Source organism: Sphingomonas sp. Leaf208 (assembly GCF_001421415.1).
GTDB lineage: Bacteria > Pseudomonadota > Alphaproteobacteria > Sphingomonadales > Sphingomonadaceae > Sphingomonas.
In genome coordinates this window covers 57672-113448 of the sequence record NZ_LMKH01000037.1, presented here as the reverse complement: position 1 = coordinate 113448, position 55777 = coordinate 57672, and the positions used below count along the sequence as shown (strand labels likewise).

General features: G+C 65.6%; 58 protein-coding genes and 1 other RNA gene (2 of these 59 only partly in view). 30 read left to right on the top strand and 29 right to left on the bottom strand.

Features of this window, described 5'->3' with window-relative positions; genetic code table 11:
• Positions 1 to 1871, bottom strand: the 5' portion of a protein-coding gene (locus tag ASE69_RS19965; RefSeq protein ID WP_082453276.1) for a TonB-dependent receptor. The gene continues 649 nt to the left of window position 1, outside the view; 1871 of the gene's 2520 nt are visible here — the first part of the coding sequence; its start codon is at positions 1869 to 1871; its stop codon lies beyond the left edge, outside the window.
• Between the two features lie 264 nt (positions 1872 to 2135).
• Here ASE69_RS19965 and ASE69_RS19960 point away from each other — a divergent pair, with 264 nt between their 5' ends.
• Together ASE69_RS19960 and ASE69_RS19955 are read left to right on the top strand one after the other, a co-directional pair.
• Positions 2136 to 5198 carry a TonB-dependent receptor gene (locus ASE69_RS19960; protein ID WP_056490614.1) on the top strand — a complete coding sequence of 1021 codons (3063 nt, stop codon included), beginning with the start codon at positions 2136 to 2138 and terminating at the stop codon, positions 5196 to 5198.
• Positions 5198 to 6220 (top strand): phytase, encoded by a 1023-nt coding sequence (locus tag ASE69_RS19955; protein ID WP_056490611.1) that lies wholly within the window; start codon positions 5198 to 5200, stop codon positions 6218 to 6220. Before ASE69_RS19960 ends, ASE69_RS19955 begins: the two co-directional genes overlap by 1 nt.
• Before the next feature lie 3 nt (positions 6221 to 6223).
• Here ASE69_RS19955 and ASE69_RS19950 read toward each other — a convergent pair whose 3' ends face one another.
• The 7 genes from ASE69_RS19950 to aroQ form a co-directional block, all read right to left on the bottom strand.
• On the bottom strand, positions 6224 to 7561 hold the full coding sequence (locus ASE69_RS19950; protein ID WP_056490608.1) for an ABC1 kinase family protein: 1338 nt from the start codon (positions 7559 to 7561) through the stop codon (positions 6224 to 6226).
• 528 nt (positions 7562 to 8089) lie between these two features.
• The gene (gene glnA / locus ASE69_RS19945; RefSeq protein WP_056490605.1) at positions 8090 to 9502 is read right to left on the bottom strand and encodes a type I glutamate--ammonia ligase; all 1413 of its coding nucleotides are present in this window, start codon (positions 9500 to 9502) and stop codon (positions 8090 to 8092) included.
• A 143-nt stretch (positions 9503 to 9645) separates the two neighbouring features.
• Positions 9646 to 9984, bottom strand: coding sequence for a P-II family nitrogen regulator (locus ASE69_RS19940; RefSeq protein WP_056490604.1), 339 nt, complete (start codon positions 9982 to 9984; stop codon positions 9646 to 9648).
• Positions 9985 to 10165: 181 nt separating this feature from the next.
• Positions 10166 to 10501, bottom strand: coding sequence for an arsenate reductase family protein (locus tag ASE69_RS19935; RefSeq protein WP_056490601.1), 336 nt, complete (start codon positions 10499 to 10501; stop codon positions 10166 to 10168).
• A 132-nt stretch (positions 10502 to 10633) separates the two neighbouring features.
• Positions 10634 to 11986, bottom strand: coding sequence for an acetyl-CoA carboxylase biotin carboxylase subunit (gene accC / locus ASE69_RS19930; protein ID WP_056490598.1), 1353 nt, complete (start codon positions 11984 to 11986; stop codon positions 10634 to 10636).
• Entirely contained in the window at positions 11986 to 12471 is a 486-nt protein-coding gene (gene accB / locus ASE69_RS19925; protein WP_056490595.1) for an acetyl-CoA carboxylase biotin carboxyl carrier protein, read from the bottom strand. Before accB ends, accC begins: the two co-directional genes overlap by 1 nt.
• Before the next feature lie 14 nt (positions 12472 to 12485).
• Positions 12486 to 12920, bottom strand: a complete 435-nt coding sequence (aroQ, locus tag ASE69_RS19920; protein WP_056490592.1) for a type II 3-dehydroquinate dehydratase — start codon at positions 12918 to 12920, stop codon at positions 12486 to 12488.
• Positions 12921 to 13052: 132 nt separating this feature from the next.
• On the opposite strand from aroQ, the gene thiS reads away from it, so the two are divergent.
• From thiS to ASE69_RS19905, 3 genes are all read left to right on the top strand, one after another.
• Entirely contained in the window at positions 13053 to 14045 is a 993-nt protein-coding gene (gene thiS / locus ASE69_RS19915) for a sulfur carrier protein ThiS (protein ID WP_082441445.1), read from the top strand.
• Between the two features lie 124 nt (positions 14046 to 14169).
• Positions 14170 to 14352: a CsbD family protein gene (locus ASE69_RS19910; RefSeq protein WP_056050734.1), complete on the top strand. Its 183-nt coding sequence runs from the start codon at positions 14170 to 14172 to the stop codon at positions 14350 to 14352.
• Positions 14353 to 14614: 262 nt separating this feature from the next.
• On the top strand, positions 14615 to 15277 hold the full coding sequence (locus ASE69_RS19905; RefSeq protein WP_056490589.1) for an HAD-IA family hydrolase: 663 nt from the start codon (positions 14615 to 14617) through the stop codon (positions 15275 to 15277).
• An 18-nt stretch (positions 15278 to 15295) separates the two neighbouring features.
• On the opposite strand, the gene ASE69_RS19900 is transcribed toward ASE69_RS19905, so the two are convergent.
• The 5 genes from ASE69_RS19900 to ASE69_RS19880 form a co-directional block, all read right to left on the bottom strand.
• Positions 15296 to 15481, bottom strand: coding sequence for a hypothetical protein (locus ASE69_RS19900; RefSeq protein ID WP_056490586.1), 186 nt, complete (start codon positions 15479 to 15481; stop codon positions 15296 to 15298).
• Between the two features lie 70 nt (positions 15482 to 15551).
• Positions 15552 to 16556: an alpha/beta hydrolase gene (locus tag ASE69_RS19895; RefSeq protein ID WP_056490583.1), complete on the bottom strand. Its 1005-nt coding sequence runs from the start codon at positions 16554 to 16556 to the stop codon at positions 15552 to 15554.
• Between the two features lie 74 nt (positions 16557 to 16630).
• Complete coding sequence (locus ASE69_RS19890) at positions 16631 to 17056, bottom strand: MAPEG family protein (protein ID WP_056490579.1); 426 nt, start codon at positions 17054 to 17056, stop codon at positions 16631 to 16633.
• A gap of 197 nt (positions 17057 to 17253) precedes the next feature.
• Positions 17254 to 18315 carry a 1,9-bis(guanidino)-5-aza-nonane synthase gene (locus tag ASE69_RS19885; protein WP_056490577.1) on the bottom strand — a complete coding sequence of 354 codons (1062 nt, stop codon included), beginning with the start codon at positions 18313 to 18315 and terminating at the stop codon, positions 17254 to 17256.
• Positions 18316 to 18463: 148 nt separating this feature from the next.
• Entirely contained in the window at positions 18464 to 19699 is a 1236-nt protein-coding gene (locus ASE69_RS19880) for a type III PLP-dependent enzyme (protein WP_056490574.1), read from the bottom strand.
• A gap of 137 nt (positions 19700 to 19836) precedes the next feature.
• On the opposite strand from ASE69_RS19880, the gene ASE69_RS19875 reads away from it, so the two are divergent.
• Both ASE69_RS19875 and ASE69_RS19870 read left to right on the top strand, forming a co-directional pair.
• Positions 19837 to 20799, top strand: coding sequence for a threonine/serine dehydratase (locus ASE69_RS19875; RefSeq protein WP_200924210.1), 963 nt, complete (start codon positions 19837 to 19839; stop codon positions 20797 to 20799).
• A complete protein-coding gene (locus ASE69_RS19870; protein WP_056490568.1) occupies positions 20796 to 20975 on the top strand; it encodes a hypothetical protein in 180 nt (59 codons plus the stop codon). Before ASE69_RS19875 ends, ASE69_RS19870 begins: the two co-directional genes overlap by 4 nt.
• 145 nt (positions 20976 to 21120) lie before the next feature.
• Here ASE69_RS19870 and ASE69_RS19865 read toward each other — a convergent pair whose 3' ends face one another.
• Complete coding sequence (locus ASE69_RS19865) at positions 21121 to 21777, bottom strand: alpha/beta hydrolase (RefSeq protein WP_056490565.1); 657 nt, start codon at positions 21775 to 21777, stop codon at positions 21121 to 21123.
• A gap of 81 nt (positions 21778 to 21858) precedes the next feature.
• Here ASE69_RS19865 and ASE69_RS19860 point away from each other — a divergent pair, with 81 nt between their 5' ends.
• The 8 genes from ASE69_RS19860 (at position 21859) to ASE69_RS19830 (ending at position 27579) form a co-directional block, all read left to right on the top strand.
• Positions 21859 to 22902: a cysteine desulfurase family protein gene (locus ASE69_RS19860; RefSeq protein ID WP_268795514.1), complete on the top strand. Its 1044-nt coding sequence runs from the start codon at positions 21859 to 21861 to the stop codon at positions 22900 to 22902.
• Positions 22899 to 23984: a cysteine desulfurase family protein gene (locus tag ASE69_RS19855; RefSeq protein ID WP_056490562.1), complete on the top strand. Its 1086-nt coding sequence runs from the start codon at positions 22899 to 22901 to the stop codon at positions 23982 to 23984. The genes ASE69_RS19860 and ASE69_RS19855 overlap by 4 nt, the downstream gene beginning before the upstream one ends.
• A complete protein-coding gene (locus ASE69_RS19850) occupies positions 23981 to 24286 on the top strand; it encodes a 2Fe-2S iron-sulfur cluster-binding protein (protein WP_056490740.1) in 306 nt (101 codons plus the stop codon). The genes ASE69_RS19855 and ASE69_RS19850 overlap by 4 nt, the downstream gene beginning before the upstream one ends.
• Before the next feature lie 112 nt (positions 24287 to 24398).
• Positions 24399 to 24740: a hypothetical protein gene (locus ASE69_RS19845; RefSeq protein WP_056490558.1), complete on the top strand. Its 342-nt coding sequence runs from the start codon at positions 24399 to 24401 to the stop codon at positions 24738 to 24740.
• 81 nt (positions 24741 to 24821) lie between these two features.
• Positions 24822 to 25061 (top strand): hypothetical protein, encoded by a 240-nt coding sequence (locus ASE69_RS19840; RefSeq protein WP_056490555.1) that lies wholly within the window; start codon positions 24822 to 24824, stop codon positions 25059 to 25061.
• A 68-nt stretch (positions 25062 to 25129) separates the two neighbouring features.
• An RNA gene (gene ffs / locus ASE69_RS21600) (signal recognition particle sRNA small type) lies at positions 25130 to 25225 on the top strand.
• A 339-nt stretch (positions 25226 to 25564) separates the two neighbouring features.
• A complete protein-coding gene (locus ASE69_RS19835) occupies positions 25565 to 27259 on the top strand; it encodes a DNA polymerase III subunit gamma/tau (RefSeq protein WP_056490735.1) in 1695 nt (564 codons plus the stop codon).
• Complete coding sequence (locus tag ASE69_RS19830; protein WP_056490553.1) at positions 27256 to 27579, top strand: YbaB/EbfC family nucleoid-associated protein; 324 nt, start codon at positions 27256 to 27258, stop codon at positions 27577 to 27579. The genes ASE69_RS19835 and ASE69_RS19830 overlap by 4 nt, the downstream gene beginning before the upstream one ends.
• Before the next feature lie 228 nt (positions 27580 to 27807).
• Here the strand turns inward: ASE69_RS19830 and mtgA are convergent, their stop codons facing one another.
• From mtgA to ASE69_RS19810, 4 genes are read right to left on the bottom strand one after another with little or no spacing between them, the layout of a single operon-like run.
• Positions 27808 to 28482, bottom strand: a complete 675-nt coding sequence (gene mtgA, locus ASE69_RS19825) for a monofunctional biosynthetic peptidoglycan transglycosylase (RefSeq protein WP_056490550.1) — start codon at positions 28480 to 28482, stop codon at positions 27808 to 27810.
• 9 nt (positions 28483 to 28491) lie between these two features.
• Complete coding sequence (locus tag ASE69_RS19820) at positions 28492 to 29763, bottom strand: flavin monoamine oxidase family protein (RefSeq protein ID WP_056490547.1); 1272 nt, start codon at positions 29761 to 29763, stop codon at positions 28492 to 28494.
• Position 29764: 1 nt separating this feature from the next.
• Positions 29765 to 30667, bottom strand: a complete 903-nt coding sequence (gene rpoH, locus ASE69_RS19815; RefSeq protein ID WP_056048373.1) for an RNA polymerase sigma factor RpoH — start codon at positions 30665 to 30667, stop codon at positions 29765 to 29767.
• A 57-nt stretch (positions 30668 to 30724) separates the two neighbouring features.
• Positions 30725 to 31672, bottom strand: coding sequence for an RluA family pseudouridine synthase (locus tag ASE69_RS19810; RefSeq protein ID WP_056490544.1), 948 nt, complete (start codon positions 31670 to 31672; stop codon positions 30725 to 30727).
• 17 nt (positions 31673 to 31689) lie between these two features.
• On the opposite strand from ASE69_RS19810, the gene ASE69_RS19805 reads away from it, so the two are divergent.
• From ASE69_RS19805 to ASE69_RS19770, 8 genes are all read left to right on the top strand, one after another.
• Positions 31690 to 32085 carry a M67 family metallopeptidase gene (locus ASE69_RS19805; RefSeq protein WP_056490731.1) on the top strand — a complete coding sequence of 132 codons (396 nt, stop codon included), beginning with the start codon at positions 31690 to 31692 and terminating at the stop codon, positions 32083 to 32085.
• Between the two features lie 221 nt (positions 32086 to 32306).
• On the top strand, positions 32307 to 32951 hold the full coding sequence (locus ASE69_RS19800; protein WP_056490542.1) for a histidine phosphotransferase family protein: 645 nt from the start codon (positions 32307 to 32309) through the stop codon (positions 32949 to 32951).
• Between the two features lie 75 nt (positions 32952 to 33026).
• Entirely contained in the window at positions 33027 to 35327 is a 2301-nt protein-coding gene (locus ASE69_RS19795; protein WP_056490539.1) for a chemotaxis protein CheA, read from the top strand.
• Positions 35324 to 35752 (top strand): chemotaxis protein CheW, encoded by a 429-nt coding sequence (locus ASE69_RS19790; RefSeq protein WP_056490536.1) that lies wholly within the window; start codon positions 35324 to 35326, stop codon positions 35750 to 35752. The genes ASE69_RS19795 and ASE69_RS19790 overlap by 4 nt, the downstream gene beginning before the upstream one ends.
• A gap of 85 nt (positions 35753 to 35837) precedes the next feature.
• The gene (locus tag ASE69_RS19785; protein WP_055878033.1) at positions 35838 to 36203 is read left to right on the top strand and encodes a response regulator; all 366 of its coding nucleotides are present in this window, start codon (positions 35838 to 35840) and stop codon (positions 36201 to 36203) included.
• A gap of 13 nt (positions 36204 to 36216) precedes the next feature.
• On the top strand, positions 36217 to 37335 hold the full coding sequence (locus ASE69_RS19780; protein ID WP_082453268.1) for a chemotaxis protein CheB: 1119 nt from the start codon (positions 36217 to 36219) through the stop codon (positions 37333 to 37335).
• The gene (locus ASE69_RS19775) at positions 37332 to 38168 is read left to right on the top strand and encodes a CheR family methyltransferase (RefSeq protein ID WP_082453267.1); all 837 of its coding nucleotides are present in this window, start codon (positions 37332 to 37334) and stop codon (positions 38166 to 38168) included. The genes ASE69_RS19780 and ASE69_RS19775 overlap by 4 nt, the downstream gene beginning before the upstream one ends.
• Positions 38169 to 38253: 85 nt before the next feature.
• Positions 38254 to 38958 carry an HPP family protein gene (locus ASE69_RS19770; RefSeq protein ID WP_056490533.1) on the top strand — a complete coding sequence of 235 codons (705 nt, stop codon included), beginning with the start codon at positions 38254 to 38256 and terminating at the stop codon, positions 38956 to 38958.
• On the opposite strand, the gene ASE69_RS19765 is transcribed toward ASE69_RS19770, so the two are convergent.
• From ASE69_RS19765 to ASE69_RS19755, 3 genes are read right to left on the bottom strand one after another with little or no spacing between them, the layout of a single operon-like run.
• The gene (locus tag ASE69_RS19765; RefSeq protein ID WP_056490532.1) at positions 38955 to 39404 is read right to left on the bottom strand and encodes a cytidine deaminase; all 450 of its coding nucleotides are present in this window, start codon (positions 39402 to 39404) and stop codon (positions 38955 to 38957) included. The two genes, ASE69_RS19770 and ASE69_RS19765, sit on opposite strands and share 4 nt — an antisense overlap.
• The gene (locus ASE69_RS19760) at positions 39401 to 40078 is read right to left on the bottom strand and encodes a glycoside hydrolase family 25 protein (RefSeq protein ID WP_056490530.1); all 678 of its coding nucleotides are present in this window, start codon (positions 40076 to 40078) and stop codon (positions 39401 to 39403) included. The genes ASE69_RS19765 and ASE69_RS19760 overlap by 4 nt, the downstream gene beginning before the upstream one ends.
• 7 nt (positions 40079 to 40085) lie before the next feature.
• Positions 40086 to 40568, bottom strand: a complete 483-nt coding sequence (locus ASE69_RS19755) for a UPF0262 family protein (RefSeq protein ID WP_056490528.1) — start codon at positions 40566 to 40568, stop codon at positions 40086 to 40088.
• A gap of 99 nt (positions 40569 to 40667) precedes the next feature.
• Here ASE69_RS19755 and ASE69_RS19750 point away from each other — a divergent pair, with 99 nt between their 5' ends.
• Positions 40668 to 42158 (top strand): replicative DNA helicase, encoded by a 1491-nt coding sequence (locus tag ASE69_RS19750; protein WP_056063049.1) that lies wholly within the window; start codon positions 40668 to 40670, stop codon positions 42156 to 42158.
• Between the two features lie 165 nt (positions 42159 to 42323).
• On the opposite strand, the gene ASE69_RS19745 is transcribed toward ASE69_RS19750, so the two are convergent.
• The 7 genes from ASE69_RS19745 to ASE69_RS19715 all read right to left on the bottom strand — a co-directional run bounded on the left by ASE69_RS19745 (position 42324) and on the right by ASE69_RS19715 (position 49265).
• Positions 42324 to 43076 carry a phosphoadenylyl-sulfate reductase gene (locus tag ASE69_RS19745; protein WP_056490525.1) on the bottom strand — a complete coding sequence of 251 codons (753 nt, stop codon included), beginning with the start codon at positions 43074 to 43076 and terminating at the stop codon, positions 42324 to 42326.
• On the bottom strand, positions 43069 to 43509 hold the full coding sequence (locus ASE69_RS19740) for a DUF934 domain-containing protein (protein WP_056050673.1): 441 nt from the start codon (positions 43507 to 43509) through the stop codon (positions 43069 to 43071). The genes ASE69_RS19745 and ASE69_RS19740 overlap by 8 nt, the downstream gene beginning before the upstream one ends.
• The gene (locus ASE69_RS19735) at positions 43502 to 45133 is read right to left on the bottom strand and encodes a nitrite/sulfite reductase (protein ID WP_056490522.1); all 1632 of its coding nucleotides are present in this window, start codon (positions 45131 to 45133) and stop codon (positions 43502 to 43504) included. Before ASE69_RS19735 ends, ASE69_RS19740 begins: the two co-directional genes overlap by 8 nt.
• Before the next feature lies 1 nt (position 45134).
• Positions 45135 to 45431 (bottom strand): DUF2849 domain-containing protein, encoded by a 297-nt coding sequence (locus tag ASE69_RS19730; RefSeq protein ID WP_056490518.1) that lies wholly within the window; start codon positions 45429 to 45431, stop codon positions 45135 to 45137.
• The gene (gene cobA, locus ASE69_RS19725; protein ID WP_056490515.1) at positions 45428 to 46219 is read right to left on the bottom strand and encodes a uroporphyrinogen-III C-methyltransferase; all 792 of its coding nucleotides are present in this window, start codon (positions 46217 to 46219) and stop codon (positions 45428 to 45430) included. The genes ASE69_RS19730 and cobA overlap by 4 nt, the downstream gene beginning before the upstream one ends.
• A gap of 235 nt (positions 46220 to 46454) precedes the next feature.
• Positions 46455 to 47867 carry a succinylglutamate-semialdehyde dehydrogenase gene (gene astD / locus ASE69_RS19720; protein WP_056490512.1) on the bottom strand — a complete coding sequence of 471 codons (1413 nt, stop codon included), beginning with the start codon at positions 47865 to 47867 and terminating at the stop codon, positions 46455 to 46457.
• 36 nt (positions 47868 to 47903) lie between these two features.
• Positions 47904 to 49265, bottom strand: coding sequence for a protein adenylyltransferase SelO (locus ASE69_RS19715; protein ID WP_056490509.1), 1362 nt, complete (start codon positions 49263 to 49265; stop codon positions 47904 to 47906).
• Between the two features lie 37 nt (positions 49266 to 49302).
• On the opposite strand from ASE69_RS19715, the gene ASE69_RS19710 reads away from it, so the two are divergent.
• The 3 genes from ASE69_RS19710 (at position 49303) to ASE69_RS19700 (ending at position 52228) form a co-directional block, all read left to right on the top strand.
• Complete coding sequence (locus ASE69_RS19710) at positions 49303 to 50184, top strand: alpha/beta fold hydrolase (RefSeq protein WP_056490722.1); 882 nt, start codon at positions 49303 to 49305, stop codon at positions 50182 to 50184.
• Positions 50185 to 50243: 59 nt separating this feature from the next.
• Entirely contained in the window at positions 50244 to 51002 is a 759-nt protein-coding gene (locus ASE69_RS19705; protein WP_056490506.1) for an SDR family oxidoreductase, read from the top strand.
• A gap of 116 nt (positions 51003 to 51118) precedes the next feature.
• Entirely contained in the window at positions 51119 to 52228 is a 1110-nt protein-coding gene (locus ASE69_RS19700) for a glycosidase (protein WP_056490503.1), read from the top strand.
• A 112-nt stretch (positions 52229 to 52340) separates the two neighbouring features.
• Here ASE69_RS19700 and ASE69_RS22280 read toward each other — a convergent pair whose 3' ends face one another.
• Positions 52341 to 52637 (bottom strand): hypothetical protein, encoded by a 297-nt coding sequence (locus tag ASE69_RS22280; RefSeq protein WP_156362430.1) that lies wholly within the window; start codon positions 52635 to 52637, stop codon positions 52341 to 52343.
• Positions 52638 to 52869: 232 nt separating this feature from the next.
• Between ASE69_RS22280 and ASE69_RS19690 the strand changes: the two genes are divergently transcribed.
• The 3 genes from ASE69_RS19690 to ASE69_RS19680 form a co-directional block, all read left to right on the top strand.
• Positions 52870 to 54018 (top strand): glycosyltransferase, encoded by a 1149-nt coding sequence (locus tag ASE69_RS19690; RefSeq protein ID WP_056490719.1) that lies wholly within the window; start codon positions 52870 to 52872, stop codon positions 54016 to 54018.
• Positions 54019 to 54087: 69 nt separating this feature from the next.
• A complete protein-coding gene (locus ASE69_RS19685; protein ID WP_056063082.1) occupies positions 54088 to 55491 on the top strand; it encodes an NAD(P)H-dependent flavin oxidoreductase in 1404 nt (467 codons plus the stop codon).
• A gap of 253 nt (positions 55492 to 55744) precedes the next feature.
• Positions 55745 to 55777: the beginning of a LysE family translocator gene (locus ASE69_RS19680; protein ID WP_056490497.1), read on the top strand. Its footprint extends 606 nt past the window's final position; 33 of the gene's 639 nt are visible here — the first part of the coding sequence; it begins with the start codon at positions 55745 to 55747; its stop codon lies off the right edge, out of view.

The following is a 55777-nucleotide window of genomic DNA, read 5'->3' as shown; positions in this document are numbered from 1 at the left end:
CGCGCACGGTGGTTCCAGAAATCGGTCTTCGCGCCGATCTCGTACGACTTCACGTCCTCGGGGTTGAACGTCTGGTAGTTGGACGTCCGCGAGCTGGCACCGCCGGCGCGGTAGCCGGTTGCGTACTTGGCATAGACGTGGACCGTGTCACTGGCGTCATAGGCGAGCGTCGCCATCGGATTGAACCGGTTCCAGGTGGCGTCGAGCGGCGCATAGCCGGCCGCCGTCAACTGGGCCTGGGTCGCCGTGTCGTAGTTCAGGTTACGCGAGAAATGCAGCACGCCCTGCTTCTCGTCGCGCGTGTAGCGGCCACCGGCGGTCAGGTGAACGCGGTCGGTCGCGTTCCAGGTGACCTGGCCGTAGCCGGCATAGCTCTTCGAATGCACTTCCGAAGCACGATCGATCGAGCGACAGCCCACGAGCGAGCCGAACCCGCCCGACCCGGTGCAGGGGTCGAGCACCGAGATCGTCGTCAGCGCCGAATTGAACGCCAGCGAGTTCGGCGTCGCCGCGTCGTCGCTGATGTGCTCGTTGAAGTAATAGAGCCCGGCGACGTAATCGAACTGGCCGACCGTGCCGACCGCCTGGAATTCCTGGCTGAACTGGTTCTGGTGAAGGTCGGCAAGGCTGTAGCGGCTGAAGTTGCACGCACTGCCGACGCAGCCAGCGGCAACGACGGGCACGCGGTGATAGCCGCCGCTATTGTCGTACTGCGTCGCGTTCACGCCGCGCCACGCGGTGATCGAGCGAAGTTCGATCTCGGGGGCGACATCCCAGCGGATATTCGACGTGAAGCCGTGCGTCTTGTCGATGCTCGGTTGCTGCGGGACGCCGATGTCGGCGACCTTCATCCGGCTGTCGCCATTGACGACGACCTGGCTCGGGAGTGGCTTCACGCTGCCGGTCAGCGTCGTGTAGTTGGTGCCGGGAAGCGCGCACGCGGGCGAGGCGGATTGCGCACCGGCCTTGCACCCGTTCGGGTTCACGTTGAGCAACTGGCTGTAGAACGGGCTGTTCGAGTCGTAGCCGTTATCGTAGCTGAAATCGGCGGTCATGCCCGAGATCGGGCGAACGCGTGCGGTCGCCTTGAAGCCGCGGCGATGATAATAATTGAAGCCGGTCTGGTCCGCGAGCGGGTTCTTGGTGGTCGCGTCCTGATGCTGGATGACGCCGTCGAGCTTCAGCGACACGCCGTACGTTTCGGGCAGGTCGACATGCAGCGTACCGTTATAGCTGCCATAGTTGGCGATCCCGCCGGTTGCGCTGCCGCCCCATTTGCCGCTCGGGCCCTTGGTGACGATGCTGAGCGCGCCGCCTTCGGTGTTGCGACCGAACAGCGTGCCCTGCGGGCCCTTGAGCACTTCGATCCGGTCGACATCGAACAGCGCTGCGTTCAGACCGTGCTGGCGACCGAGATAGACTCCGTCGATATAGACGCCGACACCCTGCTCGCGTGCGGGCTGGTTGGCGTCGAGCGGAACGATGCCGCGGATACCGATCGTCAGCGCGGACTGGCGCGCCTCGAACGTCGCGACGCGCAACGACGGCACGGCGCCGTCGGCGAGATCGTACAGGCTCTGGACGTGGCGGTCGGTCAGCGCCTGGCTGCTCAGGACGTTGATCGCGATCGGCGTCTTCTGCAGGTTCGTCTCGCGCTTGGTCGCGGTGACGACGATCTCGCCAAGCCCGGTCTGGTCGGCCGGTTCCACACCTGCGGGGGCCGGATCGATCACGGGGTCTGCGGCAGCGGTAGCGGGCGCCGTATCCTTGGCGGCGGTCGGCGCGGGGGCCGCGAGCACTGGCGACGCGATCGCGACCGTCAGGGCGGCGCCGGCCAGCAGCCGCAAGCGCAGGCTTGCTGAATTCAACATCGAGAGTTTCCCTTTTTCGGCAGTCTTTGCCTTGAAGGGCGCGATAGGCGGCGGTCGTGGCACGTCCGTTACGAATATAAGAATCGCGTGTCCGGCGATTTTAACGTTGGTTTAATGTGAGTTTATCCTCGCGCGTACGTGAGGTGATTTCAGATGACGTCGCTGTCATGTGACTGTCATGCAAAAGTAACGTCGGTGCCATGCACGGCCGCTACCGCGCCTCCCAAGCCGGCTGAAGAAGTCGGGACCACCCGGGGGAATACCATGAAATCGAACCTGTCGACCCGCGTCCGCGGTCGCGTCCTCGCGCATGTGCTGCTGACTGGCTGCGCGCTGACTTCGCTGACCGCCACCAGCGCCTATGCGCGTCCCGACGCCGCGACCCCGGTCGGCGCGCCGCGTGCGCTTGGGAGCATCACCGGTACCGTGTCGCAGGCAGGCAGCGGCGACTATCTCGACGGTGCATCGGTCTCGATTCCGACGCTTGAACTGTCGACCGTGGTCGATCGCACCGGGCGGTTCTCGCTGGTCGGTGTCCCCGCCGGCACGCACGAACTCGTGATCCGCTATGTCGGCTTCCCCGACGCGCGCCGGACCGTCACGGTCGCCGATGCCGCCGTAACGCTGGATGTTGCAATGACCACCGAAGTCGGTGCGAATCCGGGCGAGGGCGACGAGATCGTCGTCTCCGGTTCGCGCCCGATCGCGGAGTCCGAAGCCGCCGCGCTTCAGATCCAGCGAACCAGCCCCTCGCTCGTCTCGGTCATCGCCTCCGATTCGATCGGACGCCTGCCCGACCAGAACATCGCGCAGGCGGTCAGCCGCCTTCCCGGCGTCGGCGTCCAGCGCGACCAGGGCCAGGCGCGCTACATCACCTTGCGCGGCGCGCCGATCAACTGGACCACGCTGTCGATCGACGGCATCAACGTCGTCAGCCCCGAAGGCCGCGACGCCCGGTTCGACTCGATCCCGTCGGCGATCGCCTCCCAGATCATCGTGCGGAAAGCCGTCACTCCCGACATGACCGGCGAGACGATCGCCGGTAACGTCGACATCATCACACGCTCGGCATTCGATTATCCGGGCATGAAGGTGCAGGCCAAGGGCGGCGTCGGCCATGTCGAACTCGGCAAGAAGACCGAATATGAGGGCTCGCTCGTCATCTCCGACCGGATCGACACCGGTATCGGCGAGTTCGGCATCGTCTCGTCCGCCAGCCTGTATCGTCGCGGCATGGTCACTGACAATTTCGAGACCGATTTCGAGGCAGTCGATCGCGATCTCCGCCCAGGTTTCGAAAACCGCAAATGGGCGCGCGAGACGGAGAACAAGCTCTACCGCCTGACGCGGAAAAACTACTCGCTGTCGACCCGGCTCGACTGGCGCCCGGCGCCCGGCCACAAGCTGTTCGCGGAATCGATCTACTCGGCGTTCCAGGACGACGAACAGCGCAACAACTACATTTTCGATCTCGACGATCAGCAGTCGCGCACGCCCAACGGCACCGCCGCCTGCACCGTCAACGCGCGCCCCGCGACCGGCACGACCGGTTATGCCGACGTCTGCACCGGCAACACGCCGCTGCTCGGCACGGTCTACGGCATCGATCTCAACTCGAACTTCACCGTACGCAAGTACAAGCAGTCGGTGTTCACCAACACGATCGGCGGCGATCACGAACTCGGCGCCTGGAACGTGAAATGGCGTGGTAATTTCACCCGCTCGATCGACGACCGGTCGCAGCCTGCACAGCTGAACTACGACAGCCCGTCGTTCGGCACCAACGGCGCGAACGCCGCCAACCGCCTGACCGTCGGCTATGACCTGACCAACCCACAGCTTGCCAAGGTTCAGCTGTTCCGCACGATCCGCAACGCCGACGGCACCTTCTCGCGTGGCGCTCAGGTGACGGCGATCGAAGACTTCCCACGCACCCTCGCACGCCTGCGGTCGCTGAAGGCGCAGGACGTGACCGAAGCCTATACCGCCAAGCTCGATATCAGCCGCGAGGCCTCGGTGTTCGGCGCGCAGACGGTGTTTGCAGCCGGTCTCCGCTACGACGATCGTACCAAGACCGCGAACGAGTATCTGCTCGAGCTGAGCACGCCGGCCCAGTTCGCCGCGGCCGGCATTCCAACCGGGTACGGCGCCATCGCCAAGCCGGGCGGGTTCCAGGGCGAGATCCCGCTTGGCTACACCTTCCAGTATTTCGATCGGGACAAAATCCTAGGGCTGGTCGAGCAAGCCAAGGCGGTCAGCCCCTTCGTGTCCACCGACGCCAATTTCTACGATGTCGGCGAGAAGGTCTATTCCGCCTATGCGATGGCGACGACGACCACCAACTGGGGCAGCGTCATCGGTGGCGCGCGCGTCGAGCACATCCGCAACGACGCCCGCGCGTTCTCGTCGCTCGGCCTGATCGACGTGAAGTCGAGCCAGACTTTGGTCTACCCCAGCCTGCACGTGAACTGGGACGTCAACGACCGGATGAAGGCGCGGTTGTCGTTCAACACCGGCGCCGCACGGCCCGACTACGATCAGCTGCGCCCCAATCTCAGCATCAACGACGCGAACGCGACCATCTCCGGCGGCAACCCCGACGCGAAGCCGGAAAAGGCCAAGGGCGTCGATCTCTACGTCGAATATTACACGATGCCGCGCGGCTTCCTGTCGATCGGCGCGTATTACAAGGACGTCACCGATGTCCTCTTCGACTCGACCCGGACCTACGGCCAGACGAACCTGAACGCCGCCGGCGTCGATCGGTCGGGCTATGTCTACTCGACCATTATCAACGGCGGCAAAGGCTATATCATGGGGATCGAGGGCGCGATCCAGCAGCAGCTCGACCCCTTCACCGCCGATCTCGGCCTGCCCGACTGGATGGGTGGCTTCGGCGTGCAGCTCAACGCGACGATCAACAAGAGCCGCGCCGATACGCCGGCGACTGGCGCGACCCCGTCGCGAAAAGTGCGCCTGCCCGGCGCATCGGATGCGATCTACAATCTGATCGCCTATTACGAGAAATACGGCTTCTCGGCCCGCGTTTCCTATCAGAACCGGTCGGCGTGGCTCGATGCGATCGGTGCGGTGGACACGATCGGTGGCGTCGTCCGCGGCGTCGACGGCGGCGATTTCTACTGGGCCAAGGACAACGAACTCGACGCCTCCGTCCGCTACGCGATCAACGGCAATGTCGAGATCTACGGCGACTTTGCCAACCTGCTCAACGGTCCGGGCCGCCGCTATGTCGGTTCCTCGGCCTACACGATCGAGCATGAGACGTTCGGCCGGCGCTACACCGGCGGCGTGCGGGTGACGTTCTGATGCGCGCGCTTCCCTTTGCGGCGCTGATGCTGGCGGGATGCGCGACGACCTCGGCTCCGGTGGCGGTCGAGGCGCCGACAGTCGCGGCGACCGCCGAGACCGACCCGGTCGACACCGCCGCCGATGCCGCGGACGATCCCGCGATCTGGCTCAACGCTGCCGAACCGGCAAAGAGCCTCGTCATCGGCACCGACAAGAAAGCGGGCATCCACGTCTACAGCCTGACGGGCAAGCGCCTGAGCTTCACCCCCGCCGCGCGGCTCAACAACGTCGACCTGCGCGATCTCGGGACGCGCGTGATCGCCGCGGCCAGCGACCGGGCGGACATCGCCACCGCGCATGTCTCGCTGTTCACGCTCGACACGACAGCGGCAAAGCTCGTCCCGCTCGGCCGCTTCCCGGTCGGTCCGGGAGAGGCGTACGGCATGTGCCTCTGGACCCGCGCGCGCGATCACGCGCTGTTCGGTTTCGTCGTGCTCAAGGACGGCCGCATCGACCAGGTCGCGATCGACCTGTCCGGCGCATCGCCCAAGGTCACGACGGTCCGCTCGATGAAGCTAGGCACCCAGTCGGAAGGCTGCGTCGTCGACGACCGCACCGGGCAGCTCTACGTCGCCGAGGAAGATGTCGGCCTCTGGCGCTTCGACGCAGACCCATCCGCGCCGGTCACCGCAACCCCGATCGCCAAGGTCGACGGCAAGACGCTGGTCGCCGACGCGGAGGGGCTCGCGCTCGCCCCGTCGGGCAGGAACGGCGGCTATCTCGTCGCGTCGAGCCAGGGCGACAACGCCTACACGCTCTACCGACTGCCGGGCGTCACCTATGCGGGTCGCTTCCGCATCGGTGGGGGCGCGATCGACGGGACGAGCGATACCGACGGAATCGAACTCATGCTCGGCAACTTCGGCCCCGCCTACCCCCAGGGCCTGTTCGTCGCACAGGACGGCGACAACGCCCCGGCCACGCAGAACTTCAAATACGTCAGCTGGGCGAGCGTGAAGAAGGCGCTGAAACTGCGCTGATCCTCACGCTGGCGCGCCGTCGCAATAGGCAGCGACCATCGTGCGGATGTCGACCCGCGCCTTGAGGCGAGCGGCGAGCAAGGCGGTGCCGCTGATCTTGCGCTGGACGAACAGCGTGTCGATCGGGGGCAGGTGCCAGGTGTCGCGGTCGCGCGCGATCTCGGTGCCCTGTTCGCGCAGTACGCCGACGAACGCGCGGTCGCCGAAGTCGAACGGGCCGGGCTTGGCGAGTTCGACGAGGATGACGTCGATCATCCGGTCGACCAGTGCGCGATGCTGGAGAACGGCCGCTTCGCCGAGGAACCCGGCGGCGATGGCGGCTTCGCGCACCGCGTCTCGGTCGCCGGCGAGGGCCGCGGTGAGTAGGCGGCGATAGCCTTCACCGGTTTCGGTAGGGAGGGGGCGGGCAGCGCCGAAATCGAGCAGGACGAGCTTTTCCGTCTCGGGCTGCCAGCGGTAGTTGGCGAAGTTGGGGTCCGTCTGCATCAGCCGCCAGTCGAACAGTTCGCGCAGCACGAGCGAGATCAGGTTGTGCATCACGCGGTCGCGGACGTCCTGCGGCGCGGTCTCCAGCGTCTCGACGGGCACGCCGGTGACGAAGCTCATCGCGAGGACGCGTGGCGTGGTCAGCTCGGAGTAGAGCTTCGGCACGACGAACTGCGACTGGTCGGCGAGCAGGTCGCCGTAGCGCGCGAGCATCTGCGCCTCGCGGAGGTAATCGGCCTCCTCGTGAAGCTGCTTCTTCGCCTCGTCGAGCAACGGCGCGATGTCGAGCGCCTTGGGGAGCATGCCCGACACGCGCAGCAGGGTCGCGACGTTGTCGACGTCGGCATCGATGCTTTCCTTCACGCCGGGATACTGGACCTTGATCGCGAGCTCAGTGCCGTCCGGCAGGCGCGCGCGATGGACCTGGCCGATCGAGGCGGCGGCAACGGGGTGCGCCTGGAAATGCGCGAAACGGCGGCGCCAATCCTTGCCCCATTCGGCGGCAAGCACGCGATCGAGCTGCTGCGGCGGCATGTGGTTCGCGTTGTTGCGCAGGCGGGCGAGGATCGTGGCGAGCTCGGGCGGAAGCATGTCGCCCGCGTCCATCGAGATCATCTGCCCCAACTTCATCGCTGCGCCGCGGAGGTGGGAGAGTTGGTCTGCGACGCGCGTGGCGTTGGCGGGGGTGAGGAGGAGGTCGCCGATCTTGGGGCGTTCGCCATTGGCGAGGCGGCGGGCGCCCTCGGCGACGACTCCGCCGGCGACACCGCCCGCGAGTTTGCCGAAGACTCCGAGACGGGCGAGGCGGCCGCTGGGGATCGCGCGTCCGGCGCTGTTGCCGCTGTCTTCGGTCACGGGTGTTCCTTGGGTTTCTTCGGGAGAGGTCTCGGGAAAGATATGGGTGGCGGTCACGGTCGATCAATCCGAGCCCACCCTCGAAGTTAATCAAGGCTACCCTTGTTCTCCCGAGAAGCTTGTTCTCCCGCGAAGGCGGGAGTCCAGTCTGGGTCCCCGCCTTCGCGGGGAAACAAGCTTGGCGCGGACACCGGGCCATACATTTTGTCATCACCGAGCCCATCGTCATCCCCGCGCAGGCGGGGATCCATAACCTCGACGGCTCGCGCTCCTATCGCACGGGCAGCCAGTATGGGTTCCCGCCTCCGCGGGAATGACGGGGGGGTACTGTTCTGATTCCCCCCATCCGAACTCGCCAGGACGAAGCGGAGGAATCTCGTTAGGCCTAACAGAAAAGAGCGCCCGGATTGCTCCAAGCGCCCTCTTCCAAATCAGCGACGTGGCAAAGCCACGCCGTCGGTCGTCGCTACACGACGCCGGCCGACAGCGGATATCCGCTGCGCGGATCGGCGCGAGCGTGGTCGCGCCTTATCCGCTGTAGTACATGTCATACTCGACCGGGCTAGGCGTCATCTCCCAACGCGCAACCTCGGCGTACTTGATCTCGACATAGCTCTCGATCTGGTCCTTCGAGAACACGTCGCCCTTCAGCAGGAAGTCGTGATCCGCGAGCAGGCATTCGAGCGCCTCGCGGAGCGAACCCGCGACGGTCGGGACCTGCGCGAGCTCTGCCGGCGGCAGGTCGTACAGGTTCTTGTCCATCGCCTCGCCCGGATGGATCTTGTTGAGGATGCCGTCCATGCCCGCCATCATCAGCGCCGCGTAGGCGAGATACGGGTTGGCCAGCGCGTCGGGGAATCGCACTTCGACGCGCTTCGCCTTGGGGCCGGTGCCGTACGGAATGCGGCACGATGCCGAGCGGTTGCGCGCCGAATAGGCGAGCAGCACCGGTGCTTCGTAACCGGGGACGAGGCGCTTGTAGCTGTTGGTCGACGGGTTGGTGAACGCGTTGACCGCCTTGGCGTGCTTGATGATGCCGCCGATGAAATACAGGCACATGTCGCTGAGGCCCGCATAGCCGTTGCCCGCGAACAGCGGGGTCTTGCCTTCCCAGATCGAGAAGTGCGTGTGCATCCCCGAACCGTTGTCTTCCTTGATCGGCTTCGGCATGAACGTCGCGGTCTTGCCGTACGCATGCGCGACCTGGTGGACGACGTACTTGTAGATCTGCATGCGATCCGCGGTCTGCGTCAGCGTACCGAACGTCAGGCCCAGCTCATGCTGCGCGGCCGCGACTTCGTGGTGATGCTTGTCGCAGGGCAGGCCCATCTCGATCATCGTCGAGACCATCTCGCCGCGGATGTCGACGGCGCTGTCGACCGGTGCGACCGGGAAATAGCCGCCCTTGGCACGCGGACGGTGGCCGAGGTTGCCGCCCTCATACTCACGACCCGAATTGCCCGGCAGCTCGATGTCGTCGATCTTGTAATAGCTGGTCGAATAGCTGTTCTCGAAGCGGACGTCGTCGAACATGAAGAATTCGGCTTCGGGGCCGACATACACTGTGTCGCCGACGCCGGTGGTCAGCAGATACGCCTCGGCGCGCTTGGCGGTCGAGCGCGGATCGCGAGAATACAGTTCCCCGGTCGACGGATCGGCAATGTCGCAGATCAGGATCATCATCGGCGTCGCCGAGAACGGATCGACATAGACCGCGTCGAGATCGGGCTTGAGCGTCATGTCGCTCTCGTTGATCGCCTTCCAGCCCTCGATCGACGAGCCGTCGAACATCAGGCCGTCGGTCAATTCGTCTTCGCCGATCAGGCTCGCAACCATCGTCAGATGCTGCCACTTGCCCTTGGGATCGGTGAACCGCAGATCGACCCACTCGATCTCCTGGTCCTTGATCATATTGAGAACGTCGGAGGCCGAATTCGCCATGATGCTTGCCCTTCGTTTTGAGATTTCCGCCGCATCATGCGGGGAATCTAATTGCGGTATGGAACGGGATTTCCACACAATGTTGCGTCGCGTCAAATGACGATGTCGTCACTCGTCGTCAACGCAATATGCGTGGTCTGGAACTAGATTGCGTCGTCGTCGCGCTCGCCGGTGCGGATGCGAAGCGCGCTCTCGACCGGGATGACGAAGATCTTGCCGTCGCCGATCCGGCCGGTCTGGGCGGCCGCGGCGATCGCCTCGACGACGGGCTGCGCGAGCCCGTCCTCGACGACGACCTCGAGCTTCACCTTCGGCAGGAAGTCGACGACATATTCCGCGCCGCGATACAGTTCGGTATGGCCCTTCTGCCGGCCGAAGCCCTTGGCCTCGGTCACGGTGATGCCGCTCACGCCGATCTCGTGCAGCGCTTCCTTCACCTCATCCAGCTTGAACGGCTTGATGATGGCTTCGATCTTTTTCACAGGTACGCCCCCGATTGTTGAAACCCTCGCCCTTTCGGACAAGCTGTACGCCCTGAAGGGCGCCTTGCACCAAGCGTGCCAGCCGCAGCGCCCTCGGGCAACCGCGGAATATCGTTGATTTCACTGCCCGAAATTGCGGCACTTAGGGAGTGCTTGCGCAATGTAAGGGCAGGGGAGCCGATCACAGGATCTCGTGCAGCCGCGCGATCGGGCGGCCGAGACGGACGCCCTTGTCGGTCTCGACCAGCGGGCGCTCGATCAGCAGCGGGTCGATCATCATCGCATCGAGGATCGCCTCGGCGTCGCCATGCTTTACCGCCTTGGCGCCGTCCTCGGCCATGCGGAGGCCCTGGCGTGGAGTCATGCCGGCCCGGTCGTAAAGGCGGACGAGTTCCGCGCGGAATGGAGGGTTCTTGAGGTATTCGACGATCGTGACGTCTGCCCCTGCCTCTTGCAGCAGCGCGAGCGCCTCGCGAGACTTGGAGCAGCGCGGGTTGTGGTAGATCGTCGCCTTCACGAATGCTCCGTCAAAACTCCCCTCCCTGGAAGGGAGGGGTAGGGTGTAGGTCGGTTTCGAGGGAACGTCCGGCCAGCCCCGAGCCGACCCACCCCCGGCCCCTCCCTTCCAGGGAGGGGGGAAGTCAGAAGGTTACGCCCCCTGCTTGGCCAACCACTCTTCCAGCCACTTGATCGTGTACGCGCCTTCCTGGAACTCGGGATCGTCGAGCAGCGCGCGGTGCAGCGGGATCGTCGTCGTGACGCCCTCGATCACCATCTCCTCGAGCGCACGCCGCAACCGCCGCAGCGCACCCTGCCGGGTCGTCCCGTAGACGATGAGCTTGGCGATCATCGAATCGTAGTAAGGCGGCACGCGATAGCCCGCATACAGCCCGCTATCGACGCGCACATGCATCCCGCCCGGCGCGTGATACACCTTCACCAGCCCCGGCGACGGCGCGAACGTGCGCGGGTCCTCGGCGTTGATGCGGCATTCGATGGCATGGCCGCGGAACTGGACGTCTTCCTGGCGGAGCGTCAGCGGATGACCCTCGGCCACCCGGATCTGCTCGCGAACCAGGTCCAGCCCGGTGATCATCTCGGTCACCGGATGCTCGACCTGGAGCCGGGTGTTCATCTCGATGAAGTAGAATTCGCCCGCTTCCCACAAAAACTCGATCGTCCCCGCGCCGCGATAGCCCATGTCGGCCATCGCCTTGGCGACGATCCCGCCCATCCGCTCGCGCTCTTCGGCGGTGATGATCGGCGAGGGCGCTTCCTCGAGCACCTTCTGGTGGCGACGCTGCAACGAGCAGTCGCGCTCGCCCAGGTGGATCGCGTTACCCTCACCGTCGCCAAAGATCTGGAATTCGATATGCCGCGGATTGCCGAGGTATTTTTCCATGTAGACGGTGGCGTCGCCGAACGCGGCCTTCGCCTCGCTGCCGGCCTGCTGCATCTGCGTTTCGAGGTCGTCGGCGTCGTTGACGACCTTCATCCCGCGACCGCCGCCGCCGGACGCCGCCTTGATGATCACCGGATAGCCGATGTCCTCGGCGATCCGCTTGGCCTCGGCGATGTCGCTGATCGCACCATCCGAACCGGGCACGAGCGGCAGCCCAAGTGCGCCAGCCGTGCGCTTGGCCTGCACCTTGTCGCCCATCGTCCGGATGTGCTCGGGCTTCGGGCCGACGAACAGGATGTTGTGGAGTTCAACGATCTCGGCGAACTGCGCGTTCTCGCTGAGGAAGCCGTAGCCAGGATGGATAGCGTCCGCGCCGGAGATTTCGGCGGCCGAAATGATGTTCGGGATGTTCAGGTAGCTGTCCGCGGCGGACGGCGGTCCGATGCAAATCGCCTCGTCCGCGAGCCGGACGTGCATCGCGTCGGCGTCGGCGGTCGAATGCACCGCCACCGTTTTGATGCCCATCTCGTGGCAGGCGCGGTGGATCCGCAGCGCGATCTCGCCGCGATTCGCAATGAGCAGCTTCTTGATTTGCGGCATTATTCGACCACGACCAGCGGCTGGTCGAATTCGACCGGCTGGCCGTTCTCGACCAGGATCGCGGTCACGGTGCCGGCCGACGGCGCGACGATCGTGTTCATCACCTTCATCGCCTCGATGATCAGCAGCGTGTCCCCCGCATTGACCTTCTGGCCGACGGTCGAGAACGGCTTCGCCTCGGGGTTGGCGGCGAGATAGACGGTGCCGACCATCGGCGACTTGACCGCACTCGCACTGATCGCGGGGGCGGACGCACCGACCTCGGCCTGCGGGATCGACAGCGGTGCCGAGACAGGGGCCGGGGCGGGCGGCGCGTAATGCGCGACGGGTGCGGCCTGCGCGGCCTTGCGCGCGACGCGGATCCGGCGTGAGCCGTCCTCGACCTCGATCTCGGTCAGCTGCGTGGTGTCGAGCAGTTCGGCGAGCTGGCGCACAAGGGTCACGTCGACCTGCATTGCGCCCGTGTTTTCAGTTGTATCGTTCATGGCGGGGCCTCCTGTCAGAACCGTGCGACGGCTTCAAGCGCGAGCAGATACGAAAGCGCGCCGAAACCCGCGATCGTGCCCTTCGCCGCCTGACCGACCAGGCTCACATGCCTGAACGATTCACGCTTGTGGGGATTGGAAAGATGCACCTCGATCACTGGAGTCTTCACGCCCTTGATCGCGTCGTGCACCGCGACCGAGGTATGCGTGAACGCGCCCGCGTTGAGGATCACGGCCTTCGCACCGCGCGCCTGCGCCTCCTGGATCCAGTCGACGAGGTGGCCCTCGTGATTCGACTGGCGCATGTCGATCTTCAGGTCGAGCTCGCGAGCGCGGTCCTCCAGCATCCCGGCGATATCGTCGAGCGTCTCGTCGCCATAGATTTCCGGCTCGCGCGTTCCCAGCAGGTTGAGGTTGGGGCCGTTCAGGACGAATATCGTATCGGGCAAGGGCGGCCTTTCGGTTACGGGTCGGTTGCGAGTGCTGCGGAGCGGTCTCTATATGCGCGTCACGCCATTCCTTACAGGCCCGTCTCGCGACAAGTCGAGCGGCGCCGTCGCTATATAGTGGACCCTGTACCCATGCCCCATTCCGATGGCACCGTCTCGATCACCGTCAACGGCGAGCACAAGCGCGTCTCTGCCGGTCTTTCGCTGGCCGGACTCGCGACCGAACTCGGTCTCGTGCCCGAGAAGATCGCGGTCGAACGCAACATGGAGGTCGTGCCGCGCTCGACCTTGGCCGACGTGATGGTCGAGGACGGCGACGACCTCGAGATCGTGCATTTCGTCGGCGGTGGCGACCACGAGGACAGCTGGACCGTCGCGGGCCAGACCTTCAAGTCGCGGCTGATCGTCGGCACCGGCAAGTACAAGGACTTCGCGCAGAACGCCGCCGCGGTCGAGGCTTCCGGCGCGGAGATCGTTACGGTCGCCGTCCGTCGCGTCAACGTGTCGGACCGCAACGCGCCGATGCTGACCGACTTCATCGACCCGAAGAAGATCACCTACCTCCCCAATACCGCGGGCTGCTTCGATGCCGAATCGGCGATTCGCACGCTCCGATTGGCGCGCGAGGCGGGCGGCTGGGAGCTGGTGAAGCTCGAAGTGCTCGGCGAGGCCAAGACGCTCTATCCCGACATGGTCGAGACGCTGCGCGCGACCGAGATCCTCGCCAACGAGGGCTTCAAGCCGATGGTCTATTGCGTCGACGATCCGATCGCCACCAAGCGCCTCGAGAACGCCGGCGCTGTCGCGATCATGCCGCTGGGCGCGCCGATCGGTTCGGGGCTGGGCATCCAGAACCGCGTGACGATCCGGCTGATCGTCGAGGGGGCAGGGGTGCCCGTGCTGGTCGACGCCGGCGTCGGCACCGCATCGGATGCGGCCGTCGCGATGGAGCTCGGCTGCGACGGCGTGCTGATGAACACCGCGATCGCCGAGGCGAAGGACCCGCTGATGATGGCCGCCGCGATGAAGGCCGCGGTCGAATCGGGGCGGCTGGCGTATCGCGCGGGGCGGATGGGGCAGCGTCGCTATGCCGATCCGTCTAGCCCGCTGGCGGGGTTGATTTGACCCGCGTGATCGCAAAGCAGGTCATGACGCAAACGTCACGGAACCCTCGGTAAAGACGGCCGTTATATAAGAGCAAGTTCAAGCGGCCCGGTTGGCGGGTCCGCAAAAGCAAGTGGAGGCTCTGATGGGCGAGTTCACCGACAAGGTCGCAGCAGCAGGCAACAAGGTTGCAGGTAACGTCAAGGAAGCCGTCGGCAAGGCGACCGACAACGAGAAGCTGGTAGCCGAAGGCGAGGCGCAGCAGGCCAAGGGCACTGCGCAGAACGTCAAGGGCAGCGTCAAGGGCGCACTCGGCGACGACATCTAAGCTTTAGCTCGGTGCAGGAATACAGGCCGCTTCGGGAAACCGGAGCGGCCTTTTCTTTGTGTGGTAGGTTTTTGCTGCCGTCACTGCCCAAACTGCCACCACCCCGGCGAAGGCCGGGGCCCAATTGGGGAACGGTTCGGATTGAGGGCAGTGCGCCGGTACCTCGGACATGCCAATTGGGCCCCGGCCTTCTCCAAGGTGGTGCAGTGCGCCGAACCAAATCGCCTTGCCCAACCTACAAAACCCCATCACGAGCACCCGAATGACTCTCCCGACCCGCAGCTACGCCGCATTCTTGTTCGACATGGACGGCACGATCCTCACATCGATCGCATCCGCCGAGCGAACCTGGACGAAGTGGGCGATCGCGCACGGCCTCGACGCAGCAACGTTCGTGCCGACGATCCACGGCGTGCAATCGGTCGAGACGGTCCGGCGCCTGAACCTCCCCGGCGTCGACCCGGTCGCGGAAGCCGCCGCGATCACTGCGGCCGAAATGCTCGACGTCGGCGATATCGAACCGATCGCCGGTGCCGCCGCATTCTTGGCTAGCTTGCCCCCGGAGCGCTGGACGATCGTCACGTCTGCCCCTCGAGCGCTAGCCGAAGTCCGCCTCAAGGCTGCTGGGCTGCCGATCCCCGCGACGATGATTGCCGCGGACGACATCCCCAACGGCAAGCCCGCACCCGACTGTTTCCTGGTCGCAGCCGAACGACTCGGCGTCTCGGCGAGCGATTGCCTGGTGTTCGAGGATGCCCCTGCCGGCATCACGGCTGGCGAGGCAGCGGGTGCGGATGTCCTGGTGATCACGGCGACTCATGGAACGACCCACCGGCTCGATACGCTACATCCGCGGATAGACGATTACCTGGGCGTGACCGCCACGATCACCTCAGACGGTCGACTTGCGGTTACGTCTCGCTGACCGGCACCAACGATCGGCTCAATCCGCATCACCAGATCGCTGCGCCCGCGCGATCAGTTCGTCGAGCGCTGCCTCGTTCAGCCGACCCGCTGTCTGCAACGCCGCTTCGGGGGTCATCGCGATGACCGCCCCGTCCGGCCCGTCGATCACGACCTCGCCATTTTCATGGAAGACGTCGCGGGGTTCGGCATGCGGACTAGTCATCGCGCTCTCCTGATCTTTCAGGACAAACGTTGGTGAGGACGGATAGGTCCGTTATGCTGACCCACCGTCGTCAGCCAGCGACCAGTTCGCCCATCCACCGATCGAACAATTGCGGCCACAACGACCCAGGCGACCGAGGCGACAGGCGCGTGCCGAAGCCGTGCCCGCCATGCTGGAGGAAATGCGCTTCGGCGGGGATGCCGGCGCGGCGGGCGGCGGCAAGCGTATCGACGCTGTTGGCGACCGGGACCGTGTTGTCGTCCTCGGCATGCACGAGGAACAGTGGCGGGTCGCCAGCCTTCAACTGTCGGTCGATCGCATAGCGCGCCTGGACCGCAGGCAGCGGATCGGCACCGAGCAGATTCGCGCGTGATCCGCCGTGACTACGACCAGGATCCATGTTCGAGACCGCGTACATGAGCCCCGCCCAGGCGGGACGCGCAGAGTGCCGGTCGGCGGCATCGACCGGACGATACGCCTTGAACTCGTGCAGGACCGCCACGGACCCGGCAAGATGTCCGCCCGCCGAGAAACCAAGCACGCCGAGCTTCTCCGCCCTGATCCCGTAGGCGCGCGCATTGGCACGGATCAGCCGTATCGCGCGCTGCGCGTCGGCAAGCGGGACGTCGGCGCGGTCCGCCCAGCCTTCGCCGGGCAGGCGGTAGCTAAGGACGAACGCGGTGATCCCGAAGCCGTTCAGGACGCGCGCGACGTCGATGCCCTCGTTGCGCAGCGAGGTAATCGAATAGCCCCCGCCGGGCACGATCAGCACGGCGCGACCGTCTGGACGCGCAGGCCGGAACACGCCGACCTCGGGTCGCACAACGCCGCGCATCTGGAAATCGCGATACCCATCGGGGTAGCGCGGCATGCGCGGCTGCGGCACCGGCAGGGGGTTCGGCGCGCCTGGTGGAATACCTGGCCATAGCGCGAACCGTTCTGCGGGCGGCCACATCGGCAGGTCCGTCGCGCGAGACTGAGCGGCAGTGAACTGCGCACCGCTCCGCGCGAATGCAGGAAGCGCCAGCCCGGCGGCGAGGGGGAGGGTGAGCAGCGAACGGCGATCGAAGGTCATGGCCAAATCCTAGACGATCGGATTGCGTTCGGGGAGGGGCGGGCGCCGCGATCGCCGATTATTCGCGGGCTTTCTCAAAACACGGCGAGCGCAGCATGCAGTGTGAGCGCGACCAGCATCAGGCTCGACAGCGTGAAGAAGAGAAAGCGGGCCCTGACGCGGTTGCTGGTTGCCTGGACAACGCTGTGGGCGATCCGCAGCCCGACATAGGCCCAGGCGATCCAGGCATTGACGCCGTTGCCCGTGCCGCTGAGCGCGAGAACGGCGCAAACAGCGTAGAACAGCGTCGGCTGCTCCATCAGATGATTGTAGTTGTGCGCCTTCCATTGCACCTGCGGGGGCAGGGATCGATCCGCGTCGGACGCCTTGGTGCCGACGAGCTTGGCCATGTCGACGCCGGCCGCTTTCATTGCCGGCAACCGCGTCGCGAGCGTCCAGCCCAGCATCACGAGCGTCCACGCGATCAGCACGACCATCGGTCGCAGGATCTCGCTATGCATGAAAAAGCCTCCCCCGGTTATCCGGGAGAGGCTGCCTCAATTGCCCGGAAGGGGCAACGGTATCTCTAATCCTCCCCCGCTAGGGGGAGGTGGCGCGAAGCGGCGGAGGGGGAGGCGGCGATTACGTCGGCTCCGTGTCCTCCCCCTCCGTCAGGCGAGCGCCTGCCACCTCCCCCTTGCGGGGGAGGATCGTAGATTCAGGCCTTGTCGAAGCTTGCGCCCCACTTGCGGACCGGACGGTCCTTCCACAGACCACGATGATAGGCATCCGACGCCAGCAGTGGCATAACCGAACCCGCTTCGGCGAACACCATCTGCTCGATCCCCGTGTTCACCTTGCCCCACGAAGCCGCTTCCTGCAGCGTCGACGACGAGCACGCACCGTCGCGAACGTCCGCCACCGTGATCTGCACCGCATACTTGTGCACCTGGACGTCGTCGTGGCCGAGGATCTCGGCGCAGACGACGGTGTCCTGGATGAAGTTCTTCGGCACGCCGCCGCCGATCATCAGCAGGCCCGTGGTGCCCGCCTTGATCTTGATCTCGGTGAGCTCGCGGAAGTCGGCGATCGCGTCGAGGACCATGTACGGCTTGCCTGCCTTCACCGCGTCGACCTGGTGCTTGACCAGACCGAAGCCCGCCGAGCTGTCGACGAACGCCGGGCAGAAGATCGGCACGTCATGCTCATAGGCGAGCTTGACGAGGCTGTTCTCCTTCTTGCCGTGCTCGACGAGATACTTGCCCATCTCGCGGATGAACTCGCGGCTCGAATACGGACGCGGCTCGAGCGTCTCGGCGATCTCGAAGATCGTGTGGTCGACGTGCTGGAGCTCTTCCTCGTCGATATAGGTGTCGTAGATCCGATCGATCATCAGCGAGCGCAGCACGTCGTCGTGCGGCACTTCGAGCGCCTGGTAATGCTTGTGGCCGAGGCCCTCGAAGAAATCCATGTCGACGATCGTCGCGCCGGTCGCGACGATGCCGTCGATCATGTTGTTGCGCAGCAGCTCGGCATACAGGTCCATGCAACCGCCGGCGCTCGTCGAGCCTGCGATCACGAGGAAGATCGTGCAGTCCTTGTCGGCCAGCATCTGGTTGTAGATGTCGGTCGCACGGCCGAGGTCGCGGCTGGTGAACGACATCTTCTTCATCGCGTCGACGATCGGCCGCGCGTCGAAGCTGGTGATGTCGATATGCTCGACGGTGGTCGAGAGGAGTTCCGCCTTGCGCTGCGCGTCGATGCGGGTGTCTTCGGTCATAACATGCTCCATAAATCCCCCTTCCGCTTGCGGGAGGGGTTAGGGGAGGGACTGAAATATCCGCGAACGCCACGCTCGCGGACAAGCCCTCCCCCGACCCCTCCCGTAAACGGGAGGGGAGGAAGAAGGGCGCGGTACTAAAGCTTGGTTACAGCTTGACGACGTTCGACGCGAGGTCCTGGAACCGCTCGTCATACAGCGAGACCATCGGCTCGTCGGTGACGATCACCGTCTCGTCCGATCCGAACCCGTTGAACGCGGTCCGCATCGCCGAGCCGTAGGCGCCGAGCATGCCGATCTCGATGTAATCGCCGGCCTTCGTATCCGCGGGCAGCATGAACGGGCCGACCATGTAATCCATGTCGTCGCACGTCGGACCATAGAAGCTGAACTCCATGTCCTTCGCACGGCTGTCCGGCTCGCGAAGCAGCTCGGTCGGGAAGCGCCAGCCGATATGCGCCGCATCGAACAGCGCGCCATACGCGCCGTCGTTGATGTACAGCTCGGTCCCGCGACGCTTTTCGACACGCACGATGATCGACGAATATTCCGCGCACAGCGCCCGGCCCGGCTCGCACCACAGTTCGGACGAATAGCTGACAGGCAGCGATTCGAACGCACGGTGGATCGTCTCGAAGAAGTGCTCGAGCGGCGGGGGCTCCATGCCGGGATACGAGGACGGGAAGCCGCCGCCGACGTCGATGACGTCGACCGTGACCGCCGCTTCGACGATCGCCGCACGAACGCGTTCCATCGCGTTCGAATACGCCTCCGGGGTCATCGCCTGCGAACCGACATGGAAGCAGATGCCGAGCGCGTCCGCTGCCTGGCGCGCCGCGAACAGCAGCTCCTTGGCTTCATGCGGGGCCGCACCGAACTTCGACGCGAGGCTCAGCTTCGAATGCTCCGACGACACGCGCAGACGGACGCAGAGTGTCAAATCGGCGGCGGCTTTCGTAGCGCGAACGACCTTGTCCAGCTCTTCCAGGCTGTCGAGGCTGAAGGTTCGGACGCCGTGCGTGAAATACGCCTCGGCGATCGCTTCCTCGGCCTTGACCGGGTGCATGAAGCACAGCGTAGCCTCGGGAAGCGTCCGTGCGACCAGGCGCACTTCGGCGATCGACGCCACGTCGTAATGAGTGATGCCATTGTCCCACAGGATCTGCAGGAGTTCGGGTGACGGGTTCGCCTTCACCGCATACATCGAGCGGCCCGGGAACTTCTCGACGAAAAACCGAGCGGCGCGCGCAGCAGCGTGCGGACGAACGAGCGTGACCGGATTGACCGGACGCCCTTTAGCGATGTCGATGCCGCTCCCGATGTGGGAGGTGTCGGCGGTCGAATGGGCTTTCGCTAACCCCAGCGCGATATGATGCTTGACCAATTCAAGGGACCTCCAATGTCCTGAGACAAATTACAAAAACACTGCCTTGCGGTTGGAAGTCCCATGGGGCAGCGGAAGCGCGATCTAGGGTTACGCGCCCCCCATGTAAATAGCGTTTGGCGGATAGGAGACGGTGTGTGACGATTTTGCGACAACCGACGCGAGCGGGTGTGCGGGATGCCGCGGAAAAGATCGCCCGCATCCTCCCGCCGACGCCATTGTTCGTCAGCGAAATCAAGGGCGTACCGGTCGCTTTCAAGGCCGAGTCGTTGCAACCAGTCGGCGCGTTCAAGATTCGCGGCGCGTGGCATCGGCTCACCGCATTGGACGAGGCGACGCGACAAAAAGGCGTCGTCGCATTCTCCTCGGGCAATCACGCGCAGGGCGTGGCCTGGGCGGCGAAACGGCTCGGGATCGCAGCGACGATCGTGATGCCGTCGGACGCACCGCGACTGAAGCGCGAGTCAACGCTGGCGTTGGGCGCGGAGGTGGTGACCTACGATCGCGCCACGGAAAGCCGCGAGACGATCGCCGCAGGGCTGGCCGAAGCGCGCGGCGCGACGCTGGTGCCGAGCTTCGACGACCCGTGGATCATCGAGGGGCAAGGTAGCGCCGGGATAGAAGCAGCCGCACAGATGGCGGCGCTAGGCATGGGCGTGCCAAGCCGTGTCGTCATCCCCTGCGGGGGCGGCGGCCTGTCGGCAGGCATCGCGCTGGCCTTGAAGGACAGCGCGATCACCGTCGTCGAGCCCGAAGGCTGGGACGACATGCGCCGTTCCCTGGAGGCATCGTGGATCGAACCGGTCGGCCCCAACCCGCCGCCGACCGCCTGCGACTCGCTCCAGACCTTGCGCGTATCGCCGCTGACCTTCGATGTCCTCTCCCGCCGCGATGCGACTGGCGTGGCGGTCAGCGAAACGGAAATCGCCGCAGCACAACGATGGGCGGCCGAGAAACTGCGGCTGGTGATCGAACCCGGCGGCGCAGTCGGTTTGGCGGCCGTGCTTTCGGGGAGGGTAACGCTCGAACCCGGCCTGCTCGTCATCCTGTCCGGCGGCAACGTCGACCTAGCCGCGTATGCCAAGGCAATAGCCGCATGAACCCCGCACTGACCTCGATCGCCGCAGCAGCGCCTGCCATAGCAATGCTGGGCATGTTCGCCTGCCTGATCGGCGGCATCGCGCTGATCGCCAAAAAGCGCGACACGAAGAAGGGCATATTGATGCTGATAATGGCCGCAGTCCTGCTAGCCAACGTAGCAATCTGGACACTCTAACTCCCTCGCCCCTGCGGGGAGAGGGAAGGGGCCCGCCGCGCTTGCGGTGGGAAGGGAGAGGGGAGTTGGCGAGCGCTCGCCCATCCCAACTCCCCCTCATCAAACGCTGGTGCGCCACCTTCTCCCCGAGGGGAAAAGGCTAACCTCACCGGATAGGCGAGTTCGGGTCCAACCGCATGTCGAGGTACTTGTCGACCGACCCCATCAACTCCGACATCTCATGCTCGAAGAAATGGTTGGCCTTCGGGATCGTGTCGTGATGGATCGTGATGTGCTTCTGAGTGCGCAGCTTATCGACCAGCTTCTGCGTAGCCCCAGGCGTAGCAACCTCGTCGGCCTCACCCTGGATGATGATCCCGCTCGACGGGCACGGCGCGAGGAACGTGAAGTCGTACAGGTTCGCCGGCGGTGCCACGGAAATGAACCCACGGATCTCCGGCCGGCGCATCAGCAGCTGCATGCCGATCCACGCACCGAAGCTGACGCCCGCGATCCAGGTCGTCTGCGCTTCGGGGTGGAAGCTCTGCACCCAGTCGAGCGCGCTCGCCGCATCGCTCAGCTCGCCGACGCCGTTGTCGAACACGCCCTGGCTCTTGCCGACGCCGCGGAAGTTGAACCGCAGCGTCGCAAACCCGCGCCGCTGGAAGGTCTTGTAGAGTTGCTGCACGATCGCGTTGTTCATCGTGCCACCGGCCGACGGATGCGGGTGCAGGATCATCGCGACGGGTGCGCGCGGACGTGGTCCCGGCGCAAAACGACCTTCGAGACGGCCTTCGGGACCGGGGAAAATGACTTCTGGCATAGGCACTCGCGAGCTGGGATACGCACTCGGGTGGAGTGCCGGAATATGAACGCTATATAGGGTTCGAGCCCCTTTTCGCAATTGGAACCGACCCTGGCCCGTAACGACTCGCGTATCTACCTCGATCACGCCGCCACCACGCCGATGCGCCCCGAGGCGATCGCGGCGGTGATGGAAGGCATGGCGCGCTGGGCGAACCCCTCATCGCCGCATGTCGAGGGGCGGGCGGCACGGGCTGCGCTGGAGGGCGCGCGGAAGCGGATCGCGCAGGCGCTGGACTGGCCGCATCACGTGATCCTCACCAGCGGCGCGAGCGAGTCCGCAGCGCTGGCGCTGCGTGGCCGCCCGGGTGTCGCGGTGGCGGCGGTCGAGCATGATGCGGTCCTCCGCGCGGCCGAACAGCCGGTGATGCTGGAGGTCGATGCCGGCGGTACCGTCACGAACGGGGAGGGAACCCAGACGATCGCACTCCAGTCCGCCAACAGCGAAACAGGTGTTCTCCAGGATCGCCCCACCGGTCTCTGGATAGCCGATTGCTCCCAAACCGCCGGCAAGCTCCCGCTCCCCGAAGCCGACCTTATCATCGTCTCCGCACACAAGCTCGGCGGCCCTCCCGGCATCGGCGCGCTGCTGGTCCGCGATCTCGGGATGCTCGACCCGACCGGCGGGCAGGAGCGTGGCTACCGTGGCGGCACCGAGAACCTCCCCGGCGCGCTCGGGTTCGCCGCTGCGCTCGATGCACCTCGAGACTGGTTCGCCAACATGGCTGACCTTCGCGCCAAACTCGACGAAGCCATCCTCGCGAGCGGCGGCGAGATCGTCGCGCAAAACTCCCCCCGCATCCCCACGATCGCCTCCTACCGCATGCCCGGCGTCAGTTCCGCCGCCCAGCTGATCCGACTCGACATGGCCGGCTTCGCCGTCTCCGCCGGCAGTGCCTGCTCGTCGGGCAGCATGCGCCCGAGCCACGTCCTCGCGGCAATGGGCTACTCCGCCGAAGCCGCCGCCGAAGTCGTCCGCGTCAGCTTCGGCTGGACCACGACACCCGAAGATGTCGCGAAGTTCGCCGACGCCTGGACGCGGATCGCCCAGGACATAAAGCGCCCTGCGAGACTGGGGGCATGACCTACCTCGACTATCAGGCGACCACCCCGCTGGCGCCAGAAGCGCTCGCGGCAATGCTCCCCTGGCTCGAATCACAGCACGCCAACCCGCATTCCCCGCACCGCGAAGGCCGCCGCGCCAAAGCGGCGGTTGAAGTCGCGCGCGATCAGGTTGCGGCGCTGCTCCCTCCGGGCGGTCGCGTCGCGTTCACCAGCGGCGCAACCGAAGCGCTCAACTGGGCGATCAAGGGCACGCCCGGCCCGATCGTCACGCTCGCCACCGAACACGCGGCCGTCCTCGATACGGTCGCAGCGGAAGCGGCGAGGGGGCGCCAAGTCACGGTCCTCCCGGTCAACCAAGACGGCATGGTCGACCTCGACCAAGCCCGCGCCGCGATCCGCCCCGGAACCGGGCTCGTCGCCGCGATGCTCGTCAACAACGAGATCGGCGTCATCCAGCCGATCGCTGCGCTCGCCGAGATCGCCCACGCAGCCGGCGCGCCGATGCTCTGCGACACGGTGCAAGGCTATGGCCGCGTGCCCGTTCCCGACACCGTCGACCTCATCGCGATCTCGGCGCACAAGATCCACGGCCCCAAGGGCATCGGCGCACTCTGGATCCGCGACGGCGTCGAACTCGCGCCACTGATGCACGGCGGCGGGCAGGAAGCCCCCGGCCGCTCGGGCACGCTGTCACCCGCACTCTGCGCAGGCTTCGGCGCCGCCGCACAACTCATGGCGGATCGCAAAGACCAGGACGCTGCACACATCGACCGCCTCTGGTCGCTCGCGCTCGACCGCCTAGGCCCCGGCTGGATTATCAACGGCTCGACCGAACATCGCTACCACGGCAACCTCAACGTCCGCCGCGCAAACCTCGACGTGAACCGCCTGATGTCCGACCTGCGCGACATCGCCTTCTCCGCCGGGTCCGCCTGCGCCAGCGGGTCTGGCCGCTCCAGCCACGTCCTCCGCGCGATCGGCCTCACCGAAGCGCAGGCGCGCTCCAGCATCCGCCTCGGCTTCGGCCGCTACACCGCCGAAACCGAACTCCGCGACGCGATCGATGCGATCGCCTCTGCAGCCGAGGCGCAATGGCCATGATCGTCCGCTTCATCGCCCGCGACGGCACCGTCAGCACCGCTGCGGCCAACCCCGGCGATCGCCTGCTCGACGTGGCGCAAGCCGACAACCAGCCGCTCGAAGGCACCTGCGAAGGCCAACTCGCGTGCGCGACCTGCCACGTCATCGTCGATGCCGCCGACTTCCTCAAACTGCCGCCAGCGAGCGAGGACGAGGAGGACATGCTCGATCTCGCACACAATGCGACGCGCACCAGCCGTCTCGCCTGCCAGATCCACCTGACCGACGCTCTCGACGGCTTGACCGTCCGCATCCCAGAATAAACGACAGCAAAGCTTACAGGAAGACAACGGCCGGTTCAGGGAACGTGCACGGCCGGGAGCGGATTATCCCTTCATCGCCTCAATGTACGAGGTCTTGAGAGGAGTACCGGACATGAAGATCATCGCAATGTTCGCCGCTGGCGCTCTGGCCGCGGGAACCCTGTTTGCGTCCGCCCCCGCCGATGCGCAGCGCCACGGCTGGGACGGCCCCCGCCGCGGTGGCGACTGGCACGGCGACCGCGGATGGCATGGCAATCGCGGCTGGCACGGTGACCGCGGCTGGCGCGGCAGGGATCGCGGCTATCGTGGCTATGCCGGCGGGTATCGTGGCGACTACGGCTATCGTGGCGGCGGCTACGGCTATCGCGGACCTCGCGGATACGGCCGCTCGCGCGTCGTCTGCCGGATAGAGCGTGGCTATTACGGCCCGGTTCGTCGCTGCTTCCGCCGCTAGTACGGAACCGTAACGAACCCCTTTAGTTTGATAACATAGGTTGCCGGGGTCGGGAGGCCCCGCACCCAAAAGGAGAGTATTATGAAGTTGTTCACCATCGCCGCCGCCGGTCTCGTCGCACTCACCGGCCTCGCCCCCGTCGGCATCGCGGCCGAAGCCTCGGCGCAGCGTACCGTTGTCCATGAGCGCACCGTCGTTCGCCACGACGATCGCCGTCCCGGTTATCGCCGCCACGTCGTCAGCACGCGCCAGGTCTGCCGCAACGTCTATCGCAACCATCACCGCCAGCGCGTCTGCCGCACGGTGCGCTACAACCGTTGAGCCGGGGCGCTGAACCCGCTTCAAGCTAAAGCGGCTTGATCATCCCGCCCGACCCCGCCATATGCGCCGCGGGAGTCGGGCGGACGTGGTCGTCGCCAACTTGGTCAGATCCGGAAGGAAGCAGCCACAACGACTAAGCCACGGGTCGTCCCGGCTCCCACCGCGAACGTTTGCAAGCAAACGCGAGCGCGGCCAGCGGTGCAGAGCACCGACTGACGATGCGGCTTAGCCGCAGCGCACTTCTAAACTTCCTCGCTAACCAATCACCCAAGCGCAATCGGGCCCAAACCACGCCCGATGTTCCCGCAACGTTCCAAACAATTATCCTACGCCGCAGTGTTGTGGCATAAGCCGCGCATGACCGGCACTGCCCACATAACAGGTTCCGAAAAGCCACTCGCCAGCCTCCGGGCACGTCGAAGTGCACACTCTTCCCAGCGTGTGAACTTTGTGAACTTCCGACCCCTTCGACAGCACGCGCAGCACCCGCTATGACGACCGCAATGTCAGATTCCTTCGACCTGGGCGAACCCCCGCAGCCGGCTAAAACACCGGATGCCCCCGCCTACCGCGTGCTCGCGCGCAAATACCGTCCGCAGACCTTTTCCGAGCTGATCGGGCAGAACGCGATGGTCCAGACGCTCGGCAACGCGATCAAGCGCGACCGGCTCGCCCACGCCTTCCTGATGACCGGCGTCCGCGGCGTCGGGAAAACGTCGACCGCCCGCCTGATCGCGAAGGCGCTCAACTGCATCGGCCCCGACGGCGACGGCGGCCCGACGATCGACCCCTGCGGCGTCTGCGAACCCTGCCGAGCGATCGCCGAGGGCCGCCATATCGACGTGATCGAGATGGACGCAGCCAGCCATACCGGTGTCGACGACGTCCGCGAGATCATCGACGCGTCGCGCTATTCGGCGGTCACCGCGCGCTTCAAGATCTACATCATCGACGAAGTCCACATGCTGTCGAAGAACGCGTTCAACGCGCTGCTGAAGACGCTGGAAGAGCCGCCTCCGCATGTAAAATTCCTGTTCGCAACCACCGAAGTAAACAAGGTCCCGGTGACGGTGCTCTCGCGCTGCCAACGCTTCGACCTGCGCCGCATCTCCGCCGAACAGCTTTCGAAGCATTTCGCGTGGGTTTCCGAGCAAGAAGGCGTCGTCGCCGATTCCGAAGCGCTGATGCTAATCGCGCGCGCTGCGGAAGGCTCCGCGCGCGACGGTCTGTCGATCCTCGACCAAGCGATCGCGCATGCCGGGCTCGAAGGCGGCGGCGTGACCGCGGATGCGGTTCGCCAGATGCTCGGCCTGTCGGATCGCGGCGCGGTGCGCGACCTGCTGACGCTGATCCTCGCTGGCGACGGGGCAGGGGCACTCGCCTCGATGCGCCGCCAATATGACTACGGCGTCGACCCGCTGTCGGTGCTGCGCTCGCTGCTCGAAACCGTCCACGGCATCACGCTGACCAAGGTCGGCACGCCGGCGGACGCCGCGCAGCCGATGGAGGAGCGCGCGGCACGCGAGGAATGGGCGGCATCGCTCGGCTATCCCGCGTTGCACCGCCTGTGGCAGCTGTTCCTCAAGGGGCATGACGAGGTCGCCAAGGCAGCGCTGCCGATCGAGGCCGCGGAGATGGCGCTGTTGCGGGCGATCTACGCCTCGACGCTGCCCGACCCCGGCGAGCTTGCCCGCCAGATCGCCAGCGGTGCGGCTCCTTCGGTCGCATCAACGGCGGCGCCGCCACCTACACCCCCTTCCGGCGAAGCGCCGCCCTGGAACGCTGGATCCGCTGCGAAGGCGCCCGAACCGGTCGCGACCGGCCCGATCCTGCCGCCGACGTTCGAAGCGCTGGTCGATCTGCTCGACGAGTCGGGCGGCCTAGCGATCGCCGCACGCCTTCGTCACGGCGCGCGTATCGTAAGCTATGCGCCGCCCGAATTCGTCCTCAGCGGCAGTCGCCCTGTCTCGGCCGACACGCTCGCCGAACTCAACACGTTGTTGAAGAGCGTGACGCGGACCGCGTGGAAAGTGTCGATCGTCGACGCCCCCGGCGCGCCGACGCTGCGCGAGGCGCAGGACGCCGCCGACGCGGCGGTGCGGCAAGCCATTCTCGAATCCCCCATCATGAAGGCCGCGGTGGCAGCGTTTCCCGACGCCCAGCTCGAATCGTGGCCAGGTCAAAGGAGCAACGCATGAAGAATATCGATGAAATCCTCGCGATGGCGCAGAACGTCCAGAGCGAAATGGAAAAGGCGCAGGCCAATCTCGACACGATCGAGGTCGAGGGCGCGTCCGGCGGCGGGCTCGTCAAAATCAAGGCCTCCGCTAAAGGCCGGATCATCAACATCGCAATCGACGATTCGCTGATGCAGGTGAGCGAGAAGCAGATGCTCGAGGACCTTCTCGCCGCCGCATTCAACGACGCACGCGCCAAGGCTGATGCGGTGTCGGGCAGCGAGATGTCGAAAATGACGAGCGGCCTGCAGCTTCCGCCTGGGTTCAAGCTGCCGTTCTGATACCTGCGACTGTCTCCTTACAAATCGCACCCCCGAGCGTCACAAGCCCGTCATCCCAGCGAAAGCTGGGATATCCCTCGGTGACGCGCAACCTTCGCCACGAGGATACCCCAGCTTTCGCTGGGGTGACGGGTGAGGGGGCGGGTTCGTGAGCAGAACGGAAGCTGACGGTGAGTTCAGCCGCCTCTCACTCCGCCACACGTAATTGATCCGGGGTGGCGGAACGGGTCAGGTTCGCAAGCAGCTGTCCAACCCATCGTTCCGCACAACAGGAACCCGCCGCGACAGCGTATTCCCGTGTTTCCGCACAAAACCGTGCGGATCGATCGCGGCTCGCTTCTTCGGCAACGGTAGCACCGCCGCGATCCGCCCCGCCTCGGTCGGCGACAGTCGCGACGCATCGTGATTGAAATATCGGACCGCCCCGGCGTTCGCGCCGTACGTCCCGATCCCGGTCTCGGCGATGTTGAGATACACCTCCATGATCCGCCGCTTCCCCCACAGCGTCTCGATCAGCACGGTGAAATACGCCTCGAATGCTTTCCGCACATAGCCGCCGCCCTGGAACAGGAACGCGTTCTTCGCGGTCTGCTGGCTGATCGTCGAGCCGCCGCGGATCCGCCCGCCCTGCGCATTGCGCGCCGCCGCGCCCGCCATCGCCTTGAAATCGAAGCCATGATGCGAGCAGAACCGCGAGTCCTCGCCAGCAATCGCCGCGCGCGCCATGTCCGGGTCCATCTCCGACAGCGGCATCCAGTCCTTGGTCACGCCGTGGCCGTTGATGACGTCGCCCATCATCGTCAACGTGAAGGGGACCGGCACGAAGCGGTAGATGCCGACCCACGCGACCGTGATCAGGACGAAGGCGAAGACGATCTTTGCAGCGATGCGGATAAGGCCCATCGCCGCTTCTTATGCGATCGTCGCGGCCTCGCCAATGACTGCACTGGCGGCAGTCACGCCGGTTTCGTACGCGCCGTGTGCTGTCGAGAAATCGAATGGGTGGCAGGCCTCGCCCGCGAAGTGGATGCGGCCGTCGACCGAGGCGGCGAGGATGGCGCGCTGATCGGCCCGGCCGATCCGCGCGTGGCTATAGCTTCCGCCGATATAGGGTTCGTGGCGCCAGCGGGTTGCGGCCAGCGGCGTGAAGCGCTTGCGCCAGTCGCTGCCGAGCAACCCCACCAGTTCATCGATTGCGAACTGCGCGGCGTCGCCATCTTCCAGCATTTCCGCGCAGTCGCCGCCGAAGAAGCTCTCGACGATCGGCCAGCCGAACGGCGACAAGCGGTGGCTGGCGGCGCAAGCGCTGTACGGGTTGCCGACCAGGTGCGCGTTGGTCGGCCATTCGGGCCGGTCGACGTGGAGGAACACCTTGTCCGCTAGGCCGAGCGGGAGGTCCGCGGCGGCGGCGTGCTTGTCGGGGAGCGGCGGATCGAAGACGATCTGCGACTTGGCGAGGACGGTAGTGGGGACGCAGACGATCACGTGGTCCGCCTCGATCGTTCCAGCCGGGGTGTCGAGTTGAAGACAACGACCGCTGCGGTCGATGCGCGTTACCGGGGTCGAGAGGCGGATGTTCAGGCCAGCGGCACGGCTGGCGACGAGTGTGCCGTAGCCTTCCTTGACTGTCCAATTGTCGTCAGTTGCGGCCTCTTCGTAGGCAGCCCAGTCGTGGAGCGAGACTTGCGCGAGGTTCGCGCCATTGGCGTAGCCGGAGATCGCGTCGATCTTAGGGCGCCATTTGTCTTTGGTAGCAATGAAGTCGGAGAGGGGACGATCGGGGCCTGCAAGGGCGGCGAGGGCTAGCTCGTTCCAGTCTTGGTAAGCTGTGGCTGAGGCCGACTGGTCTTCGGGTGGAAAACCGAGGTCCCGCCACTGGGTGCGCCAGTTCGCGTCGGAGCGGTCTACCGTAAAGCCCGTCGCCTCGGCAATTTGAGTCCAAGGATTGCGCTGGGCGGAGTGTAGCCAGCCGCAACCAGCGTCGACATGTACCCCCGCGAAGGCGGGGGTCCTGTCTGGGCCCCCGCCTTCGCGGGGGAACGAGGAGGCGAGGGACAGGCTGTGGGCGCGGCCACCTAGGCGATCATTGGCCTCGACCAACAGCACCTCTTGCCCCGCATCGTGCAGCATTCTTGCCGCGGCAATACCGGCCGCACCGCCGCCGATGACGACGGTGCGCACCATTTTATGCCGCCAGCAGGCGCTTCTCGCCGGCAATCCGCATCATCGCCTTCTGCAGCTTCTCGAACGCACGCACCTCGATCTGCCGCACGCGCTCGCGCGACACGCCGTAGACCTGCGACAGTTCCTCGAGCGTCTTGGGATCGTCGGTCAGGCGACGCTCGGTCAGGATATGCTGCTCACGCTCGTTGAGGTCGTCCATCGCCGACACCAGCATCGAGTGGCGAACGTCCGCCTCCTGCGCATCGGCGACAATCTTGTCCTGCAACGGCGCATCGTCCTGCAGCCAATCCTGCCACTGGCCTTCGCCGTCCTCGCGCATCGGTACGTTGAGAGACGTATCGCCGCCCATCGCCATGCGGCGGTTCATGCTGACGACGTCTGTCTCGGCGACACCGAGGTCGGTCGCGATCTTGGTGACGTGTTCGGGGCGCAGATCGCCGTCCTCGAACGCATCAAGACGGCTCTTCATCCGGCGCAGGTTGAAGAACAGCTTCTTCTGCGCGGCGGTGGTGCCCATCTTCACGAGGCTCCACGAGCGCAGGATATATTCCTGGATCGAGGCACGGATCCACCACATCGCATAGGTCGCGAGCCGGAAGCCGCGCTCTGGCTCGAACTTCTTCACGCCCTGCATCAGGCCGATGTTCCCCTCGGAGATCAGTTCCGACGTCGGCAGCCCGTAGCCGCGATAGCCCATCGCGATCTTCGCCACGAGGCGGAGATGCGAGGTCACCAGCTGCGCCGCAGCCTCGGTGTCGCCATGTTCCTGGAAACGCTTGGCGAGCATGTATTCCTGCTCAGGTTTCAGGAGCGGAAATTTTTTGATCTCGGCAAGATAACGATTGAGACCCGCCTCGCTGCCGAGCGCAGGTATCGTCGCTGGAACGTTGGAGCGGGCTGCCATGGTCGTAATCCCTTTCTGATGACCCCGATTGCCGCAATGCGGCATGGGCTCGATTATCTATACGTGAAGCTGGGTGAACAGTTCCTGCATGTCTGCGGGCATTTCGCTTTCGAACGCCAAAGCGATGCTTTTCACCGGATGGATGAACCCCAGATGCGCCGCGTGCAAGGCCTGCCGGCGGAAACCAAGCGTTTCGAGCAGCGACTTCTGAGCTTGCTTTGTTCTACCATAGACCGGGTCTCCCAACAAGGCGTGGCCGATCGACGCCATGTGCACCCGTACCTGATGCGTGCGGCCCGTCTCTAATCGACACTCGATCAGCGCCGCGTCGCGCAGTGTCTCGATCGTCGAGAAATGGGTCACCGCACGCTTACCGCCCTCGACGATCGCGATCTTCTTGCGGTTCTGCGGACTCCGCGCGAGCGGCGCATTGACCGTGCCGCTTGGCGGCCGCGGGATGCCGCCGACGATCGCCTTGTAGCGGCGGTCGATGCTGTGGTCGTGGAACTGCTTCGCCAAACCTTCGTGCGCGCCGTCGGTCTTGGCGGCGATCATCAGCCCCGAAGTGTCCTTGTCGATGCGGTGGACGATGCCCGGTCGCGCGACGCCGCCAATACCCGACAAATTTCCGGCGCAATGGTGGAGCAGCGCATTGACGAGCGTGCCGTCGAAATTGCCCGCAGCGGGGTGGACGACTAAGCCCGCGGGCTTGTCGATCACGATCAGGTCCTCGTCTTCGTACGCGACGACGAGCGGGATATCCTGCGCTTCGTTGTGCAGCGGGATCGGCGGCGGGATCGCGACGGCGAACACCTGACCGGCCGCGGCCTTCTTCGCCGAATCACGCCATTCGCGACCGTGGAGGGTAACCTGACCCGCGGCGATCAGCCCCTTCAATCGCTCGCGCGACATGTCGGGAAGCACTTCGGCGAGCGCACGATCGAGCCTCCAGCCATCCGTGGCCGGCGTGATCGATGCTTCGATGATGGAAACCCCCCGGTCCATGTCATACTAATGTGGCGATGAGCGTGACGATTTCAAGCGAACTGCTGGAGCGGTTGGTCGCGAAGGCAAATGCGTCGCCAGACGCCGAGGTCTGCGGGCTGCTGTTCGGGGCGGCGGGGCTGATCGAGGCAGCGGAGGCGTGCGCGAACGTGGCGGCGAACACTGCGCGGGCTTTCGAGATCGACCCGGCTGCTTTGTTTGCGGCCCATCGGCGGGCTCGGGGAGGCGAGCTGGCAGTGATCGGGCATTATCATTCGCATCCGTCTGGGCTGCCGGTGCCGTCTCCTCGGGATGCGGCGCAGGCGATGGGGGATGGGGCGGTCTGGGTGATCCTTGGTGGTGGTGAGGCTCGGGCGTGGCGGTCGGCCGAGGTGGGGGCGTTTGTCGAGGAGGCGATCGAGGTCGTTGAGTAGCGCCACCCTTCTTCCCCCCTCCCTGGAAGGGAGGGGCTGGGGGTGGGTTGGCTTCCGCATATCCTGCGGGTGTGGATCAAACGGGCCGACCCACCCCCGACCCCTCCCTTTCAGGGAGGGAGGAAGAAGGGTGGCGGCTTCTACTGTATAGGGTACCGCAAGTTGGCATTGCGCACTTGTCGCCCGCCCGCCACAAGACCTTCCAGAATTAGGGGAATTTCATGACGGTCAGCCCGGTCGATTTCGCGAGCCTGCTCTGTTCGCGCCTGTGTCACGACCTGCTGTCGCCCGTGGGGGCGCTCAACAACGGGCTCGAACTGCTGGCGGACGAGACCGATCCGGCGATGCGCGAGCGCGTCATGGAGTTGCTCGCGGACAGCGCGCGCGCGTCGGCGAGCAAGCTGAAGTTCTTCCGGCTGGCGTTCGGTGCGGCGGGCGGGTTCGGCGAGCTGGTCGATACGCACGAGGCCAGGAACGCGATCGAAGGTCTAGTTGCCGAGAACAAGCGGATCACCTTCGTTTGGGCTGTCGAGACGCCGGCAATGCCGAAGTCCGCGGTGAAAATACTGCTCAACCTAGTCCTCGTGGCAACCGAGTCGCTGGTACGCGGCGGCACGATGGAGGTCGGGGGAGAGGACAATGACGGTCAGCTGGAGATCGTCGTGAAGATCGAGGGCACCCGGATCGTGCTCGACCCGAAGATCCGCCGAACACTGGTCGAGGGGGAGGGCGCGCACACTGTCACGCCGCGCGCGGCGGCTGCGTACATGATCAACACCGTCGTCGCGGAAGCCGGCGGGAAGGTCATCGTATCGGAGCCTGCCGAGGGCATCATGATCTTCGGTGCGGTCTTCAACGCGCGCTGATCCCGTAGAGACGGGCGGGACAACTAACCTCGCCTTAACCTGAAGCATGCATGACGGGCTCGAACGCGGGGCCGCATGGACGATCTGTTACAGGAATTCATTGCCGAGACGCGCGAAACGCTGGAAGCGATTGCCGGCGAGATCGTCGCGTGGGAGTCCGATCCGACCGATCGTGCGCGTCTCGATGCGATCTTCCGCTTCGTCCATACTGTGAAGGGCAGCTGCGGGTTCCTGGATTTGCCGCGGCTGGCCCGGCTCAGTCACGCAGCAGAGGACGTGTTGGCGGCGGTGCGCGACGGCAAGCGGACGCCCGATACCGCGCTGGTCGACGCCGTGCTCGGCATCGTCGACCGGATCGGCGAGATCGTCGAGGCGATCGACGCGGGCGCAACGCTGGACGATTCTACCGAAGACTCGCTGATCGCCGCGCTGGCGCCGGATGCCAAACCCAAGGTCGCGGTCGTTGCTGTGCCGGCGGGGCGGGCGGCCAGCCGCAGCGTCCGGCTCAACGTCGATCTGCTCGATCGGATGATGAGCGGTATGTCCGACATGGTCCTCGCGCGCAACGACCTCGCTCGGCGATTGCGCGATGGTGACGCCGATCCGCAGGTCGAGGCTGCGCTGGAGCGGTTGTCGCTGACGGTCGCCGACATGCGTGACACGGTCACGCGGACGCGCATGCAGAAGGTCGACGCGCTGTTCTCCGCGCTGCCACGGATGGTACGCGATACCAGCGCGGAACTGGGGAAGTCGGTCAACCTCGTCATCGACGGTGCCGATGTCGAACTCGATCGCGAGATGATCGAGCTGATGCGCGATCCGTTGCTCCATGTCATCCGCAACGCGATCGACCACGGTATCGAGACACCCGAGGCGCGTCGGGCCGCGGGCAAGCCCGAGGCGGGGCGGCTTGTCGTGTCCGCGCGGCAATCAGGCAACCAGATCCTCATCGAGATCAGCGACGACGGCCGGGGCATCGACGTCGCGCGGATCGTCGCCAAGGCGGCCGAGCAGAAGCTCCACACCGCGACCGAACTGGCGGCGATGAGCGATACGGCGAAGCTCGACCTGATCTTTGCGCCCGGCCTTTCGAGCCGTGATGTTGTCACCGCGACGTCGGGACGCGGCGTCGGCATGGACGTGGTGCGCGCCAATATCGAGCAGATCGGCGGCCGCATCGTCCTCGTCAACGATCCGGGGAGGGGGCTGCGAATTATCGCGCGCGTCCCGCTGACGCTGTCGATCCTCACGACGCTGATCGTCGAAGTCGGAACGCAGCGTTTCGCGCTCGCACGCCAATCGGTCGAGGAGATCGTGCTGGTGCGCGGCGATCAGGTGCGGATCGAGGCGATCGGCGATGCGGCGGCGGTGCTGGTGCGGGGGCGTCGCATGCCCTTGGTGGCGCTAGCCGGTCTGTTCGGGCTCGGGTCGGAACCGCCGCCGACGCTGGTGATCGTGTCGACCCGCGAAGGTGATTACGCGCTAGGCGTCGACGCCGTGATCGATACCGAGGAACTGGTCGTGAAGCCGGCGTCCCCCGCGATCATGGCGACGGGCGTGTATGCCGGCATGACCTTGCCCGACAATGGCTTGCCGATGCTGCTGCTCGATGCGGCGGGGATCGCGACTGTCGCCGACCTGCGGTTCGCCCCGGTGGCGGTGAACGACGCGGTCGAGGAGGTCGCTGTTCCCGGCATCCCGGCGCTGCTGTTCGACGATCTCGACGGGCAACGACGCGCGATCGCGCTGGCGGTGATCGACCGCGTCGAGCCCGTACCGGTCGACGCGATCCGCCGGACCGCGGGGGCGATGAGACTGACGATAGGCGACGCGATCATCCCGGTTCATGCGGTCGGCGGGTTCGGCGATCGGACCGAGATCGCGGTGCTGCGGCTCACCGACGGCGAGAGCGAGATGGCCTATGCGATCGCCGAAGCAATCGAAATCGTGGCGTTGCCTGCAGATATGGCGCCGGCGCGTCGTGGCGGAACGGATGCAGGCGCTCCGATCGCGGGTGTCGTGCTGATCGCCGGCGAACAGGTCGAAGTGGTCGATCCGCATGCGTTGTTCGCCGGTGAGCCAGTCAAGATCGCGACTCCGCCGCTATGCCTGTTGCAGGTCGACGGGTCGGGCTGGATGGAAACCTTCCTGAAACCTGCGCTGGAGGCCTCGGGCTATCGCTGCGTCACCGCGCTGGCGGCGGGCGAGACGGCGGCGGTCGCGCTGGAGATGGAGGATGCGCCGGTCTCGGCTGCGCACGCGCCAGTAGTGACGCTGCGGCGATCGCGGATGGCGGACGGCGACGATGACCCGAGTGTCTATCGCTATGACCGCCCCGCGCTGATCGCTGCGATCGCCGCGCGGAGGGGATTATGAGCGACCTGTTCCTGATTGCGCATATCGCCGGTCGCGGGGTCGCGATCGACGCGGCGCAAGTCGATTCGGTGGTCGATATCGGCGAGATCGTCGCGGTGCCTCGCGCCGAGGCGTTCGTGCGCGGACTGGCCGCGTTGCGCAGCCGCGTCGTGACCGTGATCGACACGGGGATTGCGCTTGGACTTGCACCTACCCCCGATACGATGCGCCGTGCGGTCATCACGATCGTCGATGGGCATCACTATGCCATCCTGGTCGATTCGGTCGAGGACGTCGCGCCGTTCGTCCGGCTGCCGCTGTCGTCGGGCTTGGCGCTACGTGGCGGCTGGGCGTCGGTTGGTACGGGACTTGTCGAGCGCGATGGTGAGCCCTTGCTGATCATCGATCTCGCTGTCGTCCTGCCGACGTCGCCGCTCGCGGCGTGACGTTTTACGCCGACGTTCCAACGCTTAACTCCCTCCTTACTGTTTGCGATCTAGGACGGTCGCACGATTTCCCGGAAGGCTTTCCATGAAGACCTGTCTTGTCGTCGACGATTCGAAAGTGATCCGAAAAGTCGCGCGTCACATCCTCGAGACACTTGACTTTACCGTCACCGAAGCGTGCGATGGCCGCGAGGCGTTGGCGTCCTGCATGGCGTCGATCCCTGACGTGATCCTGCTCGACTGGAACATGCCCGTGATGAGCGGCATGGATTTTCTCCGCGCGCTACGTGAGGCGGACGTGCCGCGCCGTCCCAAGGTCGTGTTCTGCACCACCGAGAACGGGATGGCGTATATCCGTGCGGCGATCGAGGCGGGCGCTGACGAATATGTGATGAAGCCGTTCGACCGCGATACGCTGGAATCGAAGCTCCAGATCGTCGGCATGGCCTGATCCAGGCCTAGCCGTGACGACCGGGACCCACTCTGCCGAGCGGCATGCGGACCGCCACGGGCTCGACTCAGCCCGGGTCTTGATCGTCGATGATTCGGTGGTCGTCCGTGCGGTGATCGCCAGGCTGATCGATGCGAGCGACCGGTTCTCGGTCGTCGGCGCGGTCGGCAACGTCGCTGCGGCCTTGGCATTCCTGGATCGCGCGACGGTCGACTTCATCCTGCTCGATATCGAGATGCCGGGGATCGACGGGCTCAGCGCGTTGCCCGACCTGATCGCGGCGGGGCAGGGCGCGAAGGTCCTGATCGTGTCGTCCAGCGCGGACGAGGGCGGGGCTACCGCCTTGCGGGCGATGGCACTCGGCGCGGCCGAGACGCTGATCAAGCCATCGACGAGTGCCCTGTCGACGCGGTTTGGTTCGGCACTGGTCAACAAGCTCGAGATGCTGAGCGAGTATCCGGCGCAGGTGCCACCTGCGCTGGTCGTGCGCGCACCCGTCTTGCCCATGCCTCCCGCCGACAAGTCATTGTCGATCCCCCCGGTCTCGACCAGCGACGACTATGACATCGTCGCGATCGGCGCCTCGACCGGCGGCATCCATGCGTTGAGCCAGATGTTCGGTCAGATGCCCGCCGGGTTCCGCCTGCCGATCGTCATCACCCAGCATCTGCCCGCGTCGTTCATGCCGTATTTCGCCGCTCAGATCGCCGTCCTTGCCGGACGCCCGTGCGACGTCGCCGTCGACCGGATGCGGATCCGTCCAGGTCGGATCATCATCGCACCCGGCGACGCGCATCTCAAGGCCGTGAAGCTGTCCGAAGGCGGCGCTGCCTTCCGCCTGACGCACGAGCCTGCGCTTAGCGGTTGCATGCCGTCGGTCGACCCGATGCTGACCTCGCTTGCCGACGTCTATGGTCCTCGCCTGCTTGCGGTCGTGCTCAGCGGCATGGGGCGCGACGGCGCGGAGGGGGCGCGGCGCGTCCACGACAGCGGCGGGTGCGTCGTCGTGCAGGATCGGCAAAGCTCGGTGGTGTGGGGCATGCCGGGGGCTATCGCCGCCTCGGGCATCGCCGACGCCGTGCTGGCCCCCGACGCGATCGGTCGCCTCGCGGCAACGCGACGCCGACCATGACGTCGCGCGCCGCTCCCGCACCCGCCGCGTCGCAGGCCACGATCAACGTCCTCACCGCGTTGCTCGAGGCGCGCACCGGTCAACAGATCGCCGCCTATCGCTCATGGCGGCTCGACACTGCGCTGAAACCGCTGTTGCGCGCGCGCAAACTCGATACGCTCGACCAGTTGGTGACCCAGTTGCTGCAGGGAAGCGATCGTTCGATCGGCGACTCCATCGTCGATGCGCTCGTCAACCAGGAGACGTCGTTCTTCCGCGATGCGCAGGTGTTCGAGATGCTCGCCGAGGCGGTCGCCGACGCCGAGCGTGACGGTCGTCGCCCGCGAATCTGGTGCGCAGGCTGTTCGACCGGTCAGGAGCCGCTCTCGCTCGCGATGCAGTTCGCCGAACGGCGCGAGACAAGTGGCGTCCCCATGCCCGAGATCGTCGCCACCGACGTGTCCGATGCCGCCGTCGCCCGGGCGCGGTCTGGTCGCTTCTCGCAGTTCGAGATCCAGCGCGGCCTGCCGGTGCGTCGCATGATTCGCTGGTTCGACACGACCGGCAGCGACTGGGTGGCGAAGCCCGACCTGCTCGGCATGGTCGCGTTCCGCCGGATGAACCTGGTATCCGACCCAGCGCCGCCCGGACAGTTCGACGTCGTCCTGTGCCGCAACGTGCTGCTGTACCTGTCGACCGACACCAAGGCCGAGGTGTTCCCGAAGATCGCCAAGGCGATGAAGCCGGGCGGCGTGCTGGTGATGGGGGCGGGCGAAACCGTGATCGGCCAGACAAGCGCCTTCGCGCCGAGCAAGCGGTTCCGCGGCTTCTACGAAATGCCCGCGCAGGGGTAATCGGTCCACCTCACGACCGGCCGGTCGCCGTGACTTGCCGGCGATCTCGCCATATGGATCAGGCATCGTCCACCGGGTGTCTCGCATGCGCAAATTCTTCGATCCTATTCTCGCAGGGGGGAACCTCAGGGATCGACTGCGGGCGTGCCTGGGCGCGCTGCTCGGCATCGGCCTGACCAGCGCGATCAGTGCGGCGGTCGTTCACCCGCACGGCGCGTTCCTGCTGATCGCCGCGCCGATGGGCGCCGCGGCCGTCCTCGTGTTCGCGGTACCGGCGAGCCCGCTGGCACAGCCCTGGTCGGTCATCGGCGGGAATATCATCGCCGCGCTGGTCGGGGTCACCGTGAGGATGCTCGTACCGATGCCTGAACTCGCAGCGCCGATCGCGGTCGGCGCGGCGATCCTGATGATGTCGCTGACCCGATCGCTGCATCCGCCCGCGGGTGCGGTCGCGTTGACCGCGGTGGTTGGGGGGCCTGCGGTTATCGACGCGGGCTTCGCGTTCGTGCTGGTCCCGATCGCGCTGAACGCTATCATACTGACGGCGTGCGGAATCCTGTTTCACCGGTTTTCAGGGCATAGCTATCCGCACCGCGTGCCCGTTGCGGCGTCCGTGCCGACCGAAGCCGCGCTCCGGGCCGAAGATCTCGACAAGGCGCTCGCCGATCTCGGCGAAACGCTCGACGTCAGCCGTGAGGACCTCGACCTGTTGTTTGGTCGTGTCGAATATCACGCAGCCCAACGGCGTACGCGAATGGCTAGCAGCGGCCCCTTGGGACGCGCGGCTTAGCTAACCCCCAAGTCCGCCGGGCCGAACGCGTCAGGCAGCAATTCCGATACGACATAGGTGCGGATCGCATCGCCTTCCGCCGCGCCGCAATGCACCGGCAGGTCGCGGCCGCCCATCTGCGCGGCTTCGTTGATGACCTGGCGACAGCGCCCACAGGGACTGACGGGGGACGTGCCCGTCGCGCGGCCGTCCGCATCCATCGCGCCACCGATCACGCCGATCGCGACGATATCGCGCAGCCTGCCCGCCGCGCTCGCGGTGGCGATCGCGACCGTTTCTGCGCACAGCGACAGGCCGTAGCTCGCATTCTCGAAGTTCGCGCCGGTGATCACCGTGCCGTCGTCGAGCAGCACGGCCGCACCGACCGCAAACCGCGAATAGGGCGCGTGGGCATTCTTCGACGCATCGCGTGCTGCCGCCACGAGTTGCATTGCTTGTTCGTTCATGATGCCACCACGTCCCAGTTCACCGGTTCCTCGATCCCGTCGATGCGGCGGAAATCGCTCGCGCGCCACATCCGCCACGGTCGCGCGGTGTAGTCGGGCTTGAGGATATTCTCCACCGCCCATAGCGGCCGCGGGACGGCGTCCGACAGCGTGTATTTCGAGTCCACGGCCTTGCTGATCCGCAACATCACCGGCTGCCGAGTGTGCGTCTCGACCATCGTCACGAACTGCGCGATGCCGGCGATCAGCGTCGCGCGATCCGGCCGTGCGGTGCAGTCGTCGTGGAACGCGATGTCGACCGCGGTCGGCAATGCGTCCGACGTCCGCGGCACGAAGGTGTTGAACGCGTTCGCCTGCTCGTCGGCGCGCTGGCACAGCGAATAGACATGGACGGCGCCGCGACGCAGCCCGGCCTCGGGCAGCGCCGCCCAGTTCGCCTCGAACGCCGGATCGCGGCGGTCGGTGCCCGACGTCGCGACGATATAGGCGAAGTCGGCGCCGCTTGCGCGCACCGTGCCCCATTCGACTGGGCCGGGGTTCTCGGCGAGATCGATGCCCTGCAACGGGTAGTGTTTGACGTCGGGGTGCCATCCGGTGGCCGCGGTCCAGCCGCAGATACCGACAAAGCCGGTCGCGGCCAGCGCGGCTGCGAATTTCAAAAGTGCGTGGGCCATGGGTCTTCTAGTTGCGGATGTGGAGAACGCAGATCAGCGTGAAGAGCCGTCGCGCGGTGTCGAAATCGACCTCGATCTTGCCGTCGAGACGCTCCTTGAGCAACTCGGCGGCCTCGTTGTGGACGCCGCGGCGCGCCATGTCGACCGTCTCGATCTGGGCGGGGGAGGATTGCCTGATCGCCTGGTAATAGCTGTCGCAGATCACGAAATAATCGCGGATCGGGCGGCGGAAGCGCCCGAGCGCGAGCACCAAAGTCTCGAGATGCGTGTCGTCTTCGCGGTGGATATGGATGCCGAGGCGTCCTTCCTCCGACTGGAGCTTGATCTTGTACGGCCCCGCATAGCCGTCGGCATAGGCGCGCTGCGGAGCGAAGTGATTGCCCTCGATCAGGTCGAAGATCGCGATCCGCCGCTCCTGCTCGACGTCGGGCGAGCGCCAGCCGAGACTGGTCTCGTCGAGTTGCACGTCGATGATCCGCGGGTCGGCCATACCGGTTCGATAGCGGGGGACATTCGCCCTGTCACTTATCCCCAGCATTCCGGCGCGAGCGGCTTGGACGAGGACCCATGCATCGCGTAGGTGCAGGGGATGGCAACTCTCGCATTCCCCGTTCCCGCCGTGGCCGAGCCGCAGCAGCTTCCCCGCAACGTCGAGGCCGAGGCCGCGATGCTTGGCGCGATGATGATCGACAACCGGCTCGCGGACGATCTTGTCGACAAGCTCGAACCGGGGCATTTCTTCGAGCCGGTCCACGGGCGCATCTTCGCGGCGATCAAGACGCTGCGTGGCAATGACATGCTGGTAACGCCGGTGACGCTGCGGCCGATGTTCGATGCGGACGAGGGTATGCGCGAGCTTGGCGGGCCGGCGTATCTGGCGGGGCTGACAGGTAGCGGCGCGGGGCTGATCGGTGCGCGCCAGTTCGCGCAGCAGATCTACGACCTCGCCATGCTCCGTGCGCTCGTGTCGGTCGGGCGGACGCTGGTCGATCGCGCGATGGATACCTCCGAGGAGGTCAATCCGCGCGCGCAGATTGAACTGGCCGAGGAGGAGCTGTTCAAGGTTGCGGCCGACGGCGGTTCCGAAAACACGGTGAAGTCGTTCGCGCAGGCGACGACCGCCGCGGTCAAGATGGCCGAGCGCGCGCTGAACTCGGGCGGCAACCTGTCGGGCGTCACTACGGGTATCGATTCGATCAACGCCAAGATCGGCGGCATGCATCACAGCGATCTGATGATCCTGGCCGGCCGTCCGGGCATGGGCAAGACGTCGCTCGCCACCAACATCGCGTTTAACGCCGCGCGACGCTGGATGCGCGACATGGCCGACGGAATCGCCCCGAAGGATTCGGTCGGCGCGAAGGTCGCGTTCTTCTCGCTGGAAATGTCCGCCGATCAGCTCGCGACGCGTATTCTCGCCGAGCAGTCGCAGATCTCGTCGGAATCACTCCGCATGGGCAAGATCAGCCGCACCGAGTTCGCGCAGTTGGCCGCCGCCGCAGCCGAGCTTGAGAATTTGCCGCTGTTCATCGACGATACCGGCGGCCTTTCGATCGGTGCGCTGCATACGCGTGTCCGCCGGTTGCAGCGTCGGCATAACAACGAGATCGGGCTGGTGGTGGTCGATTACCTCCAGCTGTTGTCGGGCTCGGGCAAGAGCAAGGACGGCAACCGCGTCCAGGAAATCTCCGAGATTTCGCGCGGGCTAAAGACCTTGGCGAAGGACCTCAACGTCCCGGTGCTGGCGCTGTCGCAGCTGTCGCGTGCGGTCGAATCGCGTGAAGACAAGACGCCGATGCTGTCGGATCTTCGCGAATCGGGCTCGATCGAGCAGGACGCCGACATGGTCTGGTTCGTCTACCGCGAGGATTACTACGTCGCGTCGAAGGAGCCGAAGCGGCCGGCGGAGGGTGATAGCTCGAAGATTTTCGAGGACCATGCGTCGTGGGCGGCGGAGATGGAGCGCGTCTACGGCTTGGCGGAACTGATCATCGCCAAACAGCGCCACGGCGCGACCGGCAAGGTCCGGATGAAGTTCGATCCGACGATCACCAAGTTCTCGGATCTCGCCGAGTATTGATCTTACCAGGTCCCTCGCCCCTTCGGGGAGAGGGAAGGGGCCCGCGGCTCTTGCCGTGGGAAGGGAGAGGGGAGTGAGGCTCGGGACGGTTGATCCCAACGCCCCTCTCCCTTCCGTCGCTACGCTCCTCCCTCCCTCTCCCCGGAGGGGCGAGGGACTGGGGTGTCAGATCATCGGGTCGTAATCGGTGGGGGCGTGGATGCCGCATTCGACCTTGTCGAAACTCCGCCAGCGGCCTGCGCGTGGGTCTTCGCCGGGGACGACTTTGGTCGTGCACGGCGCGCAGCCGATCGAGAGATAGCCTTGCGCCTCCAGCGGATGCCGCGGCAGATCATGCTCGGCGAAATAGGCGTCGAGCTTGGCCTTGTTCCAGTCCGCTAGAGGATTGATCTTCAACCGCCCCTCATCCTCCTCGAACCGCGGCAAGGCAGTACGGGTCCCCGACTGAAACCCCTTCCGCCCCGAAATCCAGGCATCGAACGGCGCCAACGCTCGCCGCAACGGCTCTACTTTCCGCAGGTCGCAGCATCCGTCGGGATCGTACGACCACCGCAACCCCGTCTTGTCCTTGATCGCCAGCAACCGCGGATCGGGACGGAACACACGCAGGTCCGTAAACCCCAGTCTCTCCGCCAACTCGTCACGATACGCCAAGGTCTCCCCGAACATCTTCTGCGTATTCGTGAACACTACCGGCACATCGACATCGACCTGCGCGACCATGTGCAGCAGCACCGCCGATTCCGCGCCGAACGACGACACCGCGGCGATCCGCCCGCGCAACTCGCCGACGAGCAGCTCGAACAGCATCTCCTGTGCGGAGACGCCTTCGAACCGCTCCTGCATCGCCATCGCATCGGCGCGCGTGAACGCCGGCGTGACGTCGATCATGTCGAGTTGGCGCGCGGGCTCACCCATGGCGCAGCTTCCACACCGGCACCGCGCCGTCAGCCGCCTTCTGGTACGGCGTATCGTAGCGCTCGAGGCTCGCGCGCAGCACGTCGATGTCGATCGGCGCCTGCGGTGCGAAGCTGTCGAACCCACACCGCCGCATCAACGGGATCTGATCGACCAGAACGTCGCCCTGCGCGCGCAGTTCGCCGGTATAGCCCGCCTCGCGCAGGATCCGCGCGGACGAATAGCCACGCCCGTCGCGATAGCCGGGGAAGCTCACCTCGATCAGCGCAAGCTGGTCGATCTGCGGCAACAGCGCACGCGCATCGTCGCCCGCTTCCAGGCGCACGGCGGCGGCGTTGCTCTGGCCGATGAACGAGTCGAGCGTCACCGCGGGCTCGTCATGCGGCTCGTCGTCGCGGAAGCGGAGCAGCGTCTGGTCCGGATACTCAACCATAGATCGCTTCCTTGAACGTCTCGAAGCCAACGCGGCGGTAGGTATCAAGGAAGCGTTCGCCGGAATCGCGGACCTGCAGATAGCGGTCGGTGACGCGCTCGATCGCGTCGACCACGCCGTCCTCGGAGAAACCGGGGCCTGTGATCTTCGCGAGGCTCACATCCTCCGCGCCGGAACCGCCGAGCGAGAGCTGGTAATTCTCGGTGCCCTTCTTGTCGACGCCGAGGATGCCGATGTGGCCCGCGTGATGATGCCCGCACGCGTTGATGCAGCCGCTGATCTTGAGCTTCAGTTCGCCAAGGTCACGCTGGCGATCGAGGCTGCCGAAGCGCGTCGCGATCTTCTGCGCGAGCGGGATCGAGCGCGCATTGGCGAGGCTGCAGTAATCCAGACCGGGGCAGGCGATGATGTCGCTGATCAGGTCGAGATTGGCTTCGGCGAGGCCCGCCGCGTTCAAAGCGGTCCAAAGGTTATGAAGGTCACGCCTATGAACGTGTGGCAGGACGATGTTCTGGGCGTGCGTGACGCGCAGTTCGTCGAAGCTGTAGCGCTCGGCGAGGTCGGCCATTAGGTCGATCTGGTCGGCCGAGGCGTCGCCGGGAATGCCGCCGACCGGCTTCAAGCTGATCGTTACGATAGCGTAACCATCTTGCTTGTGGGTGCGGACGTTCTGGTCGAGCCAGACGGCGAAATCGGGGTCGCTGCGATCGATGTCCGTGCCAGCGTCCGTGTCGAACGCTGGCGCACCGAAGTGGCTCGTGATGCGCTCCAACTCAGCCCGCGGGGGATCGAGCCCAAGGCCCTTCACCGCGGCGAACTCCTCCTCGACCTGACGGCGATATTCGTCGGGGCCGATCTCGTGGAGCAGGATCTTGATTCGCGCCTTGTAGATGTTGTCGCGGCGGCCGTAGCGATTGTAGACGCGCAGGCACGCCTCGAGATAGCTCATCAGGTCGTCGGCGGGGACGAAGTCGCGGATTTCGTGGCTGATCATCGGCGTGCGGCCCATGCCGCCGCCGACGAAGATCTTCGCGCCGAGTTCGCCGTCACGGACGTGCAGCCCGATACCTATGTCGTGCAGGCGCATCGCCGCGCGATCCTCGTCCGCCGCGATCACGCAAATCTTGAACTTCCGCGGCAGGTAGGTGAATTCCGGGTGGAACGTGCTCCACTGCCGGATCAGCTCGGCCCAGGGGCGCGGGTCGGCGACCTCGTCCGCGGCGGCGCCGGCGAACTGGTCGGAGCTGATGTTGCGGATGCAGTTGCCACTGGTCTGGATGGCATGCATCTCGACAGTCGCCAGCTCCTGGAGGATGTCCGGGGTCTGGTCGAGCTGGATCCAGTTGAACTGGATGTTTTGCCGCGTGGTGAAGTGGCCGTAGCCGCGATCGTACTTGCGCGCGATGTGGCCGAGTATCCGCATCTGGCGGCCATCGAGCGTCCCGTACGGCACTGCGACACGCAGCATGTACGCGTGCAGCTGGAGGTACAGCCCGTTCATCAGCCGCAGCGGCTTGAACTGGTCCTCGGTCAACTCGCCCGAAAGACGGCGGCGGACCTGATCGCGGAATTCGTCGACGCGCTGGTCGACGATCGCCTGGTCGTATTCGTCGTATTTATACATGTCAGATTACCCAGCTGCCGGCGTTGGGGTCGGCGGGTTTGAGGGTCAGGTCGGGCCGCATCGTCGGGCCCAAAGCGCGGATGCGGTCCTTGATGTGGGCGGGGCGGGGGCCTTCATCGGTCTGCGTCGCCTCGATCAGATAGGGCACGTTGACGCGACGCGCGCCTTCCTCCTCCTGGAGGATGGACTCACCCGCCACGCCGACGTCAGCCGCATCCTCGATATGGCGCGACCAGCCATTGCCGGTCCACCAGACGACATCGCCGGTGGGAAGGTCGTTTCCGGTCAACAACTTCATGCGGCGGCGTCCTCTGCTACGCGGGCCCAGCGGGCGAGTTTGTCTTCGGCGTCCGACAGTTCGACGACCTCGCCGACGACGATAATCGCCGGGCTTTTCACCGCCTCGCGCGTGACCATCGCGCCGAGATCGGCAAGCAGCGTTCGGATCGCACGGCTACCCTTGAGCGTGCCGCGTTCGAGCACGGCGACGGGCATGTCGGGCGCGACGCCGTCGGCCATGAGCTTGTCTGCGATCTCGGTTGCCGTGGCGATGCCCATGTAGATGACCAGCGTACGACCTTGGCCAGCAAGCCCCGACCAATCCTGTTCGGTCAGGCCCTTGCACTGGCCGGCGACGAAGCTGACCGCGCTCGAATGATCGCGGTGGGTGAGGGGGAGCATCGCTTCGGCGGCACAGCCTAGTGCGGCCGAGACGCCGGGGATCACCTCGACGGGCAGGCCGGCAGCGCGGACCGCCTCGACCTCTTCGCCGCCGCGACCGAACACGAACGGATCGCCGCCCTTGAGGCGAATGACGATCGCGCCGGTCTTCACGTGCGCGATGATCAGCGCGTTGATCGCTTCCTGCGGTAGCGTGTGGCGCGCGCGCTGCTTGGCGACCGAGATGCGCTGTGCCGAGGGCGGCGCGATGTCGAGGACGCGCGGGTCGATCAGCCCGTCGTGCACGACGACGTTGGCGGTCTTCAACGCCTCGACCGCGCGAACGGTGAGGAGTCCGGGATCGCCCGGGCCCGCCCCGACGAGGATGACGCGCCCGCGGGCGGTGGGGTCTAGGAGGCTTGCCATGCGACCGGAGATGGGCGGATGGGCGCTGTGCTGCAACCGAATGATGCTTTGGCGGGATGTAGGATTGCTTTCGTGGCAGGGCATGTTGATCGTCGAATCGACCGATCCTCCCCCGCTAGGGGGAGGTGGCTGGCGCTTGCCAGACGGAGGGGGAGGGCCGCGATAACCTCTGCTCTGTGTCCTCCCCCTCCGTCGCTTCGCGCCACCTCCCCCTGGCGGGGGAGGATCGAAGGTCTCAGCCGTCGGCAAGGCCGATGCCGATCGACGCACGCGCGCTCTCGGATTCGCTGCTGACGACCGGGTAGGCGCAGTAATCCGCGGCGTAATAGGCGCTTGGGCGGTGGTTGCCCGACCAGCCGATGCCGCCGAACGGCGCGCCCGACGAGGCGCCATTGGTGGGCTTGTTCCAGTTGACGATGCCGGCGCGGATGTTCGCCCAGAACCGGTCGTAGAGCGCGGGCGTCTGGCTGATCAGCGAAGCGGACAGGCCGTAGCGGGTGTTGTTCGCCTCGGCGATCGCGGCGTCGAAATCGTCGACGCGGACGACCTGCAGGATCGGGCCGAACAGCTCGATATCGGGGCGGTCGGCGATGTCGGTGACGTCGATCAGTGCAGGCTTCAGGAACGGCAGGTCCGCGACCGGGCGTTCGAGATGACGGATCGGGCGGCCACCGCGTGTCATCAGTTCGAGGAAGCTCTCGGTCAGCTGCTCGGCGGCTTCGTTGTCGATCACCGGGCCCATGAACGGGGCGGGGTTGGCGTGCGGCTCGCCGACGATGATCCGTCCGACCATCTTGTCGAGCGTCGCGATCAGCGGGTCGTACAGCTTCGTGTCGACGATCAGCCGGCGCGCGGCGGTGCAACGCTGGCCGGCGGTGGTGAAGGCGGACTGGATGATCAGCACGGCGGCGGTGTGCAGATCGGGCGCGTCCCAGACGACGATCGGATTGTTGCCGCCCATCTCGAGCGCGAGGATCTTCTCGGGCTTGTCGGCGAACGCGCGGTTAAGCGCGAGGCCGGTGCGCGCCGAGCCGGTGAACAGCAGCCCGTCGATATCGGGGTGCGCGGCGAGTGCCTTGCCCTCGTTGGGGCCACCGATGACTAAACGAATGCACTCGGCCGGTACGCCTGCGGCGCGGAAACATTCGACGAGGAACGCGCCGACCGCAGGGGTCTTTTCGGATGGCTTGAAGACCACGGCGTTGCCGGCAATCAGCGCGGGGACAATGTGGCCGTTGGGCAGGTGCGCCGGGAAGTTGTACGGCCCGAGCACGGCCAGCACGCCGTGCGGCTTGTGGCGGACGGCGATCCGCGATCCCATCGTCGCTTCGAGGCGGCGCTGCGCGGTGCGATCGGCATAGGCGCTGACCGAGATGTCGACCTTGGCGATGACCGTCTCGACCTCGCCGCGCGCTTCCCAGATCGGCTTGCCCGTCTCGCGCGCGATCAGGTCGGTGAACGCGTCGTTGCGCTGGCGGACGATGTTGGCGAAGCGCCGCATCGTCTCGATCCGGAAGGCGAGTGGTTTCGACGCCCAGCTCGACCAGCCGGCGCGCGCGCAGGCGACTTCGGCGTCGACGTCGCCGATTGGGTGGCGCCAGAGGACCGCACCGGTGGCTGGCTCGTAGGAAATGATCTCGTCGGACATGGTGCCGCTCTTGCCCCAAATCGGGTTTGATTCCAATTAATCGGCTAGTGCCTGGCTCATGCCGCGGATCACGGCCACTTTTGCATTTAGGGCTGTCCAGTCGTCGTGCTCAGCGATCGGGGCCCAAATCGCTTCGACCTCGTCGATGAGCATGCTGCATGGCTCGCCCGACCAATAGGGGTGCGAGCGGTCTTTCCGGGGTTCGTAGGACGCGAGTGCGGCGCGGACTTCGGCCCAGGGTTCGTCGTAGGTGCCGGGCAACTCTCCACCGAACGCGTCGAAGAAGAACCGGTCGATCCCGCCGCCGGAGGTGCGGAGCGCGCGTTCGGTGGCCTGGACGAGGTCGCGGTCGGTATCCGGATCGCGCGGGCGGACGCCGAGGCGCCAGAGGATCGCCTGCGTGACCTCGGGTTGGTAGCGCGGGCCGAACTGGTCAAGTGCCGCCACCAGCGGGTCGCTCTCGGCGATCTGGCGGAGTGCCACCGCGAGTTGCATCACGTCCCAGTGAATTGCCTCGGGCTGGCGGCTGAACGCGTAGAGCCCCTGATGGTCGAAATAAGCGGCGGTGAAGGCCGGGTCCCAGGTCGGGGCGAACCGCCACGGGCCGTAGTCGAAGCTTTCTCCGGTGACGTTGATGTTGTCGGAATTGAGCACGCCGTGGACGAAACCCGCCGCCATGTAGCGCGCCGCGAGACGCGCGGTGCGGCCGACGACGAGGTCGAGCAGGCGGACCGGATCGTCGTTGTCCTCGTCGTAGAGGTTGCGCAGCGTGTAGCCGACGAGCTTGCGTAAAGCCGCTTCATCGCGGTGGTAGGCGAGACGCTGGAAGCTGCCGATGCGGACGTGGCTGTGGTTGAGGCGGACGAGGACCGCCGAGCGCGTCGGGCTGGGTTCGTCGCCACGTTGGAGTTCCTCGCCAGTCTCGATCAGCGACAGCGTCCGCGAGGTGGGGACGTTGAGCGCTTCGAGCATCTCGGTCGCGAGGATTTCGCGCACACCGCCCTTGAGTGTGAGGCGACCGTCCCCTGCACGGCTCCACGGCGTCTGGCCCGACCCCTTGGTCCCGAGGTCCATCAGGCGACCTCGGTCGTCGCGCATCTGCGCGAAGGTGAAACCGCGGCCGTCGCCGAGATCGGGGTTGTAGTTGCGGAACTGGTGGCCGTGGTAGCGGAGCGCGAACGGCTGGGGGAGCGTGCCGGGGAGCGGCTCGAACCGGCCGAAATGACGTGTCCATTCGTCTTCGGTGAGCGCGTCGAGACCGATCTGCGCGGCGGCGCGATCGTTGCGGAAGCGCAGCCTCGTCTCGGGGAAGTCGGCGGGCGCGACGGGATCGAAGAAGCCGTCGCCGAGGTCGAGGAGCTTTGCTTCGGGGCGATAGGCTTGCGGGGAGATAGGCATGCGGCGATATGGTGGCCACTACCCGAAGGACGCAACCATGGCCGCTTACGAAAACCTCTATTGGTGGTCCAACGACGGGCTGAGACTCCACGCGAGGGACTATCCGGGGGGCGCGGAAGGGCAGTCGCCGATCATCTGCATGGCGGGGCTGACGCGGAATGCGCGCGATTTCGATGCATTGGCGGCCAGGCTGGCGGGGCGCTGGCGCCTGATCGCGGTGGACTTTCGCGGGCGGGGCGAGAGCGCCTACGCGAAGGACCCGATGTCGTACGTGCCGCTGACCTACGTGCAGGACGTCGAGGCGTTGCTGACCGACCAGGGTATCGATCGGTATATCGCGTTCGGCACGTCGCTGGGCGGGATCGTGACGATGCTGATGGCCGGGCCATCGCGCGGTCGGATGATGGCGGCGTTGCTCAACGACGTCGGCCCGGAGATCGACGCGCAGGGCCTGTCGCGAATCCGCGGCTATGTCGGCAAGGCGAGCGTTTTCCCGACCTGGATGCATGCAGCCCGCTGCGTTTCGGAGAACAACGCCGACGTCTATCCCGACTGGCAGATCGAGGATTGGCTGGCGATGGCCAAGCGGCTGTACCGGCTCAACAGTTCGGGGCGGATCGTGCTCGATTACGATCTGAAGATCGCCGAGCCGTTCCGCGTGCCGGGGAACGAGGCGGGGCCTGACATGTGGCAGGCGCTAGGCTCCCTGCGCGATGTGCCGACGCTGATCGTGCGCGGGGGGCGATCGGACCTGCTGTCGGCGGCGACGGCGGAGCGGATGGCGGCATCGCTAGATCAGGCGGAACTGGTGACGGTGCCGGGTGTCGGCCACGCGCCGACGCTAAGCGAGACGATGCTGCAGGAGCCGATCGACCGGTTGCTGGCGCGCGCGCTTGAGGGGGCGGCGATCCGCGCTTAGGGACATCCGGCTGGGACTGCGCGTTTGGCGTCGACCTTACTGACAAGCCGGGAAACTCGATGACCGAACGCGCCGACCTGCATACGACCGCCCGCCCGCTCAAGGGCCGCCGCGCGATCATTACCGGGGGCACGACCGGGATCGGCCGGGCGATCGCGGTCATGCTCGCCGCGAACGGCGCCAAGGTTTACGTCTGTGGGCGCGACGAGCGCTATCTGCAGGACGCGCTCGCGCACATCCGACAGGTCGGCGAGGGCGACGGGATGATCACCGAACTCGCCGATCCCGACAAGGTCCGCGCGTTCTTCGATGCGGGCGAGGCGTATCTCGGCGGGTTCGACATCACCGTCATCAACGCCGCGGTAGCGGCCGGTGGCCTGACGCAGATGACCGAGGACGAGCTTCGCTACGCGATCGCGGTCGATTTCACTGCCTATCTCCTCAGCGCGCATCATGCGGCGCACCGGATGACGCCGATCGGCGACATGGTCATCATTGGCTCGCTGAGCGCGCATATTCTCGGGCCGAGCTCGACGGTGTATGCCGGTATCAAGTCCGGGATCGCGGGTTTTTCGGAAGCATTGCGGCGCGAACTGGGGCCGAAGGGGATCCGGGTTTCGCTGGTCGAGCCGGGCAAGGTCGGGTCGGACATGCAATATCCCGACGTGCCCGACGACAAGCAGCGCCAGATGATCGAGGCGGAGCAGATGCTGCGCGGCGAGGACATCGCGGCGGGGGTCGAGTTTTTGCTTACCCAGCCGACGCGATCGGTAATCCAGCAGATCGTCATCGTCCCGCGGGCGCTTGAGGGGGAATGATCTTCCCTCCAAGTTCCCCCGCGGAGGCGGGAGCCCAGGATACCATAGGGCGGCATTCATGACCCTGGGCCCCCGCTTTCGCGGGGGAACACGGCATACTCACCAAGGAGAATAGCATGTTCGATCAGCTCGTCTTCACCCCCGCCGACATCGACCTGTCGCGCTCGCCGCTGGCGGGGAAGGTCGGCGCCGAGACCTATGTGCTCGGTGCGTTCAATCCGGGGATGACGCGATTGGCGAATGGCAATCTGCTGTTGATGGTGCGCGTGGCGGAGGCGCTGAAGAAGCCGATCAGGGATGGCAACGTCCATGCGATCCGCTGGGAAGACGGCGCGTATGTGCTCGACGCTTGGCCGCTGACGATGGTGGATACCAAGGATCCACGCAAATTCCTGATCCCCGGCGGCGGGTGGAAGGTGATGGCGCTGACCTCGCTGTCGTGGCTGCTCCCGGTCGAGCTCGAGCCTGAGGGCCGCTCGGTGGTCGCGGTGCATTACGACAAGGCGATCGCGCCGCGGACGTCGTACCAATGCTACGGCGTCGAGGATGCGCGGATCTCGAAGGTTGGGGATCGGTATCTGATGACCACCTGTTCCGTAAGCCCGGAGCGGCATTCGACGACGTTGTATTCGTCCGCCAACGCGCTCGACTGGCAGCTCGAGGGAATCGTGCTCGATCACCAGAACAAGGACATGCTGATCTTCGAGGGCCTGATCGGTGGGCAGTATTGGGCGCAGACCCGGCCGCTCGGCGACCTGTATTTTGCCTATCCGCCGGGTAGCGAATGGCGCAGCGGGCCGTCGATCAACCTGTCGCGCTCGCCCGATGCGCTGCACTGGAAGCCGCATGACAAGCCCGGCATCCGGCCACATTCGGCCACCGTCTCGACCGCGCGGATGGGTGGCGGCGCGCCTCCGATCCTGACCGATCGTGGCTGGCTGACGCTGTGGCACGGGGTGGAGCCATCGGGCGTGGTCGGCATCTACCGAACCTATTGGTCGATCCTAGACAAGGAGGACCCGTCGATCACCGTCGCGACCGAGCACACCGCATTGCTGGAGCCGAACCCGGCGCTGACTGAGCCGCTGAAGGACAGCATGTACCTCGACAACGTGGTCTTCACGACGGGCATCGCCGACGCGGGCGACTTCTACGTGGTGGCTAGTGGTGAGGCGGATCTGGCATGCCGGATCACGCACATCGCCAAGGAAGTGTTCGCAGGCTGAGTGCTAGCCAGGAGGGAGGACGCAGCGCGCGGCCTCCCTCTTGGAAAGTCGGATCAGCAGCGGCCGAACGACTTCGAAACGACGACATGCCCGGCGACCGAGATCGTGACCTTCACGCCGGTAGGGGTGCCCCATGTCGTGCAGATGTCGAGGCAAGCCTGCGCTGCGGTTCCGCTGGGGAAATCGACGGAATGGGCAGGCAGATCGAGCCGAACCCTAGTGGCAGATTGACGCAGACCTGTCCGTTGTTGACCGTGACGCTGATACACCCGCCGGCTAGTACCAAGGCGCCGCCATTGGAAACGTCGGTCTCCGCACTAACCGAAGCAATATTGGCCGACTTTGCATGTTGCGCAGCGGCGTCGAGAGCACTCTGGATCTGTTTTGGATCGAAATCATAGGCAGCCATAACGGTCATCCTTTTATTGCCGGTATTCAGGTCCAGCTGTTTTACGGGCCAGGTCGCATAAGGCTCAACGTGAACATTGTCCGTTTCGCTTGGCTATCGATGCAAAGACTTGGATGAATGGTCCGATTCGACGGCAATATTGTACCGATGCCGATTGTGTTGCCAGCGCTGGCGCACGGTAAGTCCGCACGCGCCCTTGAAAGCGCTCGCGAAAATCGGCATCGCGTCGGCCATGGCCGCTCCCGTCAACATCCTCCACCTCCACTCCTCGTTCGACCTAGGAGGGAAGGAGGCGCGCGCGGTTCGGCTGATGAATGCGTTCGGCGATCGCGCGAAACACACCATCGTGTCGGGCGTGCCCGATGCGCTGAGCGCGCGGGACTCGATCGCGAAGGGGGTGCGCTACGAGATCGCGCAGAACCCGCCGCCGCTGACGGGCAAGCCTTCGGTCGCGCGCTACGAGGCGATCGCGCAGTATATGCGGCGGTTCGATCTGGTGCTGAGCTATAATTGGGGTGCGATCGACGGGGCGATGGCGCGGCGCGCGTTCGCCAAGGGATCGCCGCCGCTGGTGCATCACGAGGATGGCTTCAACGCCGACGAGGCGAACGGGCTCAAGATCGAGCGCAACATCTATCGGCGGCTCGCGCTGGGCGCTGCGCATGCGTTGGCGGTACCCTCCGAGGTGCTCGAAGGCATCGCGCTGAAGACCTGGAAACAGCCGCGCGAGCGGGTCCACCGGATCGTCAACGGGATCGGCACCGCCTATTACGCGCAGAAGCCCGAACCCAAGGCGATCCCTGGATTTACCCCCAACGCCAAGGAAGTCGTGATCGGCGCGCTGGCGGGCCTTCGAGACGTGAAGGACCTGACTGCGCTGGTGCGTGCGGTCGGTGGCGTTTCCGGGCGGGTTCGCCTCGTGATCGTCGGGGAGGGGCCGGAGCGCGCGAACATACTGCAGGCCGCCGCGGCGATGGGGATGGCGGACAAGCTGGTACTGCCCGGATTCCTCGATCGGCCGTACCGCTATATCGGCCATTTCGACATGCTGGCGCTGTCGTCGCGGAGCGAGCAGTTTCCGATCTCGGTGGTCGAGGCGATGGCCGCCGGCCTGCCGATCGCGAGTTACCCGGTCGGCGATATCAGGCGGATGGTCTCGGCGGAGAATTTGCCGTTCGTGACCGAACTTCCCGGCGAAGTGCGATTGCGCGATGCGTTGCAGGCACTGGTCGCCGATCCTGCCTTGCGGGCCGCGGTCGGCGCCGCGAACCAGGCCAAGGCACGGGCCGAATACGACGAAGCGGTTATGATCGCTCGCTATCGTGCGCTGTACGAGGATGCGCTCGGTCGGCCTGGCGTGCTAGGCGAACTACTAACCTAGGTCTTAATATTGCTCGCGCGTTGCGTCCTTGCGATATAGGGGGCCGTATTTTCCGGGAGAGGTGACGTCGTGTTCAAGGGCCTGAAGCCTATCGTCTATAACGGTCGGGAAGTCTGGCCTCTGGTTGAGGGCGGCAAGGGCGTCGCCGCGACCAACCACGCGTCGGCCGGCGCCTGGGCTGCGGCCGGGGGCATCGGCACCGTGTCGGCAGTCAACGCCGACAGCTACGATCCCGAAGGCAAGATCATCCCGCAGGTCTATGCGGCGCTGACCCGGCGCGACCGGCACGAGGAGCTCGTCCAGTACGCGATCGAGGGCGCGGTCCAACAAGTCGAGCGGGCGTACGAGATCGCTGACGGCAAGGGCGCGATCAACATCAACGTGTTGTGGGAAATGGGCGGCGCGCAGCGGATCCTGCACGGCGTGCTCGAACGCACCCGCGGCAAGGTGGCCGGCGTCACCTGCGGTGCGGGCATGCCGTACAAGCTGTCCGAGATCACTGCGTCCTACGGCGTCAGCTACCTGCCGATCGTCAGCTCCGGCCGTGCCTTCCGCGCGCTGTGGAAGCGCGCCTATTCGAAGGCAGCCGAGTGGCTTGCTGCGGTGGTGTACGAGGATCCGTGGCTCGCAGGCGGGCATAACGGCTTATCGAACGCCGAGGATCCGTTGAAGCCACAGGACCCGTATCCGCGCGTGAAGGAACTGCGCGACGTGATGCGCGAGGGCGGCATCAGCGATGACGTGCCGATCGTGATGGCCGGCGGCGTCTGGTATCTGCGCGACTGGAACGACTGGATCGACAATCCCGAGCTCGGCACCATCGCGTTCCAGTTCGGCACGCGGCCGCTGCTCACGCGCGAAAGCCCGATCCCGCAGGGCTGGAAGGACGCGTTGACGCAGATCGAGGAAGGCGACGTGCTGCTGCACAAATTCTCGCCGACCGGCTTCTATTCGTCGGCGGTGCGCAACCCGTTCCTGCGCTCGCTGGAAGCACGCTCCGAGCGCCAGATCGCCTTCTCGACGCAGGAGGCTGGCGATCATGTGTTCCAGCTCGACGTTGGCGTGAAGGGCAAGAACTTCTGGGTCACGCGCAACGACCTGCTGCGTGCGCGGCAGTGGTTCGGCGAGGGCTATACCGATGCGCTCAAGACGCCGGACAACACGCTGGTGTTCGTTAGCCCGACCGAGAAGGGCATGATCCGCAAGGACCAGGCCGACTGCATGGGCTGCCTGTCGCAATGCTCGTTCTCGAGCTGGGCGGATACCGAGACCAACTCGACCGGACGCCTCGCCGACCCGCGCAGCTTCTGCATCCAGAAGACGTTGCAGGACATCGCACATGGTGGGGACATCGACCAGAATTTGATGTTCGCGGGGCATGCGGCGTATAACTTCAAGAAGGACCCGTTCTATTCGAACGGCTTCGTGCCGAGTGTCGGGCAGTTGGTCGATCGGATCTTGACGGGGGATTGAGGCGAGGGTGGCCGCGCGTCGATGATGTCGAACCTTTGATAGCGTCGGTTGTGCGACACCTCGTGCCCTGGGACAGATCTGCGCTTATCGGTTGGAACCAACCGAAGCTTGTTTCCCCGCAAAGGCGGGGACCCAGTCTGGGCTCCCGCCTTCGCGGAAGAACAAGGAAGAGCAGGCCGTCGTTCGAATGCGGCCGTCCTGCTTCGACAAGAGCCGCACTGAACAAGTCGGCGACTAGGAATAGGGAATACCTATGACGCTACACGCCTGGTGGCTGTTCGTAGTC

Coding starts and splice junctions, on each gene's coding strand:
- ASE69_RS19960 (WP_056490614.1), top strand. CDS start 2,136: ATGAAATCGAACCTGTCGACCCGCGTCCGCGGTCGCGTCCTCGCGCAT.
- ASE69_RS19955 (WP_056490611.1), top strand. CDS start 5,198: ATGCGCGCGCTTCCCTTTGCGGCGCTGATGCTGGCGGGATGCGCGACG.
- glnA (WP_056490605.1), bottom strand. CDS start 9,502: ATGGCGAATTCGGCCTCCGACGTTCTCAATATGATCAAGGACCAGGAG.
- accC (WP_056490598.1), bottom strand. CDS start 11,986: ATGCCGCAAATCAAGAAGCTGCTCATTGCGAATCGCGGCGAGATCGCG.
- accB (WP_056490595.1), bottom strand. CDS start 12,471: ATGAACGATACAACTGAAAACACGGGCGCAATGCAGGTCGACGTGACC.
- thiS (WP_082441445.1), top strand. CDS start 13,053: ATGCCCCATTCCGATGGCACCGTCTCGATCACCGTCAACGGCGAGCAC.
- ASE69_RS19910 (WP_056050734.1), top strand. CDS start 14,170: ATGGGCGAGTTCACCGACAAGGTCGCAGCAGCAGGCAACAAGGTTGCA.
- ASE69_RS19905 (WP_056490589.1), top strand. CDS start 14,615: ATGACTCTCCCGACCCGCAGCTACGCCGCATTCTTGTTCGACATGGAC.
- ASE69_RS19900 (WP_056490586.1), bottom strand. CDS start 15,481: ATGACTAGTCCGCATGCCGAACCCCGCGACGTCTTCCATGAAAATGGC.
- ASE69_RS19895 (WP_056490583.1), bottom strand. CDS start 16,556: ATGACCTTCGATCGCCGTTCGCTGCTCACCCTCCCCCTCGCCGCCGGG.
- ASE69_RS19890 (WP_056490579.1), bottom strand. CDS start 17,056: ATGCATAGCGAGATCCTGCGACCGATGGTCGTGCTGATCGCGTGGACG.
- ASE69_RS19885 (WP_056490577.1), bottom strand. CDS start 18,315: ATGACCGAAGACACCCGCATCGACGCGCAGCGCAAGGCGGAACTCCTC.
- ASE69_RS19870 (WP_056490568.1), top strand. CDS start 20,796: ATGAACCCCGCACTGACCTCGATCGCCGCAGCAGCGCCTGCCATAGCA.
- ASE69_RS19865 (WP_056490565.1), bottom strand. CDS start 21,777: ATGCCAGAAGTCATTTTCCCCGGTCCCGAAGGCCGTCTCGAAGGTCGT.
- ASE69_RS19855 (WP_056490562.1), top strand. CDS start 22,899: ATGACCTACCTCGACTATCAGGCGACCACCCCGCTGGCGCCAGAAGCG.
- ASE69_RS19850 (WP_056490740.1), top strand. CDS start 23,981: ATGATCGTCCGCTTCATCGCCCGCGACGGCACCGTCAGCACCGCTGCG.
- ASE69_RS19845 (WP_056490558.1), top strand. CDS start 24,399: ATGAAGATCATCGCAATGTTCGCCGCTGGCGCTCTGGCCGCGGGAACC.
- ASE69_RS19840 (WP_056490555.1), top strand. CDS start 24,822: ATGAAGTTGTTCACCATCGCCGCCGCCGGTCTCGTCGCACTCACCGGC.
- ASE69_RS19835 (WP_056490735.1), top strand. CDS start 25,565: ATGTCAGATTCCTTCGACCTGGGCGAACCCCCGCAGCCGGCTAAAACA.
- ASE69_RS19830 (WP_056490553.1), top strand. CDS start 27,256: ATGAAGAATATCGATGAAATCCTCGCGATGGCGCAGAACGTCCAGAGC.
- mtgA (WP_056490550.1), bottom strand. CDS start 28,482: ATGGGCCTTATCCGCATCGCTGCAAAGATCGTCTTCGCCTTCGTCCTG.
- ASE69_RS19820 (WP_056490547.1), bottom strand. CDS start 29,763: ATGGTGCGCACCGTCGTCATCGGCGGCGGTGCGGCCGGTATTGCCGCG.
- rpoH (WP_056048373.1), bottom strand. CDS start 30,667: ATGGCAGCCCGCTCCAACGTTCCAGCGACGATACCTGCGCTCGGCAGC.
- ASE69_RS19810 (WP_056490544.1), bottom strand. CDS start 31,672: ATGGACCGGGGGGTTTCCATCATCGAAGCATCGATCACGCCGGCCACG.
- ASE69_RS19805 (WP_056490731.1), top strand. CDS start 31,690: ATGAGCGTGACGATTTCAAGCGAACTGCTGGAGCGGTTGGTCGCGAAG.
- ASE69_RS19800 (WP_056490542.1), top strand. CDS start 32,307: ATGACGGTCAGCCCGGTCGATTTCGCGAGCCTGCTCTGTTCGCGCCTG.
- ASE69_RS19795 (WP_056490539.1), top strand. CDS start 33,027: ATGGACGATCTGTTACAGGAATTCATTGCCGAGACGCGCGAAACGCTG.
- ASE69_RS19790 (WP_056490536.1), top strand. CDS start 35,324: ATGAGCGACCTGTTCCTGATTGCGCATATCGCCGGTCGCGGGGTCGCG.
- ASE69_RS19785 (WP_055878033.1), top strand. CDS start 35,838: ATGAAGACCTGTCTTGTCGTCGACGATTCGAAAGTGATCCGAAAAGTC.
- ASE69_RS19775 (WP_082453267.1), top strand. CDS start 37,332: ATGACGTCGCGCGCCGCTCCCGCACCCGCCGCGTCGCAGGCCACGATC.
- ASE69_RS19770 (WP_056490533.1), top strand. CDS start 38,254: ATGCGCAAATTCTTCGATCCTATTCTCGCAGGGGGGAACCTCAGGGAT.
- ASE69_RS19765 (WP_056490532.1), bottom strand. CDS start 39,404: ATGAACGAACAAGCAATGCAACTCGTGGCGGCAGCACGCGATGCGTCG.
- ASE69_RS19760 (WP_056490530.1), bottom strand. CDS start 40,078: ATGGCCCACGCACTTTTGAAATTCGCAGCCGCGCTGGCCGCGACCGGC.
- ASE69_RS19755 (WP_056490528.1), bottom strand. CDS start 40,568: ATGGCCGACCCGCGGATCATCGACGTGCAACTCGACGAGACCAGTCTC.
- ASE69_RS19750 (WP_056063049.1), top strand. CDS start 40,668: ATGGCAACTCTCGCATTCCCCGTTCCCGCCGTGGCCGAGCCGCAGCAG.
- ASE69_RS19745 (WP_056490525.1), bottom strand. CDS start 43,076: ATGGGTGAGCCCGCGCGCCAACTCGACATGATCGACGTCACGCCGGCG.
- ASE69_RS19740 (WP_056050673.1), bottom strand. CDS start 43,509: ATGGTTGAGTATCCGGACCAGACGCTGCTCCGCTTCCGCGACGACGAG.
- ASE69_RS19735 (WP_056490522.1), bottom strand. CDS start 45,133: ATGTATAAATACGACGAATACGACCAGGCGATCGTCGACCAGCGCGTC.
- ASE69_RS19730 (WP_056490518.1), bottom strand. CDS start 45,431: ATGAAGTTGTTGACCGGAAACGACCTTCCCACCGGCGATGTCGTCTGG.
- cobA (WP_056490515.1), bottom strand. CDS start 46,219: ATGGCAAGCCTCCTAGACCCCACCGCCCGCGGGCGCGTCATCCTCGTC.
- astD (WP_056490512.1), bottom strand. CDS start 47,867: ATGTCCGACGAGATCATTTCCTACGAGCCAGCCACCGGTGCGGTCCTC.
- ASE69_RS19715 (WP_056490509.1), bottom strand. CDS start 49,265: ATGCCTATCTCCCCGCAAGCCTATCGCCCCGAAGCAAAGCTCCTCGAC.
- ASE69_RS19710 (WP_056490722.1), top strand. CDS start 49,303: ATGGCCGCTTACGAAAACCTCTATTGGTGGTCCAACGACGGGCTGAGA.
- ASE69_RS19705 (WP_056490506.1), top strand. CDS start 50,244: ATGACCGAACGCGCCGACCTGCATACGACCGCCCGCCCGCTCAAGGGC.
- ASE69_RS19700 (WP_056490503.1), top strand. CDS start 51,119: ATGTTCGATCAGCTCGTCTTCACCCCCGCCGACATCGACCTGTCGCGC.
- ASE69_RS22280 (WP_156362430.1), bottom strand. CDS start 52,637: ATGGCTGCCTATGATTTCGATCCAAAACAGATCCAGAGTGCTCTCGAC.
- ASE69_RS19690 (WP_056490719.1), top strand. CDS start 52,870: ATGGCCGCTCCCGTCAACATCCTCCACCTCCACTCCTCGTTCGACCTA.